Origin of the sequence: Klebsiella sp. 10982 (assembly GCF_048589245.1) — a bacterium.
Classification (GTDB): Bacteria; Pseudomonadota; Gammaproteobacteria; order Enterobacterales; family Enterobacteriaceae; genus Klebsiella; species Klebsiella quasivariicola.
In genome coordinates, this window is record NZ_JBMAXV010000008.1 from 115344 (window position 1) to 157814 (window position 42471).

Consider the following 42471-nt stretch of genomic DNA (forward strand, 5'->3'; position numbering starts at 1 on the left):
GTAGAGATAGCCCGGCTGCGGAATAAAACCCTGGTCTTTGCTCAAACTCAGCGTTTCACTGCAGGCGATCACCGCCGGCAGATGCGTAGTCAGCGTCAGCTTCTGGTACCGATCGTAAATATCGCCAAAACTGGGGTTCATCGCGCTGCGCACTCCTTTACCTCTGGCCACCGCGGCGGGGCTAACCGCGACCTGTTGCACTATACCTAAGCGGGTGGGGAAGGAAAAGTCCAGATCTGGAGTGGCGAAATATTCCGCCTGGCTCACATTTTTCACCCTCGCCTCCCTGTTTCGTGACCCGATCGTTCCGCTTACCGGTGGGCTGTGCTTTAATTAGCTAAACCGGTTTAATAAAGTTTAGCTTAGAGGAGCTTGTCGTATGAATGGAAAAATTTGGGTACTCGGCGATGCGGTCGTCGATCTCCTGCCCGATGGCGAGGGCCGCCTGCTGCAATGCCCCGGCGGCGCACCGGCCAACGTCGCGGTCGGCGTGGCGCGGCTCGGCGGCGACAGCGGCTTTATTGGCCGCGTCGGCGACGATCCCTTCGGCCGCTTTATGCGTCACACCCTGGCGCAGGAGCAGGTGGATGTGAACTATATGCGCCTCGATGCGGCGCAGCGCACCTCCACGGTGGTGGTCGATCTCGATGGACACGGGGAGCGCACCTTTACCTTTATGGTGCGTCCGAGCGCCGACCTGTTCCTTCAGCCTGAGGATCTCCCGTCGTTTGCCGCCGGCCAGTGGCTGCACGTCTGCTCCATCGCCCTCAGCGCTGAACCAAGCCGCAGCACGGCATTCGCGGCAATGGAGGCGATAAAACGCGCCGGGGGCTATGTCAGCTTCGACCCCAATATCCGCAGCGACCTGTGGCAGGATCCGCAGGACCTGCGTGACTGTCTCGACCGGGCGCTGGCCCTCGCCGACGCCATAAAACTCTCGGAAGAGGAGCTGGCCTTTGTCAGCGGCAGTGACGACATCGTCAGCGGCATCGCCCGCCTCAACGCCCGCTTCCAGCCGACGCTGCTGCTGGTGACCCAGGGCAAAGCGGGCGTTCAGGCCGCCCTGCGCGGGCAGGTTAGCCACTTCCCTGCCCGCCCGGTGGTGGCCGTTGATACTACCGGCGCCGGCGATGCGTTTGTCGCCGGGCTGCTTGCCGGCCTCGCCGCCCACGGTATCCCGGACAACCTCGCCGCCCTGGCTCCCGACCTTACGCTGGCGCAAACCTGCGGCGCGCTGGCCACCACCGCCAAAGGCGCCATGACCGCCCTGCCCTTCAGGGACGATCTTCAGCGCTCGCTGTGATCCCATAGGGCCGGCTAACGGCCCACTTTGCTGGCGACATCACAATTCTTAAACCGGTTTAGCAATTTTTATTTTCACCGCGTTACCGACATGTTTACCATATTAATTAAACCGGTTTAGCAAACGTTAGCACACTCACTGATTTTACCTTTGGATGTCAACAGCATGTATAAAAAACGGAAGTTAGCCATTCTTATTGCTTTGCTAACCGGCACCGCCGCCGCCCATGGGCAGACAGACCTGAACAGCATTGAAGCGCGTCTCGCCGCCCTGGAAAAACGCCTGCAGGACGCCGAAACCCGCGCGAGCACTGCCGAAAGCCGTGCCGCCTCGGCGGAGCAGAAAGTTCAGCAGTTAACCCAGCAGCAGCAGCAAACCCAGGCCACCACCCAACAGGTGGCCAGGCGCACCACCCAGCTGGAAGAAAAAGCCGAACGGCCAGGCGGCTTTGAGTTCCACGGCTATGCCCGTTCCGGGGTGATCATGAACGACTCCGCCGCCAGCACCAAATCCGGCGCTTATATGACCCCCGCCGGGGAGACCGGTGGCGCCATTGGTCGTCTGGGCAACCAGGCCGACACCTATGTGGAAATGAACCTCGAACATAAGCAGACCCTGGACAACGGGGCGACCACCCGTTTCAAAGTGATGGTGGCCGACGGGCAGACCACCTATAACGACTGGACGGCAAGCAGCAGCGACCTGAACGTGCGCCAGGCGTTTGTCGAGCTGGGCAACCTGCCGACCTTCGAAGGTCCGTTCAAAGGCTCGACCCTGTGGGCCGGGAAACGCTTTGACCGTGACAACTTCGACATCCACTGGATTGATTCGGATGTGGTGTTCCTCGCCGGGACCGGCGGCGGGATCTACGACGTGAAATGGAACGACAGCCTGCGCAGCAACTTCTCGTTATACGGCCGCAACTTTGGCGATATCGCTGACAGCAGCAACAGCGTGCAGAACTATATCGTCAGCATGAATAACTTTGCCGGCCCGGTGCAGATGATGGTCAGCGGGATGCGGGCGAAAGATAATGACGACCGCCAGGACGCGAACGGCAATCTGGTGAAAGGCGATGCCGCTAACACCGGGGTCCATGCTCTGCTGGGCCTGCACAATGAGAGCTTCTATGGCCTGCGCGACGGGACCAGCAAAACGGCCCTGCTGTACGGCCACGGGCTGGGCGCCGAGGTCAAAGGCATCGGCTCCGACGGCGCGCTGCGCCCGGGGGCCAATACCTGGCGCTTCGCCAGCTACGGCACCACGCCGCTGAGCGATCGCTGGTTTATTGCCCCGGCCGTGCTGGCGCAGAGCAGTAAAGATCGCTATGTCGATGGCGACAGCTATCAATGGGCCACTCTTAACCTGCGTCTGATTCAGGAAGTGACGCAGAACTTCGCCCTCGCCTGGGAGGGCAGCTATCAGTACATGGATCTGCAGCCTGAAGGCTACAACGATCGCCACGCGGTGAACGGCAGCTTCTATAAGCTGACCTTCGCCCCAACCTTCAAGGTGGGCAGCATCGGCGACTTCTTCTCGCGGCCGGAGATCCGCTTCTATACATCGTGGATGGACTGGAGCAAAAAACTGGATAACTACGCCAGCGACGACGCGTTAGGCAGCAACGGGTTCAAATCGGGCGGCGAATGGTCGTTCGGTATGCAAATGGAGACCTGGTTCTGACGGTAACCCGGACGACAGGGTAAATCACACATAAATATAAGGTTCGCGGCGCCTGCCACGGCTGGCGCCGCCCACGCCATATCATCATGCATTTAGAGGGTACTATGGATTTTGATCAGATTTCCCGCTCACTGCTTCCCCTGCTGGGCGGCAAGGAAAATATCGCCAGCGCCGCACACTGCGCCACCCGCCTGCGGCTGGTGCTGGTCGACGACGCGCTCGCCGACCAACAGGCCATTGGCAAAATCGACGGGGTCAAAGGCTGCTTTCGCAATGCCGGACAGATGCAGATCATCTTCGGCACCGGGGTGGTCAATAAAGTCTATGCCGCCTTTATCCAGGCCGCAGGCATCAGCGAATCAAGCAAATCCGAAGCCGCCGACCTGGCCGCGAAAAAGCTGAACCCGTTCCAGCGCATCGCCCGCCTGCTGTCCAACATTTTCGTACCGATCATTCCCGCCATCGTCGCCTCCGGCCTGCTGATGGGCCTGCTGGGGATGGTGAAAACCTACGGCTGGGTCGACCCGAGCAATGCTATCTATATCATGCTGGATATGTGCAGCTCGGCAGCGTTTATCATTCTGCCGATCCTGATCGGCTTTACCGCCGCCCGCGAATTTGGCGGTAACCCTTATCTGGGCGCGACCCTTGGCGGGATCCTCACCCACCCGGCGCTGACCAACGCCTGGGGCGTCGCCGCCGGCTTCCACACCATGAATTTCTTCGGCATCGAAGTGGCGATGATCGGCTACCAGGGCACCGTCTTCCCGGTGCTGCTGGCGGTGTGGTTTATGAGCATGGTCGAGAAACGGCTGCGCCGCGTGATCCCTGACGCGCTGGACCTGATCCTCACCCCGTTCCTGACGGTGATTATCTCCGGCTTTATCGCCCTGCTGCTGATCGGCCCGGCCGGCCGCGCGCTCGGCGACGGTATTTCGTTTATCCTCAGCACGCTTATCAGCCACGCCGGCTGGCTGGCGGGACTGCTGTTCGGCGGCCTCTATTCGGTGATCGTCATTACCGGTATCCATCACAGCTTCCACGCCATCGAGGCGGGTCTGCTGGGCAACCCGTCGATTGGCGTCAATTTCCTGCTGCCAATCTGGGCGATGGCCAACGTCGCTCAGGGCGGCGCCTGCTTTGCGGTGTGGTTTAAAACCAAAGATGCCAAAATCAAAGCCATCACCCTGCCGTCGGCGTTTTCGGCGATGCTGGGGATCACGGAAGCGGCAATCTTCGGGATTAACCTGCGCTTTGTGAAACCGTTCATCGCCGCGCTGGTGGGCGGTGCCGCCGGCGGCGCCTGGGTGGTGTCGATGCACGTCTATATGACCGCGGTGGGTCTGACGGCGATCCCGGGGATGGCCATCGTGCAGGCCAGCTCGCTGCTGAACTACATTATCGGAATGGCGATCGCCTTCGTCGTGGCCTTCATGCTCTCTCTGACGCTGAAATACAAAACGGACGCTGAATAATGTCACTACCGTCACGCCTGCCTGCGATCCTGCAGGCCGTTATGCAGGGCCAGCCGCAGGCGCTGGCCGACGATCATTACCCGCAATGGCATCTGGCGCCGGTCAGCGGGCTGCTGAACGATCCCAACGGCTTTTGCCAGGTTGCCGGGCGTTACCACCTGTTTTATCAGTGGAACCCGCTCGCCTGCGACCATACCTATAAGTGCTGGGGACACTGGAGTTCAGCCGATCTGCTGCACTGGCGCCATGAACCTATCGCCCTGATGCCGGACGAAGAGTATGACCGCAACGGCTGCTACTCCGGCAGCGCGGTTGAGTTCGAGGGCGCCCTGACCCTGTGCTACACCGGCAACGTGAAATTCCCCGACGGCGGGCGCACCGCCTGGCAGTGCCTGGCGACGGAAAATGCCGATGGCACCTTCCGCAAGCTGGGGCCGGTGCTGCCGCTGCCTGACGGTTACACCGGCCATGTACGCGACCCCAAGGTGTGGCAGCAGGACGGGCGCTGGTACATGGTTCTCGGCGCGCAGGATGTGCAACAGCACGGTAAAGTGCTGCTGTTTACCGCCAGCGATCTGCGGGAGTGGCGCCTGGTGGGCGAGATCGCCGGACATGGCGTGAACGGCCTGGCGAACGGCGGCTATATGTGGGAGTGCCCGGATCTCTTTCCGCTGGCGGACACCCACCTGCTGATCTGCTGCCCGCAGGGGCTGGCCCGCGAAGCGCAGCGTTTTCTCAATACCTATCCGGCGGTGTGGATGGCAGGCCGCTTCGACGCCGAGCGCGGCACCTTCGACCACGGCCCGCTGCACGAGCTGGACAGCGGGTTTGAGTTCTACGCGCCGCAGACCATGCAGGCCGAAGATGGCCGCCGCCTGCTGGTCGGCTGGATGGGCGTCCCGGACGGGGAAGAGATGCATCAGCCCACCCGCGCACAGGGCTGGATCCACCAGATGACCTGCGTGCGTGAGCTGGAGTGGCAGGCCGGCACCCTGTATCAGCGTCCGCTGCGCGAGCTGACCGCCCTGCGCGGGGAAGCCCAGGGCTGGCGCGGGCAGACCCTGCCCCTCGCCCCGATGGAGCTGGCCTTTGACATCGCCCCCGACAGCACGCTGGGGCTGGACTTTGCTGGCGCCCTGCAGCTCACCATCAATCGCGACGGCTTACGCCTGTCGCGCCGCGGGCTGCAGACCGCCGAGATGCATCACCGCTACTGGCGCGGCGCGGCGCGGCGCCTGCGGATCTTTATCGACCGCTCCAGCGTGGAGATTTTCATCAACGATGGCGAAGGGGTGATGAGCAGCCGCTTCTTCCCGGGCTATCCCGGGCAGTTAATCTTCAGCGGTGCGACGCCGGTGGCATTCTGCCGCTGGCTGCTGCGGCCATGCATGGTAGAATAAGCGTTTTGCTTTCAGGCTCCCGGGTGCTGATGAAAACCAAACGCGTAACTATCAAAGATATCGCCGAACTGGCGGGCGTCTCCAAAGCGACCGCCAGTCTGGTGCTCAACGGCCGTGGCAAAGAGCTGCGCGTGGCGCAGGAGACGCGCGAGCGCGTGCTGGCGATCGCCCGCGAGCAGCACTATCAGCCGAGCATTCATGCGCGCTCGCTGCGCGATAACCGCAGCCATACCATTGGCCTGGTGGTACCGGAGATCACCAACTACGGATTTGCCGTTTTCTCCCATGAGCTTGAGACGCTCTGCCGGGAAGCTGGCGTGCAGCTGCTTATCTCCTGCACCGACGAAAACCCCGGCCAGGAGAGCGTGGTGGTCAATAACATGATTGCCCGCCAGGTTGACGGTCTGATCGTCGCCTCGTGCATGCACAGCGATGCCGACTACCTGAAGCTCAGCGAACAGCTGCCGGTGGTGCTGTTTGACCGCTCCCCCAGCGACAGCGCCCTGCCGCTGGTAATGACCGACTCGGTGACGCCAACCGCCGAGCTGATCTCCCGCATTGCGCCTCAGCATGCGGATGAGTTCTGGTTTCTCGGCGGCCAGCCGCGGCTGTCGCCGTCGCGCGACCGGCTGGCGGGGTTCACCCAGGGCCTGGCCCAGGCGGGAGTCACGCTGCGCCCTGAGTGGGTGATCAACGGCAACTACCACCCCAGCTCCGGCTATGAGATGTTCGCGGCGCTCTGCGCGCGGCTGGGACGTCCGCCGAAGGCCCTGTTTACCGCGGCCTGCGGTCTGCTCGAAGGGGTGCTGCGCTACATGAGCCAGCACCATCTGCTGGACTCCGATATTCATCTCGCCAGCTTCGACGATCACTATCTGTATGATTCGCTTTCCCTGCGCATTGATACCGTGCAGCAGGATAATCGCCAGCTGGCCTGGCACTGCTACGATCTGCTGAGCCAGCTGATCGACGGCCAGGCGCCGGAGCCGCTTCAGCGCTATCTGCCCGCTACCCTGCAGATTCGCCATCCCTGACGACGCCGTCGGCAGTCAACGCTTTCGCCGGGCGCGCGCCGCCGGCCTCATCGCCAGCAGCACGCCGGCAAACAGCATGCCCAGGCCGATCGTCACCGGCCAGCGGTAAGCCGCCAGCAACGAGGGCAACCCGCTGTCCGGCGCCAGCATCACCAGATTCCAGCCCGCCAGCCCCGCCTCGCCGTTCAGCGCGCGGGTTAGCATCCGCTGGTGTGGGGCGAATGGCTGAATGGTCTGGTAATGGCTGCCGAACAGCGGGGGCTGCATCTCCCCGGGGAACTGCGCCTGCACCTGGGCCAGCACGCTGGCCGGCAGCGCATGCGACGCCGCCAGCAGATGCCCGTCGCCATTCACCAGCAGCAGCTGATAATGCCGCTGCCGGGCGAGGGTATGGAGTTCGGCGCGCATCGCCGCCAGCGGCCAGGCGATTTCCCGCTGCCGCGCCGGGGTGTTCATTCGCCGCTCAAGGCGTTGCGCGACCCACTGCGCATCCTCCTCCAGCTGGCGGGTCTGCATCTCCCGGTAAACCTCTCTGGCCGGCCAATTCACGCCCCGACCGAGCGCCAGGATCGCCAGGCCGGCGATCAACGTGACGATAATGCCCCAGCTTGCCGGTCGCCAGAGCGGCGAGGGTTTGACGACGGATGGTGTATTCATACGACTCCAGAAACAAAAGGCCACGCGTGGGCCTCTGACGAATGGGCAACAGAAGTGGCAAAACTGTACAGGATGAGCCGGGCGGGCAAAACAGACAGGCCGCGGCTGGCGGGGCGTATTTTGTTTATTTCTGGACAGGACGGGCGGCAACGACGTCCTTCGCCGTTACCGCCCGTTGATAAGATTAGTGTTTTTTCCGGTTGCGACGCATGTCGATAGTCACCGCCGCGACGATAATGATGCCTTTAATAATATCCTGCACATAGGCATCGACGCCGACAAAGGTAAAGCCGCTTTTGATCAGGCCAAGGATCATCGCGCCAATCAGGGTGCCGGTAATACGCCCCACCCCGCCCATCAGGCTGCTGCCGCCGATCACCGCGGCGGCAATCGCGTCCAGCTCATAGGACATCCCCATGCTCGACTGGCCGCTGCTGACGCGCGCCGCCAGCACCACTCCCGCCAGCCCGGAGAGCGCCCCGGCGATGGTGTAGACGATCACCAGATACTTATTCACGTTGATGCCGGACACTTTGGCCGAGGTCATGTTGCCGCCGATGGCATACACATATTTGCCATACCGGGTATGCTTCAGCGCAATGTGAAACACGGCGGCGATCACGAAGAAGATAATCACCGGCATCGCCCCCTGGCCTATCGCGGTAAAGCTGTCGGAGAGGAAGCTGATCGGGTTGCCCTGAGTGTAATACTGCGCCAGACCGCGCGCCGAGACCATCATCCCGAGGGTGGCGATAAACGGCGGAATACCGGTCCGCGTCACCAGAAAACCGTTGGTCAGCCCGCACAGCAGGCCAACGCCGATCCCCGCGCAAATCGGGATCACCGCCGGCAGGTTGACCAGCGCCGGGAACATCGGCGACAGGCTGTCGGAGGTTTGCGCCAGGCTCGCCGCCACCACCGCCGCAAGGGCAATAACCGAGCCGGAGGAGAGGTCAATCCCGGTGGTGATGATCACCTGGGTGACGCCGACGGCGATGATGCCGATAATCGCCACCTGCAGCACAATCAGCACCAGGCGGTTGGTATTGAGCAGGAACGACTGGTCGCGAACATACCAGCCGGCGATTTCAAAGGTCAGGGCAATCACCAGCATCACCACAAAGATGCCGGTATCTTTCGGCATTTTATGCCGCAAATTAGCGAAGAAGGAGGTACCCTCGCTGGCCGGAGCCGCCGTTAATTTCATATTACTCATTCTCTGTGCCTCAATGGGATGCCAACGACAAAATGGTTTCCTGGTCGGCTTCGTCTTTTTCCAGGATGCCGGTGATACGGCCTTCATGCATCACCATGACCCGGTCACTCATGCCAAGGATTTCCGGCAGCTCAGAGGAGACCATAATCACCGCCACCCCCCGATTCGCCAGTTCACTGATTAGATGATAAATCTCCGCCTTCGCCCCGACGTCGATACCGCGGGTCGGCTCATCGAGAATTAAGATTTTCGGTTGCGCTAACAACCAGCGCGCAATCAGGACTTTTTGCTGATTCCCCCCGCTGAGGTTATTAATAATTTGATCCATCGTCGGCGTTTTAATATTGAGCCGGCGAATTTGCTCCATGCAGTCTTCGGCCATTTTCACGTGCTGGACAAAACCGCTCTTGCCGATATATTCCGGCATTTTGACGATACTCATATTTTCCAGCACCGACAGCACCAGAAACAGGCCCGACTTTTTGCGGTCTTCGGTTAATAACGCCATCCCCTTTTCAATCGCCACGGAGGGGGAATCAATGGTCACCGGCGCTCCGTCGATCAGCACTTCGCCGCTGTCGAAGCGTTCCATACCGAACAGGCTTTCCATCACCTCGCTGCGCCCGGCGCCCACCAGCCCGGCCACGCCAAGGATCTCGCCCCGCCGCACGCTAAAGCTGACGTCATGAAACACGCCCTGGCGCGTCAGGTTGCGCACCGTTAGCACCTCTTCGCCGATGGTGTTATTAAATTTCGGAAACAGCTGGGTTAATTCGCGGCCCACCATCTGGGTGATCAGCGACTGGCGGGTAAATTCGGTGGTGTTTTTGCTCCCCACCCAGGTGCCATCGCGAAACACGCTGATCTCGTCGGTAATGGCAAAGATCTCATCCATTTTGTGGCTGATATAGATGATCGCTTTGCCCTGGGCGCGCAGGTCGCGGATGATGGTGAACAGGTGCGCCACCTCGCCTTCGGTCAGCGCCGAGGTCGGCTCATCCATGATCACGATATCCGCGTTCCACGAGACCGCTTTGGCAATCTCCACCATCTGCTGGGCGGCGATGCTCAGGTCGCCCACCAGCCGGTCGGCGGTTAAGCGGATATTGAGCTTATCCAGCAGCGCCTGGGTCTGGCGGGTCAGCTGGCCGTGGTCGACAAAGCCGTACTTCATCGGCTCGCGCCCCAGCCAGATATTCTCCGCCACCGTCATATGCGGCACCAGATTCAGCTCCTGGTGGATCATTGAGATCCCCGAGCGCAGTGCATCCATGGTGTCGGTAAACTCCACCGGCTCACCTTTCACGCGAATGGATCCTTTATCGGGGCGATAGATACCGATCAGGCACTTCATCAGCGTGGATTTACCGGCGCCGTTCTCGCCCATCAGGGCATGCACCGTTCCCGGACGCACGCGCAATGAGACGTTATCGAGCGCCTTCACGCCGGGGAAGAACTTACTGATACCTTCGGCTTCAAGGGCAAAAGCGTTCATACATCCACCTCCGTACCACAGGTTGGCCAGGACTATTTCTGATTACGGTTGGTAAATTCAGCCATGTTCTCTTTGGTGATCAGCTGATACGGCACGTCGATGATTTTTTCCACTTTCTCGCCGTTCGCCAGCTTGATGGCCGCGTCGACTGCGCCTTCACCCTGGCCTTTCGCATCCTGGAAGATGGTGGCGATCATCTTGCCGCTCTTCAGCATCTGCAGGGCATCCGGGGTGCCATCCACGCCGGCGATGAGAATATGGTTCGGGTTTTTGCCCAGCGCCTGCAGGGCGCCGATCGCCATTTCATCGTTGTTGGAGGCGATGGCCTGGATATCCTCACCGCTGGTCATCCAGTTGCTGACCACGTCCACCGCGTCATTGCGGGTAAATTTCGCGGTCTGCTTCTGGACGATTTTGATGTTCGGGTATTTGGCGACGACCTCTTCCACCCCTTTGGTGCGGTCGCGAGTGGATTCATTCGCCAGGTCGCCGAGCAGGATCGCCACATTGCCCTTACCGTTCATCGCTTTCGCCAGCGCTTCCATCTGCAGACGGCCGGCGAGAATGGAATCCGACCCCACATAGGCCATCTTGTCGGTCAGCTCCGCCTGCGGACGGCGGTTCACAAATACCAGCGGGATCCCGGCTTTGGTGGCCTGATCCATGATCGGTTTCACCGCGTTGGTATCCACCGGGTTGACGATAATGGCGTCCACCCCCTGACCGATAAAGTTCTGCACCTGCTGCAGCTGTTGGGATACATCGCCTTTCGCGTCCTCGATCTGCGATTTAACGCCATCTTTTTTCATCTCTTTTTGCATCGAGGTCCGCAGGATCGTCAGGAAGTTATCGTCAAACAGCGCCATTGAGACGCCAATAGAGACGTCTTTTGCCATAACCACCGCAGGCAGCATGCAGGCTAACAAAGAGGCAACAATCGTTTTCTTAATATTCATAGTTGATCCTTGATTTTGTAGGTACGCCGGTGAATGAAACAAAATGAAAAATTAATTTCAGTCAGATTGCGGCAAATGTCTGCTGTGATGGCGACGGGTCGGCGGTGTTTTTCGCCATTCGTCGTGATCGGAATCACAAATGACGGCTGTTTTATCATCACTTTTTTGAAACGTCAGTCCATTTATGCCGCACCGCGAATTACAGACCATTTATTTCATTAACAAGACATTTGAAACTTTTATAAGTAAATAACTGAAATGAAAATTTTAAAACTATGCAGTAACAGAATTTTGACAGACATCTAACATTGCTGCATAAATGAGCGAAAAATGAGAGGCAGACAACGCTTTGACGCGATCTCACTCCACACGGGGTGGCATTTACCCGCCGGGAGTCATCGGGGGTCGGGAGGAAGACGCGCCGACCGTCTCAGTCGACGTTTTCGGCGCTGTAGAGGATAAAGTCGACTTTACCGTCGGCATAGGTTTGCGGCTGATAGCCGGACTCCAGATGGCGCAGCATCAGGTCGATCGCCAGCTGGGCGTGCTGTCGGGTGTTCTGATCGAGCGTTAACGCCAGACTCCCCTTCGCCAGCTGCTGGCGGGTGGTGTTGTAACGCTCATGGGTGATCCAGCAGACGTCGCCTTCGCGGCGGTGGCGGGCCAGCGCCTCGGCAATTTGGGTATTGCCAAGCCCGGTGTTATAGATCCCCACAATATTCCGGCTGCGGCACAGGGCCTGTTCCAGCAGGCGGGTGATCTGCTCCCGCCGCTCCTCGCCCGCCAGCACGTCGCTGAGCTGCAGGTGGGGAAAGCGCTGGCTCAGCACCTCGCGGAACCCCTGAATGCGCAGGCGATGCGCGCTGTAATCTTGCCGGCCGCTGACCATCAGCACCTCGCCGGGCCGCGGCGTCATTCTCCCCAGCATTAACCCCGCCGTGCGGCCAGCCTGCAGCTGATTGATCCCCACGTGGCAGAGCCGGTCGGCGCCCGGCAGGTCCGTCGCCAGGGTGATCGCCGGAACGCCCGCCTCCCTGCAGCGGCGCAGCGCGTCGTGCACCGCGGGATGGTCATTGCCGAAGACGATAATCCCCTGACGCTGCTGGCAGCTGCGCACAATGCGCCGGGCCAGGGTCGTCGGCTGCGACTCCGGGACAAAGGTGCGGTGCAGGGTCAGACGGCGATAGCCGAGGCTATCCGCCACGGCGGCAAAATCCTGCGCCAGCTGCGGAAAGAAGAACGAGTCATTGCTGCTGAGAAAGACCTCAACCTGCCAGGGAAAGCGGTGCTCTTCCGGCAGGATCCGCTTCAGCCCCGCCTCGCGCGCCGCCTGCAGCACTTTGCGCGTAGTCTGCGGCGATACGCCGCCGCGCTCGTTCAGCACCCGATCAACGGTAGCCACGCCGACGCCAATCTGTCTGGCCAGCATCGCCAGTGACATGTTTTTCATCGCCCCTCTCTTCATGATGGAAATCCATCAAAACGGCAGTGTCAGTAAGTTTAGCAAACCGATTATGGTGGCAGCGTCCCCTTCTTCTTCTGGAGAAAAAAATGATCTGCAAACGTTTTGCCCTGATAGGCAGTGGTTTTATCGGTCAGGTTCATGCCGCCAGTGTTGCCCGTCATGAAGGAAGTGCGCTGACGATGGTGGCCGATGCCGCCCCGGAGCGCGCCCAGGCGCTGGCCGCCCGCTATGGCGCCCGGGCGGTGACGGTGAGCGAGGCGATCCACAGCGACGCCATCGACGCGGTGCTGATCGCCAGCTCCACCCCGTCGCATGCCGAACTGCTGGAAGCCGCCGCCCGGGCGGGCAAGGCGGTCTATTGCGAAAAACCGATCGACCTCTCCCTGGCGCGCGCCCGTGAGGTGGTGGAGCGGGTGCTCCCCCTGAACGTGCCGGTGACCGTCGGCTTTAACCGGCGCTTCGACAGCAGCCATCAGCAGCTCCGCCGCCAGCTGGAGCAAGGGCTGATCGGCCGGGTTGAGCTGGTGCAGATGGTCTGCCGCGCCTCCAGCATGCCGCCGCTCGATTATCTGCGCAGCTCCGGCGGCCAGATGCGCGATCAGGCGATCCACTTCTTCGATCTCCTGCGCTTTCTCACCGGCGATGAGGTGTGCACCGTGGCGGCGATGGGCGCGGCGCTGGCCCTGCCAGACATCGCCGAATTTGGCGATGTCGACACCTCCATCCTGATGATGCAGATGCGCGGCGGCGCGCTGGCGCAGCTGGACAACACCCGCCGCACCGGCCACGGGTACGATGAACGGATCACGCTGCTGGGCGCCGAAGGCGCGCTGGAGTCCGGCAGCCAGTCGCCGGCGGGCCCTACCCTGTGGCGCGGCAATCAGCGCATTGAGCCGGGCCTGTGGCCGGACTGGTTCAGCCGGGTACAGGGATCTTATTACCAGCATCTTGACGCCTTTATTCGTTCTCTGAATGGTGAAACCGTGGCCGATTTGCCCGGCCTGCTGGACGGCCTGCAGGCGCAGGCCATTGCCGAAGCGGCGGTTCAGTCCCTGCAGCGCGGCCAGTTTGTCGCCGTCGACGACTGTCGCTGAGCGGGTACGAGGCAACCGCTATCTGGCGCAGTACCAGCCTTTATGCCGGGCGGCGGCGACGCTTTGCCCGGCCTACATAACACAGGCATTAATACACTGTAATATCAAACGGTTGCAGTAAAATCCCAGGCCCGTTCAAGCGCAGCGCCGCCGGGCAAGGACAGCCGACGCGGAGCCGTTTTATGCCGGGCGGCGGCGACGCCTTGCCCGGCCTACATAACACAGGCATTAATACACTGTAATATCAAACGGTTGCAGTAAAATCCCAGGCCCGCGCAAGCGCAGCGCCGCCGGGCAAGAACAGCGGGTGCGGAGCCGATTTTATGCCGGGCGGCGGCGATGCCTTGCCCGGCCTACATAACACAGGCATTAATACACTGTAATATCAAAAGGTTGTAGTAAAATTGTAGGCCCGCGCAAGCGCAGCGCCGCCGGGCAAGAACAGCCGACGCGGAGCTGCTTTTATGCCGGGCGGCGGCGACGCCTTGCCCGGCCTACATAACACAGGCATTAATCCTCTTTAATATCAAACAGTTGCAGTAAAATCGTAGGCCCGCGCAAGCGCAGCGCCGCCGGGCACCAGACATCCGGCACTGTGCGCGTCCTGGTGCCGGGCAATGGCAGACACGCTCGCCCTATCTGCAAACCAACGCCCGGCCGGCTCCTTAGCGTTCTTCGTTAAACACCGCGCCCACCTGGCGCCGCACCTCATCCATCACCTGCAGATTCTGCAGCACCCGACTGAGCGGCCGCAGCGGCGAGTCCTGCAACCCCTGCCCGATGCACCAGGCAAAATGCTCCGCCTGCCAGAACAGCTGGTCGTAGCGATTGCGCGGCTCTTCCCAGCGCAGCGCCTGCCCGCCCTGGCTGGCGGCGAGCGTGAAGCCGCCGGGGGCGTAAAACTGGCCGTCGATCGTCAGGGTCGCCTGACGTCCGGCCACCACCGCCCCGCCCGGCGTGTTGCTGAATAATGTGGTGTTTAACAACCCCTGCATCCCGTTCTGCCAGCCGAACAGCATCGACGTCTGGCCGTTAAGCCCCTCCGCCGTAGCGCTGCCGCGGGCGACAATCTCCTGCGGCATGCCGCCCACCATCAGCGCAAACGAGGTCAGATAGCTGCCGAGATCCATCATCGGCCCGCCGGCAAGGTCGGCATTGAAGATGCGGTGGTCGGGGGTGAAATACTCGCCGTGATCGGCCAGCAGGGTATGCAGGTCACCGAGCGCCCCATCCGCCAGCAGCTGGCGGATCACATCATATTTCGGCGCGTAATCGCACCACATCGCCTCCAGCGCCAGTTTTCCCTGGCGGGCGGCTTCGGCCTGCAGCTCACGCCCTTCGCCAAGGTTGAGCGCGAAGGGCTTCTCAATCAGCACGTGTTTTCCCGCCTTCAGCGCCTGCATGCCGTCGGGAAAATGATGGTTGTGCGGCGTTGCAATATACACCGCATCAATATCCGGACGCGCCAGCATCTCCTCCACCTGGCCGTAAGCCTGGGGGATACCCCATTCCGCGGCCACCCGCTCGGCCTTCGCCTGGCTGCGGGAGGCCACCGCCACCACCTGCTGCCGGCTGTAGGTTTTCAATGCATGAATAAAGCGCTCGGCGATCCAGCCGGGACCGATAATGCCCCAGCGCAGGGAGGGAATGCTCTGCGCCGCCGGGCGGCGCGGGGTCGGTAAGTGTGAGGGAAACATAGCGGCTCCTTAGTCTTTAACCACGTTCACCCAGCGACGGCTGGCCATCGAGGATTCAATCGCCGACAGCACGCGCTGATTCTGCAAACCAAATTCAAAGTTGGGATAGCAGTCGTCGTCCCCGCAGATCCCCTGCACCAGGTCATGTACTTCGATCACCTTGACGTCAAAATAGCCCAGCCCGCCGCCGCCAAAATCGAAGCCGAAGAAGCCGGCATAGGCCGGGATCTGGCTCCCGGCATACAGCGTCTTAAAGCCGCGGTCGTGTTTATCATCGTTGAAGCGATACACCTGCAGTTCGTTAAAGCGCTCCCCGTCCATATACAGCGTGCCTTCGGTGCCGGAGACCTCCCAGAACACGCCGAAGATCCGCCCGGCGGCAATGCGCGAGGCCTCTATCACTCCCGCCGCACCGCTGTCGAAAGTGACCAGGCACTGAACCTGATCGTCATTTTCCACTTCCCGCCACTCGGCATCGGCCGCGACCCGGCTGGCATACCCGGCATCGCTCTGCGGTACCGGACGCTGTCGCAGGCAGGTTTGCGCGCTGGCGGTCACTTCGCGGATCCCGCCCAGCAAAAACTGGGCGACGGACAGGGTATGGGCGCCGAGGTCGCCAAGCGCCCCGCTGCCGCCGAGGGTTTTCGAGCAGCGCCAGGACCAGGGCAGGTTCGGGTCGTTATAAAACCCTTGATCAAAGGTGCCGCGAAAGCGCACCGGTTCGCCAATATCGCCCCGGGCGATAATCTGCTTTGCCAGCAGCGCCGCCGGGGTTTTAATGTTGTTAAAGGCCACCATGGTCTTCACGCCCGCTCGCCGCGCCGCCTGCGCCATTTCCTGCGCCTGCTGCTCGTTAACCGCCAGCGGCTTCTCGCAATAGACATGTTTACCCGCCGCGATCGCCGCCATCGCCATCGTGTAGTGCAGATGGTTCGGCGAGGTGATATCCACCACGTCAACCTGTGGATCGTTTACCAGCTCGCGCCAGTCGCCGTAGGCCTTTTCTGCCCCCAGTTTCGCCGCATGGCGTTCGGCCAGCGCCTGATCCTGATCCGCCAGCGCGTAGAGATGCGGGCGCTTCGGCAGATCGGGATAGAACATGGCCGCGCGACGGTACGCGTCGGCGTGCGCCTGCCCCATAAAACCCGAGCCAATAAGACCGATATTTAACCGCGCGCTCATGCTGCGTGCTCCTCTGACGGTGAAGGGGAAGATAAATGGTGTGCCAGCCAGGCAAAGGCGCGGCGGGCGGTGGCCAGCGGCGGCGCCATCGTCGGGTCCTGCTCGGCTTCGATAATCAGCCAGCCGCGATAGTCGCTGTCCCGGACAAAGTCGAGGATCGGCGTATAGTCGATGCAGCCGTCGCCGGGAATGGTAAACAGTCCGGCGCGCACCGCCTCGTTAAAGCTCAGGTTTTCACGATACAGGCGCCCCAGCACCTGCGGACGGACGTCTTTCAGATGCAGATGGCGGATACGGTGGCCATATTTTTGCAGCACGCGCGGGATCTCGACCCCGGCGACAAAGGCGTGTCCGGTATCAAACGCCAGCCCGACGTTGTCATGGGTATGGGACAGAAACCGCTCCAGCTCGTCATCGTGCTCCACCAGCATCATCAGATGATGGTGATAGGCCAGCTGGAGGCCATAGTCGCGCAGCAGCAGGTCGGCAAAGGTATTTAGCTTGTGGCAATACGCCGCCAGGCTGACACGGCTTAACGGCGGCGAGAGTGAAATAGGCTCATCAAGCGGGGTTTCACCCGGCAGTTGCCCGCACTCGCCGTAAACCATCACCCTCGCGCCGAGCTGCCGGAGGAGCTGCGCGTGCTCCCGCACCGCCTCCAGCTCCGCTTCCACGCTGCGGTCGGCCAGCAAGCCGCTGTACCAGCCGGACGCCAGGCGCAGGTCGGCCGCCGCCAGCAGCGGGCCCAGCGTTTCTGCCTGGCGGGGAAATTTCCGTCCTAATTCAATGCCCTGATAGCCCGCCTCCCGCGCCTCGCGCAGGCAGGTATCCAGGGGAATATCACCGCCTAAATCCTCCAGCACATCGTTAGTCCAGCACAGGGGGCTCACGCCCCACTGCAGATGCTCTGTCGCCATCTTGTTCTCCTTTCCACTCTGTGGTCTTGTTTGGCGTCACTATAAGCAGGCGACGACCGACGATGAAAACGGAGAAATGATGGAAATTCATCATTACGCTGGCGGTATATTCGCTATTTCAGGTAACCCTGAAAAATAAATGGAAATAATGCTTGCCGCCGGCTTATTTTGCGGATAAAAATTACTGGCTTAATAACCCGCTTTCGAGGTTATCCCTTTCATTCGAAATATGATGATAGCAATATGAAAAAAACTCAACACTGCACCGGCGCGGGCTTTTGCCGTGCGCCCAGGCCAGGCCTGCTGTTATTTGCCTGAATGACAAATAACCACTTTTAAAACATCAAATAATTAACATTCTCTCTGCAATAATATGACAAGCAGCGGGAAGGTCGGCCTGTAAAATAAGCATTCGGCCTTGATGTTTTACCAATAAATAACCCTTCAGCGTCCTGTTTATTATTTTCAGGAAGGGCTGAGGTTATTTTATTATGACGCCAACGGGAGAATACAACGATGTATATCACTCTCTTTGACCCTGCACGCCGCTATCGCGATGAGAAACAAGAAGATGAATAAGACCTGGCTTTTCACCACCCTGACCCTGGCGCTGATCGCCGCCGCGCCGGCCCATGCCATTAGCGCGAAATACCGGGAACAGCTTGAACGTTCCGGCTGCACGCAGATGACCGACGGGACCACCTGCGATATTCATAAATCCAAAGCTGAGAATGCCGCCGCCGCGCAGCACGCCAGCAGCGGCTTCGACCCCTGGGTGGGCACCTGGTATGTTTATACGGAGTATGGCAATAAAATTGATGAGATTGTCGTCACCGCTAAAACGGTGAAAACCCGCGGCCATCTGGTTGAGGACGCGAAAGCCAGCCAGGGCAAATTGACCTTCCGGGTGCAAAACTCAGCGTTTACCCTCAACGACGCCTTTAACGGCGTCTGGAAAAACGGCAGCCAGCGCGGCACGTTGCAAAAAGTATTGTAATCGCATCGCCCCTGCCGGCCGGCGGGGGCGGAAAGCCGGGTGCGCTAAGGCTTAAAATCCAGTAGCGGATGGTTAAAGATCTGGTAGACCCCTTCGCTGGCAAAAGGCGGGAAGGTTGTGCGCAGTACAGCATCGCTCACTACCGCGCAGAACGCCGGATCGCCCCCCTCCTGCTGCAGTCCGGTCAGTTTTGCACTGCGGTTAAGCGACAGCCGCACGGAGCATATTTTCCCCTGGTAGCGCGCGCTGTTGGGCAATTGAACCATAACCGCCTCTCTGAGCGCGAAGGCGTAGCGCATCAGTTGCTCCTGCGTGGCTTTGCCCGGCGGCAGTGGGTGCGTATCCGGGGCCGCGGCCCGCTGCTGCATCTGGCGGATCAGTTCCTCCTGCGTCGGATGCTTCTCCTTCGCTGCCTGGCAGCCGCTCAGCAGGCTAATAGCCGCCGCGGTCATGAGGGCAATACCGAATTTGCTCATAGCGTCTCCTTGCGAAATGGCCCCTATTGTCGCGCGTCTGGCCACGGCAAAACATCCCGATAAATAGCGGTTAGCGGTTCATAAAGCAGGGAAAACGACAGGAAGGAAATAATGCACACAGGCCCTCCCGGCGCAGGCCGGGAGAGCGTGTAACGGATTACTTCTGCGGACGCATGGCCGGGAAGAGGATCACGTCGCGGATAGTATGGCTGTTGGTAAACAGCATCACCATGCGGTCGATACCGATACCCAGACCGGCGGTCGGCGGCAGGCCGTACTCGAGGGCGGTCACGTAGTCTTCGTCGTAGAACATCGCTTCGTCATCGCCCGCCGCTTTGGCGTTCACCTGATCCTGGAAGCGCTGCGCCTGGTCTTCGGCATCGTTCAGCTCGCTGAAACCGTTACCGATTTCGCGGCCGCCGATGAAGAATTCGAAGCGGTCAGTGATTTCCGGGTTGACGTCGTTGCGGCGCGCCAGCGGGGAAACTTCCGCCGGGTATTCGGTGATAAAGGTTGGCTGGATCAGGTGTGCTTCCGCCACTTCATCGAAGATTTCGGTGACGATACGCCCCAGACCCCAGCTTTTCTCTACCTGAATACCGAGAGATTCCGCCAGCGCTTTCGCTGCGTCGAAGTTATCCAGATCCGCCATGTTGGTTTCCGGACGGTGTTTCTTGATCGCTTCACGCATGGTCAGTTTTTCAAACGGCTTGCCAAAGTCAAACACCTGGTCGCCATACGGCACTTCGGTTTTGCCCAGCACCGTCTGCGCCAGGGTGCGGAACAGCGACTCGGTCAGTTCGATCAGGTCTTTGTAATCCGCATACGCCATATACAGTTCCATCATGGTGAACTCTGGGTTATGGCGTACGGAGATCCCTTCATTACGGAAGTTACGGTTGATTTCAAACACGCGTTCGAAACCGCCGACCACCAGACGTTTCAGATACAGTTCCGGCGCGATGCGCAGGTACATATCCAGATCCAGGGCGTTGTGATGGGTGATAAACGGACGGGCGGACGCGCCGCCAGGGATCACCTGCATCATCGGGGTTTCCACTTCCATAAAGCCGCGGGCCACCATGAACTGACGCATGGTGGCGAGGATCTGCGAACGGATACGGAACGTATGACGCGACTCTTCGTTGGCGATCAGATCCAGATAACGCTGGCGATAGCGGACCTCCTGATCCTGCAGGCCGTGGAATTTATCCGGCAGCGGGCGCAGGGCTTTGGTCAGCAAACGCAGCTCGGTGCAGTGGATCGAGAGTTCGCCGGTTTGCGTTTTGAACAGTTTGCCGCGGGCGGCGATGATGTCGCCGAGGTCCCATTTTTTAAACTGTTCGTTGTAGACGCCTTCCGGCAGATCATCGCGCGCGACGTACAGCTGAATGCGGCCGCCGACGTCCTGGAGGGTGACGAAGGAGGCTTTGCCCATCACGCGGCGGGTCATCATCCGGCCGGCCACCGCAACCTCAACGTTCAGGGAAGCGAGTTCATCGTTGTCCTTCGCATCGAATTCAGCGTGCAATTGGTCAGAGGTGTGATCGCGACGGAAGTCGTTGGGGAAGGCTACGCCCTGCTCACGCAGCGCAGCCAGTTTTTCGCGACGAGTTTTCAGTTCATTATTAAGGTCAATGGCCTCATCGGCACCTTGTGCTTGTTGTTCAGACATATGGATTCCTCATAACCTTGCTTTCAAACTAGCTTCGATAAATTGAACCAGGTCACCCTTCCGCGCGGCCTGCTCCCGGCCTGACGCCGAAGAACAAGAGTAACGACTCTGGCTTCACTTCAAGCTGATCTCACTCAGCTATGCCTTCACTAACGGTATTTTTTATCGTTGGCTTCCGCGCCTGCCAGAATATCCTCCTCCTGTTCACTACGCTGTGCAAGGAGCGACTTCGCGCTCCGCTGTTGATGTCATGCCCCCGGTCGCGCTGCGCTTACCGGGGCGACGAATCGCGGCCCGGATAAAGCGTTTACGCCACCAGCCGGGACGAGCGTCAGGCGCCGCCGCCGGGAACTTCACCGGCAGCCGCACGGCGTTTGCCGACGCTACAGGCCGCGGCAAAGGCGATAATGACCATCACCGCCACGCAGCCGAGGGTCCATTCGCCCATCTGCGAGAAGAAATGCTGATAGGCGGCAATCGCCGTGTCGCTGATTTGCGATTCGGTGGTTTGTTGGGCGACCACGCCCGCCAGCCAGTTGGCCACCGCGCCGGTGGCCAGCATATAAATGCCGGTTAATACGCCGGTGACGCCGGGCATGTTCAGACGGGTGATTTGCGCCATCGCCACCGGGTCGATAAACAGTTCGGCAAAGCCCATCATCGCCAGCCCGGCGACCATCATGCCCATCGAGGCCTGGCCGTCAGCGGCGCCGTGGCGGGCATTGAGCGCCAGCAGCATAAAGCCGCCGCCCATCAGCAGCAGGCCGAAGGCGAATTTCAGCCAGACACGCAGCACCGAACGCACGCTGCCTTCCGGGCGCATCAGCCACGCCAGCACCACGCCAGCCGCCATCACCGCCACCGCGTTAACCGACTGGAACAGCGCGGTCGGCACGTCCCAGTTCAGCAGGCGACGATTGACGAAGTGGTCGATAAACAGGCTAATTGAGCTGCCGCCCTGCTGCGCCAGCACCCAGAACAGCGTTCCGGCGAGCATCAGCAGGACGATCTGCCACAGCGCGCGACGATGCTCCGGGGCTTTGATCATGATCCGCGCCACCATCTGGGCGGCGAACAGGCAGACGATCGCCAGCAGATAGCCGGACCAGTTGTTTTGCAGGAGCAGCGTGAAGAACACCGGCGCCAGGCACAGCATCACCAGCAGCCAGCCCCAGGTCGGCAGTACGAATTTCACTGCCCGCAGCGCCGGTTTATCGACGCCGCGGGTATGCCGGAAATGGCGGCTGCCGCTTAAGAAAATCATCAGGCCGATAAACATGCCGATCCCCGCCAGCGCAAAGCCGATATGCCAGCCGTACCACTGCGCCGCCAGTCCGCAGGCGATGGGCGCGGCGATCGACCCGACGTTGCCGGCAGCGTACAGCAGCGAGAAACCGCCGTCGCGACGCGGGTCGTCGTGAGCGTACAGTTCGCCGAGCAGGCAGCTGATATTGGATTTGAACAGGCCGTAGCCGCAGATGATGATCGCCAGCGCGACGTACAGACTCCATGCGGAGGTCGACTCGACGCCCAGCACCACGTGGCCGAGGGTCATTAACAGCGCCCCGGCAATCACCGCCGTGCGGTTGCCGAGCAGGCGGTCGGCAAGCCAGCCGCCGAGAATAGGGGTAACGTAAACTAAAGATGCGTAAGCGCTGAACAGACTGATGGCGTGGCTGTCGTCAAAGCCAAGCTGGTGGGTGAGATAAAGGATGAGTAAGGCACGCATGCCGTAAAAGCTGAAGTACTCCCAGATCTGGATCGCAACGATGTAGTAAATCGCGCGCGGCTGTGAGGGTGTTTTCATAGGTTCTCCTTGCAGCGTGAAAAAAGGGAAGTGGCAAGCCACTTCCCTGGTGTGCGTCTATTACTTGTTGTTTTCTTCTTTCAGCACTTTAACGGTGTAACGACCATCCGCCTGACGGTATGCGCCGTGGATATCGGTTTCGAAGCCCGGGTAGTGGGCACCGATTTCGCACAGCATCTGCAGGAACTCCAGCACCGGACGGCTCTCCTCGGTGATCATCTCCCCCGGCATCACCAGCGGAACTCCCGGAGGATACGGCAGGATCATGTTGGCGTTGACGCGGCCGACCATCTCTTCGAGGTAAACCTCTTCCGTCTGACCGTGCAGCTCTTTCTGGAACGCGGCATACGGGGTCATCACCATGGATGGCAGCACTTCGAAGGCGCGGAACATCAGGTCCGGCAGGTTGTGATGCTCAACCAGTTTGTGAATGTTCTGCGCCAGGTCCTGAATACGCATGTTTTCATAGAATTCAGGATCTTCACGGTACAGAGACGGCAGCATGTTTTTCACCCGCAGGTTCAGGTCGAACGCGCGTTTGAAGTCGGTCAGCGCACGCAGCAGGCTCAGCGCTTTGGTTTTGTCGATACCGATGCTGAACAGGAACAGCAGGTTGTACGGACCGGTTTTCTCTACCACGATGCCGTGTTCGTCGAGATATTTCGCCACGATGCTCGCCGGAATACCGAAGTCATCCATGGTGCCGTCTTTCTTCATCCCCGGCGTCAGCAGCGTGACTTTGATCGGGTCGAGATACATGTGCTCGTTATCGATGTTTTTGAAACCGTGCCATGCGCTGTCGGAACGCAGCGGCCAGCATTCAGGACCATCGATATGCTCCGGCTGCCAGACGTCGAAGAACCAGCCGTCAGACTCGCCTTTCAGGCGTTTGATCTCTTTACGGAACTTGATGGAACGTTCGATAGAGCCGTCGATCAGGCGCTTACCGGCGTTGCCTTTCATCATTGCTGCCGCGGTTTCGGTGGACGCCACGATCCCGTAGTGCGGGGAAGTGGTGGTGTGCATCATGTAGGCTTCGTTGAAGGTCTCTTCATTTACGTCGCCTTTCACGTGGATCATCGACGCCTGGGAGAACGCCGCCAGCAGTTTATGCGTGGACTGGGTTTCGTAAATCACTTTCCCTTCGACGCGGCCGCCGCTCATCCCGCATTTGCCTTCATAGATCGGCGAGAAGTTGGTGTAAGGCACCCATGCGGAGTCAAAGTGGATGGATTTCACATCCAGGGTTTTCTTGATGAAGTCGGTGTTATACAGCAGACCATCATAGGTTGAGTTGGTGATCACCGCGTGTACCGGCCAGGTCGCATTCGGGGTCTCTTTCACGCGCTTGGCGATAGTCGCGTGCTGGAATTCGCTCTGCGGGATGCCGCCGAGGATACCGTAGGCGTTACGGGTCGGACGGAAGTAGATCGGCGTAATGTCGCTCATCATCATCAGGTGAGTCAGCGATTTGTGGCAGTTACGGTCGATCAGCACGGTGCTACCGGCCGGCGCGGAGTACATGCCGACGATTTTGTTAGCGGTAGAAGTGCCGTTGGTGACCATGTAGCTGCGTTCTGCGTTAAAGACGCGAGCGATATACTCTTCCGCTTCTTTGTGCGGGCCGCTGTGGTCCAGCAGAGAACCCAGTTCAGAAACCGAAATGGAGATATCGGATTTCATGGTATTCGGGCCAAAGAAATCATAGAAGATGCTACCTACCGGGCTTTTCTGGAACGCGGTACCGCCCATGTGGCCTGGGGTGCAGAAGGTGTATTTGCCTTCACGGACATATTTGAACAGCGCTTTGGTCAGCGGCGGCAGAATGGTGTCGATATATTCGTCAGTGTTCTGTTTGATTTTGTTCGCGATATCTTCCGCGGCGCCCAGCGCATATTCGAAGAAGCGAACCTGCATGCGCAGATCGTTGAGGCTAACGTCCAGGGTAGAGTAGGTGTTAGCGAACGCGTACAGCGGCATGTACTCATTCATTTTGCTGATTTCTTCGCACAGTTCGAGATTGTATTTATCCCAGTCGAAGATCACGCCGCACAGACGAGAGTTGTTTTCGATCAGTTTTAATAAGTCGTCACGGTCGTTCGGGTAGACAATACGGAAGTCCAGGCGTTCGAGAGCACGATGCAGTTCACGGATGGGTTCTTCTTTGAAGTAAACACCCATGTGATTCATGATTGCAATAACGTTCATAGTCAAATCTCCAGATGTAGAAAGCCCCTCCCGTCGCGTGATGACAGGTGATGGAAGGAGCCTCAGGAAAACGGGTTACTGATTAGTGCGCGTTAGCGGGGCTGTTGTTATCTGATGCGTTGTTCTGGCGCTGGTGCATTTTGCGACCGTAGAACATCAGGATAATCAGGCTAACGATAAAGGTGCCGGCCAGTTCGAAGGAGCTTGCGCCCATCAGCGCGATGAAGCAGAACACGCAACCCAGTACCGAACAAATCAGGCTGACGAAGTTACGGATGTTGATGCCTTCGAAGCGAATCAGGTCAACACAGGAGTAGAAGTAAGGCAGCATGGTCAGCAGTACCGCGATACCGGTCAGTTCGCCGAACAGGTCAGAGGCTTTACCACCGGCGGAGTTCATCAGGGTAATCAGCACCATCAGCGCGGTCATTTTCACTGCGGCCAGCAGCAGGCCTTTTTTCGGGATACCGTTGCTATCAACTTCGCCATACACTTTCGGGAAGTTGCCGTCGTTGGCGGCGCGAACACCGGCCTGGCCAACCAGCATCATCCACGAGCCCAGTGACGTCAGGCAGGCAAAGGCGGTGAAAGCGGATACCATCGGCGCAGCCCAGCCGCCGAGGATGGTAGAGGCGCTAATCGCGAACGGCGCACCGGATGCAGCCATCTGAGAAGCAGGATACATCCCGGCGATAACCTGAGTCGCGGCGATATAGACGATACCGGCCATCGCAGTACCCAGCATGGTTGCCAGCGGTACGGTACGTTTCGGGTTTTTCACCATCCCGGTACTCACGGCAGCGGATTCTACGCCAACGAAGGCCCACAGGCAGAGCAGGATACTTTTGATGACCGCGTGGCTATCGGTGGTGCTGGAGGTGTTCCAGTTCGCCTGATAGGTAGCGACATCAAACCAGTGCCAGCCGACAACCGCAGTCATGACTACCGGAATAAGCACCAGTACCAGACCAATGGTGGTCAGACGGCTGACCCAGGTCCCGCCGAGCATATTAACGAAAGTAAAGATCCACACGATGGCAATACAGGCAATACCTGCTGGCACCGGGTTATTTAAAATTGGGAAGAACGTAGAGAGATAAGAAACGGCGGTAATCCCGATGGCCAGGTTACCAATCCAGTTTGCATGATAATAAAGGACACCAGTCTGGAAACCGAATGCCGGAGATATTTCCCCAGCGTAGGCAATAGGGCCGCCCTGCTGCGGGTTTTTAGTCGCCAGTCGGGCATAAACATAAGCCAGCGACATTGCACCAATAATTGAAATTACCCAGCCCCAAATGGCAATACCACCGATGCTGGCCAGGTTCGCAGGTAATAATGCAATACCGCTCCCCATCATATTACCGGCGACGACACCGGTACAGGCAAATAGCCCGATCTTCTTGGCAGAACTCATGGTTGTTTTTCTCCTAAGTTTATTTGGGAGGTACAGATCATGATACAGAACCATTAATTGACCCGACCAACTGCCAACAAGATTACTGATTTGTACGAGATAAGTCCTAAAGATAAAGTGAAATAACAACAAACATCAGACAAATGATATTTTGACCTTTTTCGCTTAACATATAAACATGACAACAGGGTATCAGAAAAAGATAAACATCGTTTAATTACATGGAGTTAGATGAAGGCGTGAGTGTTACTGAAGAGTTATTTAAAGCCTCCTGAATGCTAAATACAAATAACAACAGGAGACTTCATGAGAAACATAAATTTAACCTCATCATGCCCAAAACCTTGCGCATGATGAGGGTTTACTTATTCTGAAGAGAGAAAATTGTCGAGATACGGTACCACCCGATTAACTGACGTCTGGAAAACACCGTTTTCAATCCAGTACAGGGTATCTTCGCCAGGACGTAAATTAAACGCAGTGATGTAAGAATCGGCAGCCAGTCGGTTCTCTCCTTTCATCTCATAGACTTTGCCTAACAGCACATAATTCAGCCACGACATCTCTAAATCAATCGCGCTGTTAATCGCGGTATTCGCTTCATCGACTTTACCCCTACCCAACGAATCTACCGCTTTTATTTGATAATAAATCGCCATGTCTTTAATACCCGGCATCTCCCCTACCCGCTCAACTTCACTGTAGAGGGCCGCCAGCTGTTTATCGTCCAGCGGCTGCTGCGAATGGCGTAATACATCCACCAGCGTTTTTTCGGCATAGGCGTAAATAAAATCCGGCGCCCGCTTAATCACATCATCCAGCAGGGTACTGGCTTTACTTAATGAATCGACATCGCCCTTCATTAACAGCTGATGCGACTGGTAGAAATAGGTTAACGCCACGCTCTGCGAAGGCTGATATTGCCTGAGCATCGCCTGCATCCGCGCCGGCCACGGCTGCGCCAGGGCATCCGACAGGCTGTTCATCAGATCGTTCTGGATGGTGAGCTGGTTATCGTTGGTCACAAAGTAGCGTTTATCCAGCATCGTCGAGCTGTCGGCATTGTCCACCAGCTGGACCGACATAAAGCACTGCTGCGCCCGATAGTGGCGCTGATTGACGAACTCGATGGTCAGCGTTTTCCCGGAGCTGCTCGGCTCATTGATGTTGTAGTCCGTTTTGTCATGCACCATAAAGGTCGAGAAGGTGTTCAGCGAGGTGGTGATCAGGCTGGCCAGCCCAACGGCGTAGGAGTGCTGCGACGACCAGTTGGCGCAGGAATTACCATTCACCAGGTGGATATCGATATCGCGCGGATTGAGCAGCAGGCGCGCCTTGTTGACCGGCGGCCGCGACTCCATGCTCGACAGCGCCACCAGCGCCACACAGGTGCCCAGCGCCAACAGGAACAGCCCCCACACCAGGGCGGTGGTGAGGCGTTTGCGGGCTGACGGCGCGCTGGCGACAGCGGGCGCCGCCGCCGGCGCTGTCACCGGCGCGGTAAGATCGGCGGTGGAGTCGGGGGCTTCTGGCGGCCCGCCGGCAGCCGGTGGCGCGGGGATCGCGGTCGACGGCGCAGCCGCCTGCGTCTCCCCCTGCGGGGCGAGTTCCTCTCCCTCTTCGGTGCACCAGATCACCGGCACCGTGAGTTTATACCCCCGTTTGGGTACCGTCGCGATGTACTCAAGGCTCACGTCGTCGCCGTCTTTGAGCGACTTGCGCAGTTCAGAAATACTCTGCGTGACGACGTGGCTGGTCACAACGTTCCGGGTCCAGACGTTTTCGATAAGCTCGTCCCGGCTAAGCACTTCCCCCGGATGACGGGCAAAAAAGACCAGAAGATCGATTAAACGCGGTTCAAGGGTAAGCTGGCGCCCCTTCCTGCTGATTTGGTTTACAGAGGGGGTTACCAGCCATTCACCGACGCGAACAACAGGTTGTAGCATACAAGAAAGCCCCAGACAAAAAGGGAAAGGCGCGATGATAACACATTTGTCCTACCTATTTTTGCCAGGGGTCACTCCCTCAGGCATTAGGTCGGAATCCGCTTTTTAGTGATGAAAAAAGCAATATTTCATTAACATCGTGTTCATGAAATTTATCTATAGCGATAAAAACGCGTTTTCGCTGTTGCCATTGCCAATGGCAATCCCGATCGCAGGAAAAAAAGAAGCCCGGAGGCTTAACGCGCTCCAGGCTCATTGCGTCGCGCGCCGCTATGGCACGCTTTAAAAAAGGTTATTTATACACTTCCGCTGTGGCTTCAAAGTTTGGGCCATGCTCACGCGCAGCGGTGATCACGTAGTACTTTCCGCCTTTCTCATCGGCCAGCTTAGAGAGCTGATCGTGCAGATCGGAAGGCGAAGAGAACTCGCCACCAGACGGCCCCACCGAGATCGGTCCGACCTTGGTCAGTTTGAAGTGTTTCACTTCTTCTTTGGTGATCAACTGCGCGGCGGACGCGCCAAATGCAACGGCTGAAAGGGCTAACGCGACTATCACTTTTTTCATCCTAAAATCTCCTTGGAATAGGCCTTCAGTCAGGCTCTTTCACTATAGCCGCAAAAAGCTAAGCCTGCTACCGATGCGTTTATTTTTTAGCCGAAGCGTTCAGTAACGCGGCGGTACCCCTTCCGGACGCGTCTTGAAGCGCCGGTGCAGCCACATATATTGCTCGGGCGCCATCAGAATGCATTTTTCGATAATCTGGTTCATCCAGGCCGCCGTAACCTCAGCGCTCGCCAGCGGCGGGGTGCGCTCCGGCGTTAAAGAGATCAATTCATACCCCATGCCGTTGGGCTTGCGCCGCGGAACAAATGGCACAATTGTCGCCCCGGACATTTTCGCCAGCATCCAGGTGCCGGTGGTGGTCGCCGCCTGCTCGACGGCAAATAGCGGCGCAAAGACGCTGCTGGCCGGACCGTAATCATGATCCGGCGCGTACCAGAGGATCTCCCCCTCTTTTAGCGCCCTGACCATCCCTTTCAGATTTTTTCGATCCAGCATCGTCTTATTAGAGCGCAAGCGTCCCCAGGTCTGCAGCCAGTCAATCAGCGGGTTATCGTTGGGCCGGTAAACGCCTATCCCGGGGGTAAACATGCCATACATCCGGGCCCCCATTTCGAGGGTCAGAAAATGGATACCGATCAGTAAGATGCCCTGTTTTTGTTCGAGGAGGTCGATCACCTCGTTAACGCCGCTGGTCTCGGTCCAGCGCGCCACCCGGTGCGTCGGCCAGAACCAGGCCATACCGGTTTCCATCAGCCCCATGCCCAGCGATTCAAAGTTTTTCACCAGCAGCGCCTCGCGGTCGGCGGCGCTCATCTCGGGAAAACAAAGTTCGAGATTACGTCTGGCAATCCGCGCGCGGCTTTTCATCACCCGCATTGCCAGCCGCCCAAGCCGAGTCCCCAGGCGATAGATCACCGGATACGGTAATTGCACCAGCAGCCACAAAAAGCCAATTCCCAGCCACAATAGCCAGTAACGCGGGTGCAACAGCGCGCGGGAAAATTTGGGTAAATTTGACATAATAATCCTGTTAATTCACTCAATAATAGCTGAGCAAAAACCGCGAAATAAAGTAGCGGATCCTGCATGTAGTATTTTTCCAATTCGTGCGGTAATACTCAGTCACAAAGCGCGTTATTATAAGCCGATTCCAGGATAAATTCAGCCCTTACGCTGGGGACTACTCTATTATTAGACGCAACGCGTAAAATTTCCTGTTTAATGCATAAATAAATAAACCGGACCTCTACAACGCGGCCGATTGTCGATAAAATCGCCAGTTCATTTTCTGCCTTCCTTCACTCCTCTCCCTTTTGTTCACGCTTTTTTATGGCGACAGCGAACGCAAACAGGGCGTTCAGCCCGGTCTGACAGGGCCAGCATGCGGTTATTTGTGACTGGGGCAAAGGTTAAGCATCGACATTGCGGATCCTTTTTCCAGATATGCTACGTTTACAGCGCTCATTCGACGCAAGTGCCTTTGCCGACGTCGTCGCTTTCAGAAGCCATAGTGAGAAGGAACTATGACAATGAATTATCAATTAGTGAAGCAAGTCAGAGAAAATAACACATTAAGAAAAAGCTTCATTGACCTTGCCGTTAAGACTTTTGATCTGTCTTTTGAGGAGTGGTATCAGCAAGGTTACTGGACCGACGCCTATATCCCCTACGCCTTTGTCGAACGCAATAAAGTTATCGCTAACGCCTCGGCCAACATTATCGACCTGCGCTGGCAGGGCCAGCCCCGGCGTTATATTCAGATTGGCACGGTGATGACCGAACCGGACCACCGTAATAAGGGATTAGCCGGCCAGCTTATCCACCACATTCTGCAGGACTGGCAACAGGAGGCGGACGCCTTCTTTTTATTCGCCAACCCCACCACAGTGGATTTTTATCCCAAATTTGGCTTCACCCGCAGCGAAGAGCATCAATATATTATGCCGGTCTCCCCGCGCGCCGGTGATTTTCGCAAACTGGATATGGACAGCGCAGACGATGTCGCCCTGCTCCGGCATTACTATGAAAAATCCAACCCGTTCTCACCGCTGCGGGTGGAGCATAACTTTGGCCTGCTGATGTTTTACTGCTCAGCCTTTATGAAGCATTTCGTCTATTACTCAGCGAAAAATGAGGCGGTAGTTATCGCCATGCAAAACGGCCCGGTGCTGATCTGCTTTGACCTGTTCTGCGAGGGAGGCAAAAGTCTGTCGGTGCTGGTCAACGAGCTGGCCGATGACCATGTCCACCAGGCCATACTCGGTTTTACTCCCACTGAAGACCGGCTCGGCGAGTATGAGAAGATTGAGGGAGAAGATATCCTCTTCATCTATGACCAGAAGGAAAACCTGTTTAAAGACAGGAAGTTGATGTTTCCTTTACTGGCTCATGCCTGACGGCGCAGTGCCGTCAGGCAGATCAGTTATAGGTCACCACGAAGGTCGCGCTGGCGTTCGCTTCGCCCGCCTTCACCGTCGGCTGCGTCTGGATATAGCGGGCCTGAAAGGCAAAACGGTAGTCCGTCTGGCTGCCCTTACTGCCGGACCAGAGCTGGCTCACCTGGTTTAGCGGCACCAGCGCGCCGCCGGCGGTAAGGATCTGCACCCCCAGCCCGCTTGCCCCCTCGGGCTGGTCATCAATCTTAATCACCTCGTTGGCGGCCATGGCGCTATCTGCCGTCGCGTTAAACTGCATAAACACGCTGCCCACATTTTCACAATTCGTCAGGTTGATGTTAAAGGGCACCGGCGCGGTCGTGCTGTTAAGCCCGGTAAACGCGGTTTTGTTATGCCGCCCGAGGAAGACGTTAATATTTTTACTGTCGTCAGTAACCTTACAGGTGGGTGATTTGACCTGAATACAGAGCCCGCTGACGCTGAAACGCATCGCCTGCACTCCCCCAAGGAAAATATCGCCGAGGTAATCATTAAGGCAATACTCACCCGGCGGCGGTAAACCGCCGTTGTCGGCAATCCGCCAGAAATAAATAGTCGGTTTTTTATTTTCCGCCTGAAATGCGCGCTGGCCGGAAAATACCGGTGCCGAAGGCCAGGCAGTGAACAGGGGATCGAAATTAATGCCATCCTGCTCACCCATCTGGAAGCTGTAGCCAATACCCGGCAGGCGGTCGATGCTGTAGATATCCCCAGGCTTGCCGTTTCCCGCCGGGCCGACCCGGGAGCCGCCAATACTCTGAAAGCCGCCGGGCTCACTGCCGCTGCAGGCAATCTCCCAGCGCTCATTATTGGTGATAATCATCCCACCATAGGTATACAGCAGAGAGCCGACGGGGCGATTGCTGACGTCCAGGTTGATACTGGCCTGGCTGACGTTCACTGAATACTCGATAGTTTTGCCGCTGACCATCTGGCATGCCGCTGAAAGCGAGGCGCAGTAGCCGCCGGCCAACAGCAACGACACGCCCGACGCGATGATGATTTTCATGTTACTCCTCCTTTAATCCCGGCCGGCAGACCTGATGCGGCATGCCACTGCTATCCTGCTGCGCCGCATCGCCGTGGATGGCATACTCCATCCGGCAGCGTTGCCAGGCGCGCGCCCCCCAGACCAGCGAGACGCTGCCGCGGGTCTGCGGCACGCGAGCATACAACAGCCCGCCCTGACCGACGGCGCCAACCGCCCGTTCGCTGTCGTCAAATACCTCCGCGCCCAGCGGGGGCGCCTCACCATTCGGTAGCGTGATACGGGCAAACCAGGGATAGCCGGTGCGCGTGGCAAATTTCACTTTCACCGCCGCACCCGAATCGGGCACCACCGTCGTGCTGCTGGAGATTATCTCCACACGATCGTTCAGCCCCTGCGGATCGAGATCCAGCCAGTTAGCGGTAAAGGGATCGAGGTAAGGGATGATCGTAAAACCCTGGCGATTAATCGGCTGTCCGAGGCGGTTCGCCACCCTGGCCCCCACCGCACCGGGCGCTTCCACAATGGCGAAGGTTTCCCCCAGCTCAGGAGTGGCGGTCATTCCGCCCTGATGCGCCACCAGGGCGCCCGATGCCCCCAGCGAGTACTGCTGCTGGTGTCGGCCGGCGCTGGCGCTGGCGTTCAGGTACGCATAATCCGTCCGCAGGCTACCGTTGGCCGCAACGCTGGCTTCATTTGGGTTCTCCCGCGGCATGTCGTAGCTGGCGGTCAAACCGTAGCTGAAGGCGTTTTTCTCGCCAGCGCTGCCGGTATAGCTGGACTGCAGCTGGCTGCCGTAGTTTTTATCGTGGTTAAAGCGGGTGGTCAGGCTGCCCGCCTGCCCGAACGGCAGCGAAAAGGAGACGCCCACCACCTGATTATTGCGGTGATGGATATCCTGGCTCTGCTGGGCATACAGATAATAATTGAGCTGACCATAGCGGTTGGCATAGCCCAGCTGATATGAGCGCCAGCGGTGATGGCGGACGTCCTCACTCCAGATTCCGTTAAAGGACAGACTGCCGCTGCCGGCCTGCTGAGACAACGTCGCGCTGTAGCGGGTCATCTCCCGCCAGTCGTTGGGGTGCCGGTCATGCTCCCAGGCGGCATCGCGAATGGAGCGATAATTACCGTCGTTGCTGTGACTCATCGAGAGCAGCATTCGCGTATCGGATGTAAACGATTTTGATGCGGACACCCGCCAGCGATAGCCCTCCTGCCAGCCGCGCTCCCTGCCCTTCGCCGCAGAACGGGAAAGATCGACCGCCAGCGCGCCCCAGTAGGTATTGAAGGCGCTGCCGATCAGCGTCGAGTAATAATCTGTCGTCGCGTTAGCGCCGGTATAGCCGCTGACATAGTCATTGAAGCCGTACTGCAGCGTGGCTTCGCCAAATCCCGGCCGCCCGGCGATCCCGTCCTCATCCAGGTAACCCAGCGACAGGTCATAATAGACCGCGCCTGCCCGCACCAGGCCAGGCAGCGTGGCGTACGGCACGGTAAAGGTGTCCTGACTGCCATCCGCCTCGTGGATCGTCACCTGTAAATCGCCGCCGGCGTTGGTGGGATAGAGATCGTCGAAGGTGAATTTGCCCGGCGGAACCGTTGCCTCGTACAACAGGGCGCCGTTCTGGGTGACCGTTACGCGGGCGTTGGTGCGCGCCACGCCGCTGACCGACGGCGCAAAACCGCGGCGAGAGCCCGGCAGCATGCGTACATCGGTAGCCAGCCTGCCGCCGATAAAACTGACGCTGTCAAAGAAGGTTCCGTCGGTCCATCCCTGACCAAGCCGTAACGTGGACGCCCAGTTCACTACGCTTCTCTCAGCCCAGGTGGCAATGCTATCCCAGTGGGTATTCCCCTCCTGGGCCTGGTAGCTGGACTGGTGATGTAACCGCCAGCCAAAGGCGCGCAGGCTGGCATCCAGCCCGAGGTAATGATGGCTGCTGGTGTCCCCGTCGACGACGCTCTGATAGCTATTGGCCTGGTAGCGCAGCACCGCGGCTGGCACGCCGCTATCCACCTTTTTCAGGTTCACCGCCCCCCGATAATGGGGTTGCAGCAGCGCCTGGGGCATATTTACCCGCAGCACGTTTTCTCCGCTGTCATACTCCCAGCCGATCGCCTTATCGATCTGCGAAAAACGCAGGCAGGTGGCCGCGGTTGGCCATTGGGCGTCCTTCAGCTGCAGGGCGTCGAACAGTGAGGGCGAGATGCAGGGCTCAAGCTGGCCATCGTGTTCCTGGATGACAAACGTTTCTTCCCCCAGGTCCCGGCCATTCACCGAAAGGGTGCTGCGATATTGTCCCGGGTGCAGCGGATTGCCGTATTGATATTTCTGGAGATCAACCTGCGCGGCGCCGTGTAAATGGGCGCGGTTAAAACTAAACGCCTCTGCCGCCCATGCCTCCTGCCAGGGAAGGAGCAGCATCAACCCAACCTTGATCTCCCTGAGTTTCATAATAATGTCCTTACTGAGGATAATTATGATTCACTACCGCGCCGTAATCATTGATGGTGGTGAAGCTAAATTTGGCTGGCAGCGTGCGCAGCGCGGCCCCTTTAGGTGCGATCTCCAGCGAGGAAAAAGGAGCGACCATGCCGGCAGCGTGTTTTTGTCCGTTAAGGGTGATGCTGTCGATGGTGATATAGCGCGATGAGGCATTGCTCACCCGCAGCCCGTTACCCGCGGGGGCCAGCGCCCAGCTCAGGGCTTTTTCCGCGGCCATTTTTTCCGCCGCCACGCCTGCCGGACGGTAAAACAGCTTGATGCGCGACCGTATCGCGAGCTGCAGGTAATTATCAGTCTTGCCATTTTTCGGCTCTGGAGGAATATCGAGTAAATTGAACCAAAACAGCGACTCCCGATCCTGCGGCAGGCGGCTGCCGTTGAACATCAAACGCCAGCTCTGGCCTTTTCCCGGTTCGATACGCACAATCGGCGGCAGCACAATAAACGGTGCCGAATCCTTTTCCGGTTGATTTTGCACACGACCATCGTCGACCCAGACCTGGGTCAGCGACGGCGCCTCCCCCACATTGGTCGCCCTGACCACAACCTCTTTTTTATCGCCGGGAAAAATAATCCGTGTACCGTCAATAACCATGCTGGCGTCCGCCGAGGGTAAATAGCTGGACAGCAGCAATGCCAGAACCATACGCCGCATATTCACCTCCTCCTTGCCGGGGGATAAACGGCCCCTGACCGGGGCCGTGGACAGGGGTTACGGATAGACCACCGTAAAGTTGACATAGGCCGCGACTTTTCCAGCCGAAGCGGCGTCGGTCGCATAGTAGCGGGCATAGAAAGGCAGCGAGGCGGAACCATCCTTCTCAGCTACCGCCACCGGGATCACATCCGGGCGTGCAACAATACCGTTCGCATCGATCGCCGGGGTCTCCGCGAGGTTAATCGAGGTGAACTGGGTGTTCAGCAGCTCCACATCGACGTTTTTCGCGCTACCATTACCAGTCAGAGTGTTTTTTAGTCGGCCCTCCGTAGAGACGTTTTGATCCTTCTCGAAGTACACCGAGACATCGGTCCCCGGGGTACAGCTCGTCAGATCGATAGTGAAGGGAACCACGCCCGCCGTCTCGCCCGAGCTGCTGAGCGCCGAGCGCTGGACCGTCGGCAGGGTTACCGTCTTGTCTTTATTCTTTACCGTACAGGTATTGTCGATGACTTCACCATTAAAGGTGACTTTGCCATCAGCAGCCTGCGCCGCTACCGGAGAAAGCATCATCATCACCACGAAAGATGCCATTCCTTTGCTGTATTTTTTCATTTTCACTCCTCATCACCACGCTTATGGAGAATCGTTCAGGAAATACCCCTGGCGTACTTTATACGTACAATTTATTAATACTCAGTCCATTGCATTAGCCTGTTACCTTTAAACTCACTTCCTGCACTCACATCCTACTTATTTCATTATTCATTATTCAAATTTACTGCCAGGACAGTTTCTTATTTTTTTAGAATCATCTTAAAGAAACAAAACAAGGCAAGTAGAAAAACCAAAAACAAAAACACAACCACATGATAAACAAGGGTATTTTTTAATATTATCTTTCCAAAAAACATTCATAAAATGCGATCTAAATATCTCACCCTCATTATTAACCACCTCCTCCCACGTTCTCCCCCCTCGATTGAAAGCGCAGGGAGTATGTTATTTCAGGCGGGTATTCTCTACAGTAAATTGTCGAATCAGGCAGGACAGCATGCACAACGTATTTATGCCAGGAGGTCATTATGTTGATCTGCATTGCGGATTCAGAATATTTTAATATTGCCCTGAAGGCGTATATTAATGAACCACACAGCCAACCTCTGGATATTAAAGAAATAGTCTGTTACCCGTTTAGCGGGCAGAGTGAGATGTTCTATACTTTTTTTGCCACCGATGCCGGAGCCCGGTTAAGCACCATTCTTATTGATTACAGCAGCGCCAACATCGAAGTCTTGCAGGTCGCGCTCAGTTTAAAATCGTTTAATCCCCTGATCCGGATCTTTATTTTTACCAAATCAGGCTACCCGCTGAACGAGCTCGAAAGCAGCCTCGCCATTGTGCTCGGCGCTGAGTTCATCTCCAGTTTTGCCGGGCTCAGTGCGGCGCTTGTCCGTGGTCCGCGCTGGACGCCGCCTCCCGCCGACAAGCTCTATATCGCCATACCTGACAGCTATAACCTGACCCGTAAGGAAACTTTTTTAATCAGCCTGTTGATGGGGGGAATGCCGTTGTGTCACGTGGCCAGCACCATGCAGCTCACGATCAAACGGGTCTACTACTACCGTTCACGCGTCCTTAGCAAGCTGGCGGTGAAAAATAACGTGGAACTGATGAACAAAGTTCAGGGGATGGTGTTGCGCCACTACCGACAGGAGACAGGCCATGAAATCGTATCTCTACGCTAAAAATCGCCTTATGTTGATTATCCTGAGCTGGCTAAGCGCAGACGAGGCGTTGCCATCTCGTCACGATTTCCAGCAGACTGAAGCCATCCTCAGCACCCTGCATATACCGTATGTGCTGAAGTCTGACCTTGATCAACTGAGAGCTACGCTACAGCCATTACTCGCCACGCCCGGACCGCAAGCCTGTGAGGTAGGCGCTTTTCTCAGCGCCCTGTTGGCGCTGTATACCCGGTTAACCGAATATACCGCCGTCGAGCACTATCTGCTCTCCCGGCATCTCTGAGTAGCAACCCGCCTGGGCAGGAAGGCGCCGCGCGCCGCCTGCCCGTAAGGCATTATCGTGGGCCGGCAGGCTGCTCGCCGCGTCGGGAGAAGTAATCCCGATAGCCCTCGCCAACGTAAATCTGCCGTGGCCGGTAGATGGTCAGCGGCGCCTGGTGCATCTCGTTCCAGTGCGCCACCCAACCGACCGTCCGACCGACCGCGGTGACCACCGCAAACATCGACGAAGGCAGATTCATCGCCTTGAGGATCACCGCGGTATAGAAATCCACGCTTGGCGACAGGCCATTGTCCACAAAATAGGGATCGGTCAGCGCCACATCCTCAAGGGCCATCGCCACCTGCAGCAGACGGTCGGACATTCCGACCTCCGCCAGAACCCGATGGCTGGTTTCACGCAGGATCCCGGCACGCGGATCGCGATAACGGTAGCGTGAGTTGCCGAAGCCGAGCCGGCGAAATGCCTGCGGATCGCGCTTCGCCTGACGCAAAAACGCCGGAACCTGATCGACGCTCTCGATCTCCTCCAGCATGCGCATGCTCGACTCATTGGCACCGCCATGCATCGGCCCCCACAGCGACGCCAGCCCGGCGGCGACGCAGGCGAATAAATTCGCCCCGGAGGAGCCCGCCGCGCGCACCGTGGTGGTCGAGGCGCACTGCCCGTGATCGGCATGCAGCACCAGGATCTGGTTCATTGCCTGCTCGATGACCGGATTCAGAACATATTTCTCCGCCGGGATAGCAAACAGCATCTGCAGGAAATTACCGGCATAAGAGAGATCGTTACGCGGATATGCGGCGGGTTGCTCAATCGTATACTTGTAGCTCATGGCGGCGATGGTGGGCATTTTCGACAGCAGCCGGGTGGCGGCCAGCGCGCGGTGTTCCGGATTTTCCACATCCAGCACATCATGATAAAACGCCGCCAGCGCCCCCACCAGGGCGCACATCAGCGCCATCGGGTGCGAGTCGCGACGAAAGCCGCTGCACATGCGCGCAATCTGCTCATGCACCAGAGTATGGCGGGTGATGGTCTCGCGAAAGGTTTGATAACTGGCCTCATCCGGCGCGTCGCCGTTCAGCATGATGTAGGCCACTTCGAGAAAATCACACTGGCGGGCCAGCTGATCGACCGGATAGCCCCGGTGCAATAGCACGCTGTTTTCCGTATCGATCCAGGAGATCGCCGACTGGCATCCGGCGGTGTTGGCGAAGCCGGGGTCATAGCTGCAGAATCCGGACTGATTCAGCTCGCGCATGTCGACCCCTACCGGGCCCCGGGTTCCCGGTACCTGCGGCAGGGTGATGGGCGTTTGTTGCCCGGCAATAGAAAGCGTTAACGGTGTGGTGCTCATCCTGTCAGTTCCCCCAGCAAGCTCATCAGCAACCTGAAGTCATTCTTCAGGCGGAAAGACCAACATAACCAATGTGATGCCGCTTATTCATTGATGTCATCACTATAACCCTGACAAAGAGGATATTTTACTGGCCTTCACGGGGAAACAGGCCGTCTTTCCCCAGCCCACCGCCGGATAGCGGCACAAATCGCCAAGGATAAAGGCGATCATCGCTGTCAAAATTTACGCTGAGTAAAGAAAGGATGAAGAAGAGCTACCATGAATTTTGTGCTGTCGATGACCCTCATCTGCATTACCATCGCCTGGCTGATGATGAGCCTGCTGCCGGTGTAGATGCACCGCTAACCGCCACGCCAGTGGTCTGGATAACCCCTCCTTCAATTGATTTCCGCCGAGGTCTTCGCCTCTGAGGCTTCACAAGAGCCATATAAGAAGTACTGGTTGCATATCAGGCTGTTGCGTTTTCCCGCCGAGGGGTAGGCTAAAAGCCCACTGTTAAGGAGGTGATATGTCTGGACTGATCAATCCACATGCGGCCCCGGAAGAAGCAGCCTATGCGCTGCTGATTGAGCTCGTTCGCGCCCAGCGCGTGCCGCAATATGAAGGCGAAATTTCCGGCCTGCTGGCGATGTACGACGAAGCTGTTAAACACTTTAAAGAGAAAGAGACCGAGCGTTAGGCGTGGACATCGTGGTGTGAGGAAAACGTGACGCCTGCGGGAGACGCGCAGGCGTTGGCTGGATAGCGGCTTGCGTCATCAGCTGCCGCGGTAGGTAGAGTATCCGTACTGACTGAGCAGCAGCGGGATATGCAGTTTTTGATTTTGCTTTGTGACATTGAAAATAACCGGGACCACCGGGAAGAACGTATTCATGTTTTGGCTTTTAAAATAGTCACCGGTTTTAAACGTCACTTTATAAACCCCCGGCTCCATATTCTCCGCCTGCGGATAGAGCGATTTAATCCGCCCATCGGCATCCGTTTTACCGGTGGCGATATGCTGCCAGCTCTCCCCCTGCTGTTTATCCAGCTCAATCTGCACCCCCGGTGAAGGGAGCCCGGTTTGCTGATTAAGAATGTGTACGCTGAGCGTCCCCTCTGGCGCCGCCAGCGCGCTGAAGCTGAGCAGAGAAATTACGGAGGCGATAACTAATTTCATAATCGTGACCTTATTGGGCAAGTGAAAGTGCCCTAACTATAGTCAGCGCGGCGGGGAAAAAAATTAAACTTTTTGTTATCAGATTGAGTTGATGGGTACTGTCTCCACACACAACACGCTGAACCGGTTTTGTCGTGAGAAGAGGGAGTGTCTTATGTGTGAGTAACCCCGTGCTCTTCGTAACAGGATACGTGGCACTTAATCAGTCAGAGAGGGGAAAAAGATTAGCTGGGGTCAAATATCACAAGGTTAAATAATATATGCCGTGGCCTCTGCCGCCTCTAACAGAACAGTGCTTACTGCAAATGGCCTGCCGTATTCGAAATAATCATTTAATATTATTTAACCTACTATTCCAGTGTAAGTAATCACCTGGTTCAGATAATGATTATTATCATTGATTCTCTTGTCGCCATGCCTTTACCATCTCCTTTGTTACCTCTTTCTTGTAGCAAATAGGTGAGTACCCACCAGCTTTGCTCCAGGCACTGCGGCCACCGCACGAGCTGCCGTTCCGGGCGGTATTGAAGGGACAGGCACAGGTACCGGGATAGGATGCGACAGAGTCATCAATAATTCTTTGCCTGACCTGATCATCGCTTAAGGAATTCGATTTGGCGATGGAAATATCTGATGCAAAGACACACACAACAGCGAATACGGAGATGGCGACGAATTTGATGTTCATTTGGATCTTTCCAGGTAGTGGATGAACATCGAGGGTATGCTTTCAAAAAGTGTTCAATATTGATCTTTAACAACTGTACTTTACGCCAGCTTAAAATGCGATACTTAACCCAGTCAGACATAACCTAAAGCTATAATGACTATTCGCCTGTTACCGGCAACATATTTTCACATTCCTGCAGAGCGCTTATTCTGCACTCAGCTATAACCAGCATTAACCATTCTGTTCGATATTACAGAGCCGTAATGCTGTACTCTCACTGGCCATCGTCCGACAGATACTGCAAGACATTAGAATCATCGAAATGGTCCGTCGATATGCTCACCTGGCGCCGAACCACCTGACTGAACACGCACGGAAAATTGACGCCATTTTTGGCACTAGCGACACAAATACGACACAAGGAGGAAATCAGACTGGACTAAAACGTCCGTAAGTGCTTGATTATTAATGGCACGCCCTACAGGATTCGAACCTGTGACCTACGGCTTAGAAGGCCGTTGCTCTATCCAGCTGAGCTAAGGGCGCCCTGAGAAGCGAGTGCTTCGCGGAGTGAAACGCCTGGAATTATACGGTCCACGTCCGTTGAGTCAATCCATTTTGCCAGGAAACTGCGGGGCTTATACGATGCTGGCGAAATATCCCTCAGCAACTGTACAAGAAGCATACCACCGGGGCTCATGCGCGCGAAAATTCACTTAGTGGCCAGGCGCAACACACCAATGACCCTGGACTTAACAGGGTCAAAACAGGCTAAATTCACCGCAGACAGGATAAAACAGCAAACGAGGACTGACAGCGAGGCCCGCTTCTGACAAAATATCCTCATCCCCCTTTCGTAAAGATACAGATGGAATCCTCTCTCTGATGGCAGCAAAAATTATTGACGGTAAAACGATTGCGCAGCAGGTACGCTCTGAGGTTGCGGAAAAAGTGAAGGCTCGCGTTGCGGCCGGAAAACGCGCCCCTGGGCTGGCCGTCGTGCTGGTCGGTAGCAACCCGGCCTCGCAGATTTATGTCGGCAGCAAGCGCAAAGCATGTGAAGAAGTGGGCTTCGTCTCCCGCTCTTACGATCTCCCGGAAACCACCAGCGAAGCCGAGTTGCTGGAGCTTATCGACACCCTGAATGCCGATAAGACCATCGACGGTATTCTGGTTCAGCTGCCCCTGCCGGCAGGGATCGACAACGTCAAAGTGCTCGAGCGCATCGCGCCGGATAAAGACGTCGACGGCTTCCATCCTTACAACGTTGGCCGCCTGTGCCAGCGGGCGCCGCGCCTGCGTCCGTGCACCCCGCGCGGTATCGTGACCCTGCTGGAACGCTACAATATCGACACCTACGGTCTGAATGCGGTGGTCATTGGCGCGTCCAATATCGTTGGCCGCCCGATGAGCATGGAGCTGCTGCTGGCCGGCTGCACCACCACCGTCACCCACCGTTTTACCAAAAACCTGCGCCATCACGTCGAAAACGCCGACCTGCTGATCGTCGCGGTGGGTAAACCGGGCTTTATTCCTGGCGAGTGGATCAAAGAAGGGGCGATTGTGGTCGATGTCGGCATTAACCGTCTGGAAAGCGGCAAAGTAGTCGGCGACGTGGTGTATGAAGATGCCGCCGAACGTGCGTCCTACATCACCCCGGTTCCCGGCGGTGTTGGCCCAATGACCGTCGCCACGCTGATTCAGAACACGCTGCAGGCGTGCGAAGAGTATCACGACGTTGAGGAGGCCTGAGATGGCAACATTTTCTTTAGGTAAACACCCGCACGTAGAGCTGTGCGATCTGCTGAAGCTGGAAGGCTGGAGCGAAAGCGGCGCCCAGGCGAAAATCGCTATCGCCGACGGGCTGGTGAAGGTTGACGGCGCGGTGGAAACCCGCAAACGTTGCAAGATCGTCGCCGGTCAGACGGTGAGCTTTGAAGGCCAGAGCGTGACCGTCACGGCCTGACAGCGAAAAGAAAAACGCCCGCTAAAGCGG

36 protein-coding genes, 1 tRNA gene and 3 pseudogenes (1 of these 40 cut by a window edge) are annotated in these 42471 nt (G+C 57.6%); 14 read left to right on the forward strand and 26 right to left on the reverse strand.

The genetic code is table 11. The features are described from left to right. Window positions 1–141, reverse strand: the beginning of a protein-coding gene (locus tag ACKLKD_RS09775; RefSeq protein ID WP_025714538.1) for a helix-turn-helix domain-containing protein. The gene continues 501 nt to the left of window position 1, outside the view; 141 of the gene's 642 nt are visible here — the first part of the coding sequence; its start codon is at window positions 139–141; its stop codon lies beyond the left edge, outside the window. Window positions 142–379: 238 nt separating this feature from the next. On the opposite strand from ACKLKD_RS09775, the gene ACKLKD_RS09780 reads away from it, so the two are divergent. The 5 genes from ACKLKD_RS09780 to ACKLKD_RS09800 all read left to right on the forward strand — a co-directional run bounded on the left by ACKLKD_RS09780 (window position 380) and on the right by ACKLKD_RS09800 (window position 6895). Continuing rightward, window positions 380–1303: an aminoimidazole riboside kinase gene (locus ACKLKD_RS09780; RefSeq protein WP_025714537.1), complete on the forward strand. Its 924-nt coding sequence runs from the start codon at window positions 380–382 to the stop codon at window positions 1301–1303. A gap of 165 nt (window positions 1304–1468) precedes the next feature. Further along, entirely contained in the window at window positions 1469–2986 is a 1518-nt protein-coding gene (locus ACKLKD_RS09785; RefSeq protein ID WP_087806322.1) for a carbohydrate porin, read from the forward strand. Between the two features lie 104 nt (window positions 2987–3090). Beyond that, entirely contained in the window at window positions 3091–4461 is a 1371-nt protein-coding gene (locus ACKLKD_RS09790) for a sucrose-specific PTS transporter subunit IIBC (RefSeq protein WP_025714536.1), read from the forward strand. Further along, window positions 4461–5861 carry a sucrose-6-phosphate hydrolase gene (locus ACKLKD_RS09795; RefSeq protein ID WP_087806304.1) on the forward strand — a complete coding sequence of 467 codons (1401 nt, stop codon included), beginning with the start codon at window positions 4461–4463 and terminating at the stop codon, window positions 5859–5861. Before ACKLKD_RS09790 ends, ACKLKD_RS09795 begins: the two co-directional genes overlap by 1 nt. A gap of 23 nt (window positions 5862–5884) precedes the next feature. After that, window positions 5885–6895 (forward strand): LacI family DNA-binding transcriptional regulator, encoded by a 1011-nt coding sequence (locus ACKLKD_RS09800; RefSeq protein ID WP_165931833.1) that lies wholly within the window; start codon window positions 5885–5887, stop codon window positions 6893–6895. 47 nt (window positions 6896–6942) lie between these two features. Here the strand turns inward: ACKLKD_RS09800 and ACKLKD_RS09805 are convergent. The 5 genes and pseudogenes from ACKLKD_RS09805 to ACKLKD_RS09825 form a co-directional block, all read right to left on the reverse strand. Then, window positions 6943–7552, reverse strand: a pseudogene (locus ACKLKD_RS09805) (hypothetical protein). 184 nt (window positions 7553–7736) lie between these two features. Then, window positions 7737–8759 (reverse strand): ABC transporter permease, encoded by a 1023-nt coding sequence (locus tag ACKLKD_RS09810; protein ID WP_025714884.1) that lies wholly within the window; start codon window positions 8757–8759, stop codon window positions 7737–7739. A 19-nt stretch (window positions 8760–8778) separates the two neighbouring features. Next, window positions 8779–10263, reverse strand: a complete 1485-nt coding sequence (locus ACKLKD_RS09815) for a sugar ABC transporter ATP-binding protein (protein WP_004142660.1) — start codon at window positions 10261–10263, stop codon at window positions 8779–8781. Between the two features lie 32 nt (window positions 10264–10295). Continuing rightward, window positions 10296–11219, reverse strand: a complete 924-nt coding sequence (locus ACKLKD_RS09820) for a sugar ABC transporter substrate-binding protein (protein WP_002892597.1) — start codon at window positions 11217–11219, stop codon at window positions 10296–10298. A 430-nt stretch (window positions 11220–11649) separates the two neighbouring features. After that, window positions 11650–12669 carry a LacI family DNA-binding transcriptional regulator gene (locus ACKLKD_RS09825; protein WP_080896965.1) on the reverse strand — a complete coding sequence of 340 codons (1020 nt, stop codon included), beginning with the start codon at window positions 12667–12669 and terminating at the stop codon, window positions 11650–11652. A 101-nt stretch (window positions 12670–12770) separates the two neighbouring features. Here ACKLKD_RS09825 and ACKLKD_RS09830 point away from each other — a divergent pair, with 101 nt between their 5' ends. Continuing rightward, window positions 12771–13778 (forward strand): Gfo/Idh/MocA family oxidoreductase, encoded by a 1008-nt coding sequence (locus tag ACKLKD_RS09830; RefSeq protein WP_042930118.1) that lies wholly within the window; start codon window positions 12771–12773, stop codon window positions 13776–13778. A gap of 665 nt (window positions 13779–14443) precedes the next feature. Here the strand turns inward: ACKLKD_RS09830 and ACKLKD_RS09835 are convergent. Genes ACKLKD_RS09835 through iolE form a run of 3 tightly spaced genes read right to left on the reverse strand, consistent with a single transcriptional unit; the run spans window position 14444 to window position 17574 of the window. Continuing rightward, window positions 14444–15475, reverse strand: a complete 1032-nt coding sequence (locus ACKLKD_RS09835; protein WP_087806306.1) for a Gfo/Idh/MocA family protein — start codon at window positions 15473–15475, stop codon at window positions 14444–14446. Between the two features lie 9 nt (window positions 15476–15484). Further along, window positions 15485–16657 (reverse strand): Gfo/Idh/MocA family protein, encoded by a 1173-nt coding sequence (locus ACKLKD_RS09840; RefSeq protein WP_025714888.1) that lies wholly within the window; start codon window positions 16655–16657, stop codon window positions 15485–15487. Next, window positions 16654–17574: a myo-inosose-2 dehydratase gene (gene iolE, locus ACKLKD_RS09845; RefSeq protein ID WP_087806308.1), complete on the reverse strand. Its 921-nt coding sequence runs from the start codon at window positions 17572–17574 to the stop codon at window positions 16654–16656. Before iolE ends, ACKLKD_RS09840 begins: the two co-directional genes overlap by 4 nt. A gap of 571 nt (window positions 17575–18145) precedes the next feature. Between iolE and ACKLKD_RS09850 the strand changes: the two genes are divergently transcribed. After that, window positions 18146–18571, forward strand: coding sequence for a hypothetical protein (locus ACKLKD_RS09850; protein ID WP_087806310.1), 426 nt, complete (start codon window positions 18146–18148; stop codon window positions 18569–18571). A 44-nt stretch (window positions 18572–18615) separates the two neighbouring features. On the opposite strand, the gene ACKLKD_RS09855 is transcribed toward ACKLKD_RS09850, so the two are convergent. From ACKLKD_RS09855 to ACKLKD_RS09890, 8 genes are all read right to left on the reverse strand, one after another. Beyond that, entirely contained in the window at window positions 18616–19047 is a 432-nt protein-coding gene (locus ACKLKD_RS09855) for a cell envelope integrity TolA C-terminal domain-containing protein (protein WP_087806312.1), read from the reverse strand. Between the two features lie 157 nt (window positions 19048–19204). Beyond that, window positions 19205–20722: a lysine--tRNA ligase gene (gene lysS, locus ACKLKD_RS09860; protein ID WP_004202393.1), complete on the reverse strand. Its 1518-nt coding sequence runs from the start codon at window positions 20720–20722 to the stop codon at window positions 19205–19207. A gap of 331 nt (window positions 20723–21053) precedes the next feature. Continuing rightward, window positions 21054–22529 (reverse strand): dipeptide permease DtpD, encoded by a 1476-nt coding sequence (dtpD, locus tag ACKLKD_RS09865; protein WP_025714892.1) that lies wholly within the window; start codon window positions 22527–22529, stop codon window positions 21054–21056. A 60-nt stretch (window positions 22530–22589) separates the two neighbouring features. Next, entirely contained in the window at window positions 22590–24737 is a 2148-nt protein-coding gene (gene cadA / locus ACKLKD_RS09870) for a lysine decarboxylase CadA (protein ID WP_080896971.1), read from the reverse strand. Between the two features lie 82 nt (window positions 24738–24819). Beyond that, window positions 24820–26154 (reverse strand): cadaverine/lysine antiporter, encoded by a 1335-nt coding sequence (gene cadB, locus ACKLKD_RS09875; RefSeq protein ID WP_087806314.1) that lies wholly within the window; start codon window positions 26152–26154, stop codon window positions 24820–24822. Window positions 26155–26519: 365 nt separating this feature from the next. Then, the gene (cadC, locus tag ACKLKD_RS09880) at window positions 26520–28100 is read right to left on the reverse strand and encodes a lysine decarboxylation/transport transcriptional activator CadC (RefSeq protein ID WP_080896973.1); all 1581 of its coding nucleotides are present in this window, start codon (window positions 28098–28100) and stop codon (window positions 26520–26522) included. Window positions 28101–28392: 292 nt separating this feature from the next. Further along, window positions 28393–28665 carry a DUF1471 domain-containing protein gene (locus tag ACKLKD_RS09885; protein ID WP_002892402.1) on the reverse strand — a complete coding sequence of 91 codons (273 nt, stop codon included), beginning with the start codon at window positions 28663–28665 and terminating at the stop codon, window positions 28393–28395. 99 nt (window positions 28666–28764) lie between these two features. Then, window positions 28765–29685, reverse strand: coding sequence for a Kdo(2)-lipid IV(A) acyltransferase (locus ACKLKD_RS09890; RefSeq protein WP_025714237.1), 921 nt, complete (start codon window positions 29683–29685; stop codon window positions 28765–28767). Window positions 29686–30194: 509 nt separating this feature from the next. Between ACKLKD_RS09890 and ACKLKD_RS09895 the strand changes: the two genes are divergently transcribed. After that, window positions 30195–31061: a GNAT family N-acetyltransferase gene (locus tag ACKLKD_RS09895; RefSeq protein ID WP_025714236.1), complete on the forward strand. Its 867-nt coding sequence runs from the start codon at window positions 30195–30197 to the stop codon at window positions 31059–31061. Window positions 31062–31083: 22 nt separating this feature from the next. Here ACKLKD_RS09895 and ACKLKD_RS09900 read toward each other — a convergent pair whose 3' ends face one another. From ACKLKD_RS09900 to ACKLKD_RS09915, 4 genes are read right to left on the reverse strand one after another with little or no spacing between them, the layout of a single operon-like run. Next, on the reverse strand, window positions 31084–32109 hold the full coding sequence (locus tag ACKLKD_RS09900; RefSeq protein ID WP_087806316.1) for a fimbrial protein: 1026 nt from the start codon (window positions 32107–32109) through the stop codon (window positions 31084–31086). A 1-nt stretch (window position 32110) separates the two neighbouring features. Continuing rightward, on the reverse strand, window positions 32111–34546 hold the full coding sequence (locus tag ACKLKD_RS09905) for a fimbria/pilus outer membrane usher protein (protein ID WP_087806318.1): 2436 nt from the start codon (window positions 34544–34546) through the stop codon (window positions 32111–32113). Between the two features lie 10 nt (window positions 34547–34556). Continuing rightward, a complete protein-coding gene (locus ACKLKD_RS09910; RefSeq protein WP_025714233.1) occupies window positions 34557–35252 on the reverse strand; it encodes a molecular chaperone in 696 nt (231 codons plus the stop codon). A 57-nt stretch (window positions 35253–35309) separates the two neighbouring features. Then, a complete protein-coding gene (locus tag ACKLKD_RS09915) occupies window positions 35310–35870 on the reverse strand; it encodes a fimbrial protein (RefSeq protein WP_025714231.1) in 561 nt (186 codons plus the stop codon). A gap of 470 nt (window positions 35871–36340) precedes the next feature. On the opposite strand from ACKLKD_RS09915, the gene ACKLKD_RS09920 reads away from it, so the two are divergent. Next, on the forward strand, window positions 36341–37003 hold the full coding sequence (locus ACKLKD_RS09920; RefSeq protein WP_025714230.1) for a LuxR C-terminal-related transcriptional regulator: 663 nt from the start codon (window positions 36341–36343) through the stop codon (window positions 37001–37003). Next, window positions 36981–37286: a hypothetical protein gene (locus ACKLKD_RS09925; RefSeq protein WP_022064705.1), complete on the forward strand. Its 306-nt coding sequence runs from the start codon at window positions 36981–36983 to the stop codon at window positions 37284–37286. Before ACKLKD_RS09920 ends, ACKLKD_RS09925 begins: the two co-directional genes overlap by 23 nt. 52 nt (window positions 37287–37338) lie before the next feature. Here the strand turns inward: ACKLKD_RS09925 and ACKLKD_RS09930 are convergent, their stop codons facing one another. Both ACKLKD_RS09930 and ACKLKD_RS09935 read right to left on the reverse strand, forming a co-directional pair. Further along, a complete protein-coding gene (locus ACKLKD_RS09930; protein ID WP_025714229.1) occupies window positions 37339–38643 on the reverse strand; it encodes a citrate synthase in 1305 nt (434 codons plus the stop codon). 46 nt (window positions 38644–38689) lie between these two features. Beyond that, a pseudogene (locus ACKLKD_RS09935) lies at window positions 38690–38830 on the reverse strand (hypothetical protein). Between the two features lie 324 nt (window positions 38831–39154). Here ACKLKD_RS09935 and ACKLKD_RS09940 point away from each other — a divergent pair. Further along, window positions 39155–39325 carry a hypothetical protein gene (locus ACKLKD_RS09940; RefSeq protein ID WP_002892370.1) on the forward strand — a complete coding sequence of 57 codons (171 nt, stop codon included), beginning with the start codon at window positions 39155–39157 and terminating at the stop codon, window positions 39323–39325. A 78-nt stretch (window positions 39326–39403) separates the two neighbouring features. Here ACKLKD_RS09940 and uraH read toward each other — a convergent pair whose 3' ends face one another. Next, on the reverse strand, window positions 39404–39805 hold the full coding sequence (gene uraH / locus ACKLKD_RS09945; RefSeq protein WP_008805473.1) for a hydroxyisourate hydrolase: 402 nt from the start codon (window positions 39803–39805) through the stop codon (window positions 39404–39406). A gap of 394 nt (window positions 39806–40199) precedes the next feature. Continuing rightward, a complete protein-coding gene (locus ACKLKD_RS09950; protein WP_004202381.1) occupies window positions 40200–40493 on the reverse strand; it encodes a hypothetical protein in 294 nt (97 codons plus the stop codon). Between the two features lie 298 nt (window positions 40494–40791). On the opposite strand from ACKLKD_RS09950, the pseudogene ACKLKD_RS09955 reads away from it, so the two are divergent. Next, window positions 40792–40929, forward strand: a pseudogene (locus ACKLKD_RS09955) (integrase); the annotation flags it as partial. A 15-nt stretch (window positions 40930–40944) separates the two neighbouring features. Here the strand turns inward: ACKLKD_RS09955 and ACKLKD_RS09960 are convergent. Beyond that, window positions 40945–41021: transfer RNA gene (locus tag ACKLKD_RS09960), tRNA-Arg, on the reverse strand. A gap of 339 nt (window positions 41022–41360) precedes the next feature. On the opposite strand from ACKLKD_RS09960, the gene folD reads away from it, so the two are divergent. Together folD and ybcJ are read left to right on the forward strand one after the other, a co-directional pair. Beyond that, window positions 41361–42227 (forward strand): bifunctional methylenetetrahydrofolate dehydrogenase/methenyltetrahydrofolate cyclohydrolase FolD, encoded by an 867-nt coding sequence (folD, locus tag ACKLKD_RS09965; protein ID WP_004143017.1) that lies wholly within the window; start codon window positions 41361–41363, stop codon window positions 42225–42227. Between the two features lies 1 nt (window position 42228). Continuing rightward, a complete protein-coding gene (gene ybcJ, locus ACKLKD_RS09970; protein ID WP_004143016.1) occupies window positions 42229–42441 on the forward strand; it encodes a ribosome-associated protein YbcJ in 213 nt (70 codons plus the stop codon). Window positions 42442–42471: the final 30 nt, after the last annotated feature.

Excerpts from the sequence above, each read along its gene's own strand:
- ACKLKD_RS09780 (WP_025714537.1), top strand. The coding sequence starts at position 380 with ATGAATGGAAAAATTTGGGTACTCGGCGATGCGGTCGTCGATCTCCTG.
- ACKLKD_RS09785 (WP_087806322.1), top strand. The coding sequence starts at position 1,469 with ATGTATAAAAAACGGAAGTTAGCCATTCTTATTGCTTTGCTAACCGGC.
- ACKLKD_RS09790 (WP_025714536.1), top strand. The coding sequence starts at position 3,091 with ATGGATTTTGATCAGATTTCCCGCTCACTGCTTCCCCTGCTGGGCGGC.
- ACKLKD_RS09795 (WP_087806304.1), top strand. The coding sequence starts at position 4,461 with ATGTCACTACCGTCACGCCTGCCTGCGATCCTGCAGGCCGTTATGCAG.
- ACKLKD_RS09810 (WP_025714884.1), bottom strand. The coding sequence starts at position 8,759 with ATGAAATTAACGGCGGCTCCGGCCAGCGAGGGTACCTCCTTCTTCGCT.
- ACKLKD_RS09815 (WP_004142660.1), bottom strand. The coding sequence starts at position 10,263 with ATGAACGCTTTTGCCCTTGAAGCCGAAGGTATCAGTAAGTTCTTCCCC.
- ACKLKD_RS09820 (WP_002892597.1), bottom strand. The coding sequence starts at position 11,219 with ATGAATATTAAGAAAACGATTGTTGCCTCTTTGTTAGCCTGCATGCTG.
- ACKLKD_RS09825 (WP_080896965.1), bottom strand. The coding sequence starts at position 12,669 with ATGAAAAACATGTCACTGGCGATGCTGGCCAGACAGATTGGCGTCGGC.
- ACKLKD_RS09830 (WP_042930118.1), top strand. The coding sequence starts at position 12,771 with ATGATCTGCAAACGTTTTGCCCTGATAGGCAGTGGTTTTATCGGTCAG.
- ACKLKD_RS09835 (WP_087806306.1), bottom strand. The coding sequence starts at position 15,475 with ATGTTTCCCTCACACTTACCGACCCCGCGCCGCCCGGCGGCGCAGAGC.
- ACKLKD_RS09840 (WP_025714888.1), bottom strand. The coding sequence starts at position 16,657 with ATGAGCGCGCGGTTAAATATCGGTCTTATTGGCTCGGGTTTTATGGGG.
- iolE (WP_087806308.1), bottom strand. The coding sequence starts at position 17,574 with ATGGCGACAGAGCATCTGCAGTGGGGCGTGAGCCCCCTGTGCTGGACT.
- ACKLKD_RS09850 (WP_087806310.1), top strand. The coding sequence starts at position 18,146 with ATGAATAAGACCTGGCTTTTCACCACCCTGACCCTGGCGCTGATCGCC.
- ACKLKD_RS09855 (WP_087806312.1), bottom strand. The coding sequence starts at position 19,047 with ATGAGCAAATTCGGTATTGCCCTCATGACCGCGGCGGCTATTAGCCTG.
- lysS (WP_004202393.1), bottom strand. The coding sequence starts at position 20,722 with ATGTCTGAACAACAAGCACAAGGTGCCGATGAGGCCATTGACCTTAAT.
- dtpD (WP_025714892.1), bottom strand. The coding sequence starts at position 22,529 with ATGAAAACACCCTCACAGCCGCGCGCGATTTACTACATCGTTGCGATC.
- cadA (WP_080896971.1), bottom strand. The coding sequence starts at position 24,737 with ATGAACGTTATTGCAATCATGAATCACATGGGTGTTTACTTCAAAGAA.
- cadB (WP_087806314.1), bottom strand. The coding sequence starts at position 26,154 with ATGAGTTCTGCCAAGAAGATCGGGCTATTTGCCTGTACCGGTGTCGTC.
- cadC (WP_080896973.1), bottom strand. The coding sequence starts at position 28,100 with ATGCTACAACCTGTTGTTCGCGTCGGTGAATGGCTGGTAACCCCCTCT.
- ACKLKD_RS09885 (WP_002892402.1), bottom strand. The coding sequence starts at position 28,665 with ATGAAAAAAGTGATAGTCGCGTTAGCCCTTTCAGCCGTTGCATTTGGC.
- ACKLKD_RS09890 (WP_025714237.1), bottom strand. The coding sequence starts at position 29,685 with ATGTCAAATTTACCCAAATTTTCCCGCGCGCTGTTGCACCCGCGTTAC.
- ACKLKD_RS09895 (WP_025714236.1), top strand. The coding sequence starts at position 30,195 with ATGAATTATCAATTAGTGAAGCAAGTCAGAGAAAATAACACATTAAGA.
- ACKLKD_RS09900 (WP_087806316.1), bottom strand. The coding sequence starts at position 32,109 with ATGAAAATCATCATCGCGTCGGGCGTGTCGTTGCTGTTGGCCGGCGGC.
- ACKLKD_RS09905 (WP_087806318.1), bottom strand. The coding sequence starts at position 34,546 with ATGAAACTCAGGGAGATCAAGGTTGGGTTGATGCTGCTCCTTCCCTGG.
- ACKLKD_RS09910 (WP_025714233.1), bottom strand. The coding sequence starts at position 35,252 with ATGCGGCGTATGGTTCTGGCATTGCTGCTGTCCAGCTATTTACCCTCG.
- ACKLKD_RS09915 (WP_025714231.1), bottom strand. The coding sequence starts at position 35,870 with ATGAAAAAATACAGCAAAGGAATGGCATCTTTCGTGGTGATGATGATG.
- ACKLKD_RS09920 (WP_025714230.1), top strand. The coding sequence starts at position 36,341 with ATGTTGATCTGCATTGCGGATTCAGAATATTTTAATATTGCCCTGAAG.
- ACKLKD_RS09925 (WP_022064705.1), top strand. The coding sequence starts at position 36,981 with ATGAAATCGTATCTCTACGCTAAAAATCGCCTTATGTTGATTATCCTG.
- ACKLKD_RS09930 (WP_025714229.1), bottom strand. The coding sequence starts at position 38,643 with ATGAGCACCACACCGTTAACGCTTTCTATTGCCGGGCAACAAACGCCC.
- ACKLKD_RS09940 (WP_002892370.1), top strand. The coding sequence starts at position 39,155 with ATGTCTGGACTGATCAATCCACATGCGGCCCCGGAAGAAGCAGCCTAT.
- uraH (WP_008805473.1), bottom strand. The coding sequence starts at position 39,805 with ATGAAATTAGTTATCGCCTCCGTAATTTCTCTGCTCAGCTTCAGCGCG.
- ACKLKD_RS09950 (WP_004202381.1), bottom strand. The coding sequence starts at position 40,493 with ATGAACATCAAATTCGTCGCCATCTCCGTATTCGCTGTTGTGTGTGTC.
- folD (WP_004143017.1), top strand. The coding sequence starts at position 41,361 with ATGGCAGCAAAAATTATTGACGGTAAAACGATTGCGCAGCAGGTACGC.
- ybcJ (WP_004143016.1), top strand. The coding sequence starts at position 42,229 with ATGGCAACATTTTCTTTAGGTAAACACCCGCACGTAGAGCTGTGCGAT.